This is a genomic window from Pseudomonadota bacterium (assembly GCA_034189865.1).
Lineage (GTDB): Bacteria > Pseudomonadota > Gammaproteobacteria > UBA5335 > UBA5335 > JAXHTV01.
In genome coordinates, this window is record JAXHTV010000004.1 from 57,672 (window position 1) to 115,342 (window position 57,671).

51 protein-coding genes, 7 tRNA genes and 1 pseudogene (1 of these 59 only partly in view) are annotated in these 57,671 nt (G+C 58.0%); 22 read left to right on the plus strand and 37 right to left on the minus strand.

Annotated features, from left to right (window positions below):
• Positions 1–1,157: 1,157 nt before the first annotated feature.
• The 12 genes from SVU69_03150 (at position 1,158) to SVU69_03205 (ending at position 11,368) form a co-directional block, all read left to right on the plus strand.
• The gene (locus tag SVU69_03150) at positions 1,158–2,627 is read left to right on the plus strand and encodes an NAD(P)-binding domain-containing protein (protein ID MDY6941996.1); all 1,470 of its coding nucleotides are present in this window, start codon (positions 1,158–1,160) and stop codon (positions 2,625–2,627) included.
• Between the two features lie 388 nt (positions 2,628–3,015).
• Positions 3,016–3,819 (plus strand): sterol desaturase family protein, encoded by an 804-nt coding sequence (locus SVU69_03155; protein MDY6941997.1) that lies wholly within the window; start codon positions 3,016–3,018, stop codon positions 3,817–3,819.
• Positions 3,820–4,060: 241 nt separating this feature from the next.
• Positions 4,061–4,573: a Na+/H+ antiporter subunit E gene (locus SVU69_03160; GenBank protein MDY6941998.1), complete on the plus strand. Its 513-nt coding sequence runs from the start codon at positions 4,061–4,063 to the stop codon at positions 4,571–4,573.
• The gene (locus SVU69_03165) at positions 4,573–4,863 is read left to right on the plus strand and encodes a monovalent cation/H+ antiporter complex subunit F (protein ID MDY6941999.1); all 291 of its coding nucleotides are present in this window, start codon (positions 4,573–4,575) and stop codon (positions 4,861–4,863) included. The genes SVU69_03160 and SVU69_03165 overlap by 1 nt, the downstream gene beginning before the upstream one ends.
• Positions 4,860–5,198: a monovalent cation/H(+) antiporter subunit G gene (gene mnhG / locus SVU69_03170; GenBank protein ID MDY6942000.1), complete on the plus strand. Its 339-nt coding sequence runs from the start codon at positions 4,860–4,862 to the stop codon at positions 5,196–5,198. Before SVU69_03165 ends, mnhG begins: the two co-directional genes overlap by 4 nt.
• Positions 5,199–5,239: 41 nt before the next feature.
• Positions 5,240–5,731 carry a DUF4040 domain-containing protein gene (locus SVU69_03175; GenBank protein ID MDY6942001.1) on the plus strand — a complete coding sequence of 164 codons (492 nt, stop codon included), beginning with the start codon at positions 5,240–5,242 and terminating at the stop codon, positions 5,729–5,731.
• Positions 5,728–6,141 (plus strand): Na(+)/H(+) antiporter subunit B, encoded by a 414-nt coding sequence (locus tag SVU69_03180; protein ID MDY6942002.1) that lies wholly within the window; start codon positions 5,728–5,730, stop codon positions 6,139–6,141. The genes SVU69_03175 and SVU69_03180 overlap by 4 nt, the downstream gene beginning before the upstream one ends.
• Before the next feature lie 3 nt (positions 6,142–6,144).
• Positions 6,145–6,498 (plus strand): cation:proton antiporter subunit C, encoded by a 354-nt coding sequence (locus tag SVU69_03185; protein ID MDY6942003.1) that lies wholly within the window; start codon positions 6,145–6,147, stop codon positions 6,496–6,498.
• Positions 6,498–7,976 carry a monovalent cation/H+ antiporter subunit D family protein gene (locus SVU69_03190; GenBank protein ID MDY6942004.1) on the plus strand — a complete coding sequence of 493 codons (1,479 nt, stop codon included), beginning with the start codon at positions 6,498–6,500 and terminating at the stop codon, positions 7,974–7,976. Before SVU69_03185 ends, SVU69_03190 begins: the two co-directional genes overlap by 1 nt.
• Positions 7,973–9,448 carry a monovalent cation/H+ antiporter subunit D family protein gene (locus SVU69_03195; GenBank protein MDY6942005.1) on the plus strand — a complete coding sequence of 492 codons (1,476 nt, stop codon included), beginning with the start codon at positions 7,973–7,975 and terminating at the stop codon, positions 9,446–9,448. The genes SVU69_03190 and SVU69_03195 overlap by 4 nt, the downstream gene beginning before the upstream one ends.
• Complete coding sequence (locus SVU69_03200) at positions 9,445–9,678, plus strand: hypothetical protein (protein MDY6942006.1); 234 nt, start codon at positions 9,445–9,447, stop codon at positions 9,676–9,678. Before SVU69_03195 ends, SVU69_03200 begins: the two co-directional genes overlap by 4 nt.
• The gene (locus SVU69_03205; GenBank protein ID MDY6942007.1) at positions 9,671–11,368 is read left to right on the plus strand and encodes a Na(+)/H(+) antiporter subunit D; all 1,698 of its coding nucleotides are present in this window, start codon (positions 9,671–9,673) and stop codon (positions 11,366–11,368) included. The genes SVU69_03200 and SVU69_03205 overlap by 8 nt, the downstream gene beginning before the upstream one ends.
• Before the next feature lies 1 nt (position 11,369).
• Here SVU69_03205 and dnaQ read toward each other — a convergent pair whose 3' ends face one another.
• Genes dnaQ through SVU69_03220 form a run of 3 tightly spaced genes read right to left on the minus strand, consistent with a single transcriptional unit; the run spans position 11,370 to position 13,343 of the window.
• The gene (dnaQ, locus tag SVU69_03210) at positions 11,370–12,116 is read right to left on the minus strand and encodes a DNA polymerase III subunit epsilon (protein MDY6942008.1); all 747 of its coding nucleotides are present in this window, start codon (positions 12,114–12,116) and stop codon (positions 11,370–11,372) included.
• Position 12,117: 1 nt separating this feature from the next.
• On the minus strand, positions 12,118–12,585 hold the full coding sequence (gene rnhA, locus SVU69_03215; protein ID MDY6942009.1) for a ribonuclease HI: 468 nt from the start codon (positions 12,583–12,585) through the stop codon (positions 12,118–12,120).
• Positions 12,582–13,343 (minus strand): methyltransferase domain-containing protein, encoded by a 762-nt coding sequence (locus tag SVU69_03220; GenBank protein ID MDY6942010.1) that lies wholly within the window; start codon positions 13,341–13,343, stop codon positions 12,582–12,584. Before SVU69_03220 ends, rnhA begins: the two co-directional genes overlap by 4 nt.
• 128 nt (positions 13,344–13,471) lie before the next feature.
• Between SVU69_03220 and gloB the strand changes: the two genes are divergently transcribed.
• The 3 genes from gloB (at position 13,472) to SVU69_03235 (ending at position 16,848) form a co-directional block, all read left to right on the plus strand.
• A complete protein-coding gene (gene gloB / locus SVU69_03225; protein ID MDY6942011.1) occupies positions 13,472–14,248 on the plus strand; it encodes a hydroxyacylglutathione hydrolase in 777 nt (258 codons plus the stop codon).
• 242 nt (positions 14,249–14,490) lie between these two features.
• Complete coding sequence (locus tag SVU69_03230; GenBank protein MDY6942012.1) at positions 14,491–15,900, plus strand: LysM peptidoglycan-binding domain-containing protein; 1,410 nt, start codon at positions 14,491–14,493, stop codon at positions 15,898–15,900.
• 168 nt (positions 15,901–16,068) lie between these two features.
• Positions 16,069–16,848 (plus strand): enoyl-ACP reductase, encoded by a 780-nt coding sequence (locus tag SVU69_03235; GenBank protein ID MDY6942013.1) that lies wholly within the window; start codon positions 16,069–16,071, stop codon positions 16,846–16,848.
• A 12-nt stretch (positions 16,849–16,860) separates the two neighbouring features.
• Here the strand turns inward: SVU69_03235 and SVU69_03240 are convergent, their stop codons facing one another.
• The 14 genes from SVU69_03240 to SVU69_03305 form a co-directional block, all read right to left on the minus strand.
• The gene (locus tag SVU69_03240; protein ID MDY6942014.1) at positions 16,861–18,153 is read right to left on the minus strand and encodes a dicarboxylate/amino acid:cation symporter; all 1,293 of its coding nucleotides are present in this window, start codon (positions 18,151–18,153) and stop codon (positions 16,861–16,863) included.
• Between the two features lie 32 nt (positions 18,154–18,185).
• Entirely contained in the window at positions 18,186–20,084 is a 1,899-nt protein-coding gene (locus tag SVU69_03245) for a SurA N-terminal domain-containing protein (GenBank protein ID MDY6942015.1), read from the minus strand.
• 203 nt (positions 20,085–20,287) lie between these two features.
• Positions 20,288–20,364 (minus strand) — tRNA-Asp (locus SVU69_03250).
• An 8-nt stretch (positions 20,365–20,372) separates the two neighbouring features.
• Positions 20,373–20,448: transfer RNA gene (locus SVU69_03255), tRNA-Val, on the minus strand.
• Positions 20,449–20,460: 12 nt separating this feature from the next.
• Positions 20,461–20,766, minus strand: a complete 306-nt coding sequence (locus SVU69_03260) for an HU family DNA-binding protein (protein MDY6942016.1) — start codon at positions 20,764–20,766, stop codon at positions 20,461–20,463.
• A 242-nt stretch (positions 20,767–21,008) separates the two neighbouring features.
• Positions 21,009–23,471 (minus strand): endopeptidase La, encoded by a 2,463-nt coding sequence (lon, locus tag SVU69_03265; protein MDY6942017.1) that lies wholly within the window; start codon positions 23,469–23,471, stop codon positions 21,009–21,011.
• Between the two features lie 284 nt (positions 23,472–23,755).
• Positions 23,756–25,039, minus strand: a complete 1,284-nt coding sequence (gene clpX / locus SVU69_03270) for an ATP-dependent Clp protease ATP-binding subunit ClpX (GenBank protein MDY6942018.1) — start codon at positions 25,037–25,039, stop codon at positions 23,756–23,758.
• 114 nt (positions 25,040–25,153) lie between these two features.
• On the minus strand, positions 25,154–25,801 hold the full coding sequence (clpP, locus tag SVU69_03275) for an ATP-dependent Clp endopeptidase proteolytic subunit ClpP (GenBank protein ID MDY6942019.1): 648 nt from the start codon (positions 25,799–25,801) through the stop codon (positions 25,154–25,156).
• Entirely contained in the window at positions 25,798–27,129 is a 1,332-nt protein-coding gene (gene tig / locus SVU69_03280) for a trigger factor (GenBank protein ID MDY6942020.1), read from the minus strand. The genes clpP and tig overlap by 4 nt, the downstream gene beginning before the upstream one ends.
• An 80-nt stretch (positions 27,130–27,209) precedes the next feature.
• A tRNA-Leu gene (locus SVU69_03285) sits at positions 27,210–27,295 on the minus strand.
• Between the two features lie 222 nt (positions 27,296–27,517).
• Positions 27,518–27,592 (minus strand) — tRNA-Lys (locus tag SVU69_03290).
• Positions 27,593–27,654: 62 nt separating this feature from the next.
• Positions 27,655–27,730 (minus strand) — tRNA-His (locus SVU69_03295).
• Between the two features lie 57 nt (positions 27,731–27,787).
• Positions 27,788–27,864 (minus strand) — tRNA-Arg (locus SVU69_03300).
• 35 nt (positions 27,865–27,899) lie between these two features.
• A tRNA-Pro gene (locus SVU69_03305) sits at positions 27,900–27,976 on the minus strand.
• A 404-nt stretch (positions 27,977–28,380) separates the two neighbouring features.
• Here SVU69_03305 and folD point away from each other — a divergent pair.
• Entirely contained in the window at positions 28,381–29,238 is an 858-nt protein-coding gene (folD, locus tag SVU69_03310; protein MDY6942021.1) for a bifunctional methylenetetrahydrofolate dehydrogenase/methenyltetrahydrofolate cyclohydrolase FolD, read from the plus strand.
• 49 nt (positions 29,239–29,287) lie between these two features.
• On the opposite strand, the gene cysS is transcribed toward folD, so the two are convergent.
• Positions 29,288–30,667, minus strand: coding sequence for a cysteine--tRNA ligase (cysS, locus tag SVU69_03315; protein MDY6942022.1), 1,380 nt, complete (start codon positions 30,665–30,667; stop codon positions 29,288–29,290).
• Positions 30,668–30,748: 81 nt separating this feature from the next.
• Positions 30,749–32,176, minus strand: coding sequence for a glutamate--tRNA ligase (gltX, locus tag SVU69_03320; protein ID MDY6942023.1), 1,428 nt, complete (start codon positions 32,174–32,176; stop codon positions 30,749–30,751).
• Positions 32,177–32,373: 197 nt separating this feature from the next.
• On the opposite strand from gltX, the gene SVU69_03325 reads away from it, so the two are divergent.
• Both SVU69_03325 and SVU69_03330 read left to right on the plus strand, forming a co-directional pair.
• Entirely contained in the window at positions 32,374–32,964 is a 591-nt protein-coding gene (locus tag SVU69_03325) for a peptidylprolyl isomerase (protein ID MDY6942024.1), read from the plus strand.
• A gap of 15 nt (positions 32,965–32,979) precedes the next feature.
• Positions 32,980–33,696: a UDP-2,3-diacylglucosamine diphosphatase gene (locus tag SVU69_03330; protein MDY6942025.1), complete on the plus strand. Its 717-nt coding sequence runs from the start codon at positions 32,980–32,982 to the stop codon at positions 33,694–33,696.
• Positions 33,697–33,716: 20 nt separating this feature from the next.
• Here the strand turns inward: SVU69_03330 and SVU69_03335 are convergent, their stop codons facing one another.
• From SVU69_03335 to leuC, 15 genes are all read right to left on the minus strand, one after another.
• Positions 33,717–34,904 (minus strand): O-succinylhomoserine sulfhydrylase, encoded by a 1,188-nt coding sequence (locus SVU69_03335; protein ID MDY6942026.1) that lies wholly within the window; start codon positions 34,902–34,904, stop codon positions 33,717–33,719.
• A 79-nt stretch (positions 34,905–34,983) separates the two neighbouring features.
• Positions 34,984–36,501: an amidophosphoribosyltransferase gene (purF, locus tag SVU69_03340; GenBank protein ID MDY6942027.1), complete on the minus strand. Its 1,518-nt coding sequence runs from the start codon at positions 36,499–36,501 to the stop codon at positions 34,984–34,986.
• A gap of 84 nt (positions 36,502–36,585) precedes the next feature.
• Positions 36,586–37,095: a CvpA family protein gene (locus SVU69_03345; GenBank protein ID MDY6942028.1), complete on the minus strand. Its 510-nt coding sequence runs from the start codon at positions 37,093–37,095 to the stop codon at positions 36,586–36,588.
• Positions 37,096–37,147: 52 nt separating this feature from the next.
• A complete protein-coding gene (locus SVU69_03350) occupies positions 37,148–37,867 on the minus strand; it encodes an SPOR domain-containing protein (GenBank protein MDY6942029.1) in 720 nt (239 codons plus the stop codon).
• A 37-nt stretch (positions 37,868–37,904) separates the two neighbouring features.
• Complete coding sequence (folC, locus tag SVU69_03355; protein ID MDY6942030.1) at positions 37,905–39,161, minus strand: bifunctional tetrahydrofolate synthase/dihydrofolate synthase; 1,257 nt, start codon at positions 39,159–39,161, stop codon at positions 37,905–37,907.
• Complete coding sequence (gene accD / locus SVU69_03360) at positions 39,161–40,030, minus strand: acetyl-CoA carboxylase, carboxyltransferase subunit beta (GenBank protein MDY6942031.1); 870 nt, start codon at positions 40,028–40,030, stop codon at positions 39,161–39,163. Before accD ends, folC begins: the two co-directional genes overlap by 1 nt.
• Positions 40,031–40,035: 5 nt before the next feature.
• Positions 40,036–40,866 carry a tryptophan synthase subunit alpha gene (gene trpA / locus SVU69_03365; protein MDY6942032.1) on the minus strand — a complete coding sequence of 277 codons (831 nt, stop codon included), beginning with the start codon at positions 40,864–40,866 and terminating at the stop codon, positions 40,036–40,038.
• Complete coding sequence (gene trpB, locus SVU69_03370) at positions 40,863–42,077, minus strand: tryptophan synthase subunit beta (GenBank protein ID MDY6942033.1); 1,215 nt, start codon at positions 42,075–42,077, stop codon at positions 40,863–40,865. The genes trpA and trpB overlap by 4 nt, the downstream gene beginning before the upstream one ends.
• Positions 42,061–42,696, minus strand: coding sequence for a phosphoribosylanthranilate isomerase (locus tag SVU69_03375; GenBank protein MDY6942034.1), 636 nt, complete (start codon positions 42,694–42,696; stop codon positions 42,061–42,063). Before SVU69_03375 ends, trpB begins: the two co-directional genes overlap by 17 nt.
• A gap of 39 nt (positions 42,697–42,735) precedes the next feature.
• Positions 42,736–43,572, minus strand: a complete 837-nt coding sequence (gene truA / locus SVU69_03380) for a tRNA pseudouridine(38-40) synthase TruA (protein MDY6942035.1) — start codon at positions 43,570–43,572, stop codon at positions 42,736–42,738.
• A gap of 179 nt (positions 43,573–43,751) precedes the next feature.
• Positions 43,752–46,541: a FimV/HubP family polar landmark protein gene (locus SVU69_03385; protein MDY6942036.1), complete on the minus strand. Its 2,790-nt coding sequence runs from the start codon at positions 46,539–46,541 to the stop codon at positions 43,752–43,754.
• A 335-nt stretch (positions 46,542–46,876) separates the two neighbouring features.
• Positions 46,877–47,989 (minus strand): aspartate-semialdehyde dehydrogenase, encoded by a 1,113-nt coding sequence (gene asd, locus SVU69_03390; GenBank protein MDY6942037.1) that lies wholly within the window; start codon positions 47,987–47,989, stop codon positions 46,877–46,879.
• Positions 47,990–48,011: 22 nt separating this feature from the next.
• Positions 48,012–49,088, minus strand: a complete 1,077-nt coding sequence (gene leuB / locus SVU69_03395; GenBank protein ID MDY6942038.1) for a 3-isopropylmalate dehydrogenase — start codon at positions 49,086–49,088, stop codon at positions 48,012–48,014.
• Between the two features lie 98 nt (positions 49,089–49,186).
• Entirely contained in the window at positions 49,187–49,825 is a 639-nt protein-coding gene (gene leuD, locus SVU69_03400; GenBank protein MDY6942039.1) for a 3-isopropylmalate dehydratase small subunit, read from the minus strand.
• 13 nt (positions 49,826–49,838) lie between these two features.
• Positions 49,839–51,245, minus strand: a complete 1,407-nt coding sequence (leuC, locus tag SVU69_03405) for a 3-isopropylmalate dehydratase large subunit (GenBank protein MDY6942040.1) — start codon at positions 51,243–51,245, stop codon at positions 49,839–49,841.
• Between the two features lie 107 nt (positions 51,246–51,352).
• On the opposite strand from leuC, the gene SVU69_03410 reads away from it, so the two are divergent.
• Together SVU69_03410 and SVU69_03415 are read left to right on the plus strand one after the other, a co-directional pair.
• Complete coding sequence (locus SVU69_03410) at positions 51,353–52,228, plus strand: LysR family transcriptional regulator (GenBank protein ID MDY6942041.1); 876 nt, start codon at positions 51,353–51,355, stop codon at positions 52,226–52,228.
• A 47-nt stretch (positions 52,229–52,275) separates the two neighbouring features.
• A complete protein-coding gene (locus tag SVU69_03415) occupies positions 52,276–52,653 on the plus strand; it encodes a cupin domain-containing protein (GenBank protein ID MDY6942042.1) in 378 nt (125 codons plus the stop codon).
• 30 nt (positions 52,654–52,683) lie between these two features.
• Here SVU69_03415 and SVU69_03420 read toward each other — a convergent pair whose 3' ends face one another.
• On the minus strand, positions 52,684–53,595 hold the full coding sequence (locus SVU69_03420) for a LysR family transcriptional regulator (protein MDY6942043.1): 912 nt from the start codon (positions 53,593–53,595) through the stop codon (positions 52,684–52,686).
• A gap of 116 nt (positions 53,596–53,711) precedes the next feature.
• On the opposite strand from SVU69_03420, the pseudogene gstA reads away from it, so the two are divergent.
• Positions 53,712–54,322: pseudogene (gene gstA / locus SVU69_03425) on the plus strand (glutathione transferase GstA).
• A gap of 39 nt (positions 54,323–54,361) precedes the next feature.
• Positions 54,362–55,438 carry a nitronate monooxygenase gene (locus SVU69_03430; GenBank protein ID MDY6942044.1) on the plus strand — a complete coding sequence of 359 codons (1,077 nt, stop codon included), beginning with the start codon at positions 54,362–54,364 and terminating at the stop codon, positions 55,436–55,438.
• A gap of 77 nt (positions 55,439–55,515) precedes the next feature.
• Here SVU69_03430 and SVU69_03435 read toward each other — a convergent pair whose 3' ends face one another.
• Positions 55,516–56,469: an alpha/beta hydrolase gene (locus tag SVU69_03435; protein ID MDY6942045.1), complete on the minus strand. Its 954-nt coding sequence runs from the start codon at positions 56,467–56,469 to the stop codon at positions 55,516–55,518.
• A 28-nt stretch (positions 56,470–56,497) separates the two neighbouring features.
• Positions 56,498–57,671, minus strand: the 3' portion of a protein-coding gene (locus SVU69_03440) for a PQQ-binding-like beta-propeller repeat protein (protein MDY6942046.1). The gene runs 488 nt beyond the window's last position; only the last 1,174 of its 1,662 coding nucleotides appear in the window; its start codon lies beyond the right edge, outside the window — the gene reads right to left on this strand; its stop codon occupies positions 56,498–56,500.

Here is a 57,671-nt window from a genome sequence, read left to right on the forward strand (position 1 = left end):
CGCGAATTCCACGCCAACGGACTTGGCAAAGCGACAGGCAACATCAACACTGACACGGGCCACCGCTGGATGCGATGTGGGTGTTGCTCTCGCAAGAGCTAATACTGAGGTATCCAAGCAACATGAACACGCCGCCGGATGCGTTTTTAAGTGGGGCACGCAGCTATTTTCTGTCGGCATCGACCGATTCACCTGGGCAATCCTTAAGCGGATAGCTCAATAGCATTGCAAGCCCACGAGTTTGAACGGCAGACCATCTCCTGTTTCAGCGCGCTTTACGGCTTTGAGCCCAAGCAGGCTCACTTCGAGTGAGTTTCTGTCGGTGTTCGGTGATGTACACAACCCCTCGTCCATTCAACACCCCGGGCACGATCACCTGTTCCCGCGATGCCGTCAACCTGCGGAGTTTTATTTCTTTGCCACTGCCAGCCACGCGTCGCTAAGGCCATACTCGATGACACAAGCTACCTTTTCGGGCTGTTGCGGCAGCATTTTCCGAATCTGGGGGTAAAGCGGGCCAAGGGACGTTCCAACACGCTCTGCTTCCGCCAGCCACCCGACAGCCTGGTTAAACGCTATTCGCTGGCGAAAAAGGATGTGGAAGAATGCCGCTCCATGCCCATATCGTAGCGATGCCACATGTGACAAGAAGCGGTGATCGATCGGTTTCTCGAGACCTGTCTCAAAGCCGCGCCTAGCCTCCTGGGCAGTGGATCCACGACATATAACGAGACTGTGGCGCACATGGAAAGACCGCCGATAGCCCGAGGGGGCTGCCGCTTCGGGCCTGATGGATGGGAAACGAGGATGGTCTACACATCTGCCAACGCGCCCAAATCCCTCGTGTTTCCGCTGAATTGGCCGACAAATTTACATCGGAGGACCTTAAGACCGGCCAAGGATGTCATCGGAAAGGATAGAAAACCGGTTCGTTAAGCGAACCTCACACCACCAAACCGACTTGGCAGTCCCCCAGGCGGGGTACTCCGAAGGCAGATGCAGATCCAAGCCTGCAGTGTCACACATGACCATCATCAATTGAGTCATGTCAACGAAAACATTGGCGCAAGTTGACGGCGCGCAGGTGCTTGGCAATAGTAAACCCAACAAGAATCACCATCCGTTGCGCAGTTGACGGATGAAGCGGGGAGATGAGCATGAGTGGGGATATGCCATCGGTGTGCGTAATCGGTGCCGGGTCCAGTGGTATTACCGCGTGCAAGAATTTTAAGCAACGCGGGATTCCTTTTGAGTGCATTGAGTCTTCGGATTGCATCGGCGGGATGTGGGTGCTGAACAATGCGGTGGCATTCAACGGCAAATCGTCAGCCTATCAGTCTTTGCATATCAACACCTCTCGTCGGCAGATGGCGTATGCCGATTTTCCCATGCCCGCCAATTACCCGGATTTTCCCAGCCACGAGCAGATCGTTAAGTATCTGAACGACTACGTGGACCATTTCGATCTGCGTACGCACATTCGCTTCAACACCACCGTGACCCATTGCCGAAGATTGGACAACGGCGTGTGGGAGGTCACTTTCGACAACGGAGAAACCCGGGAATACGACGCATTGGTGGTGGCGAATGGTCATCATTGGGATCCGTGCTGGCCCGAGCCCCGTTTTCCGGGTGTTTTCAACGGCGTAGAGATGCACGCCCACGATTACCTCAGCCCCACCCAGCCGCACGATTTGCGCGGCAAAAATGTGGTAATCGTGGGCATGGGAAACTCGGCGATGGACATCGCCTCCGAGTTGGGCCGGGGAGAAAATGCTCATCGGGTATTTCTTTCGGCCCGCACCGGCACGTACATCTTGCCCAAATATCTCTTTCACAAGCTGCCGATGGACCGCCTTGCACGGCACCCCAGCCAGACGCCAGGGCTTCTCGAGCGGATCAGCCATTTGATTCCTGCCCGTTTTAAGGACACTTTGAGCCAACCGTTGATGACGTTCGGCCTTAATTTGCTGGTCGGCCGTCCGGAACACTATGGGCTGCCGGCACCGAAAGGCTGGTTTGGGCAGCAGCACCCGACGATTTCCAGCGAGATACATATTCGTCTGGGCAGCGGCGATGTCACACCGAAACCGAACATCCAAGAACTGCAGGGTGATACGGTGAGCTTTGTCGACGGAACCCAAGAACGGGCGGACGCTATCATTTACTGCACTGGTTACAAGATCAGCTTCCCGTTTTTTGATTCGGATCTTATCCCCAGCCACGATAACGACATTGCGCTGTACATGCGGATGATGGATCCCTGCTATGACAATCTGTTCTTCTTGGGCTTAGTTCAACCGCTGTGCGCGATGATGCCCATCGCCGATGAACAGTCCAAATGGATGGCCGCCTACTTGGCGGGTGAATATCACACGCCGCCGCCAGAGGTGATGCGCCAGCGCATGGTGGACGAGCATGAAGCCACCAAACGCCGTTACATAAAAAGCCGCCGCCATACGATCCAGATCAACTGCCAGGAATATACCTATTCGCTATGGCGGGATCTCAACGAGGGCCGGAAGCGGGCCGCCTTGGCCGACCACCGCTTGCCAGTCGTCAACCGAACCCGCAACTCAATCACTCATACCCCCGAGGCCCCGGTCTTGGGAAAGCGGGTTTCTTGACGGCATCGTTTTCGACTGCTAAGTATTTACACTGATTGAACAATCGGTCGATTTTCCCGAGTGATTAAGGAAACAGCACGCAGAAATATCGCCTGTCGAATGGTTGGCCGATGGAACAACAACGCTTACCGGCAATCATCAACCGCTCATTTTTCAATGGATGTGACTGCTCGAACCGCGGAAGCAGTCCGTCAACTTCGTTGCACTCCCTGGAACTACGGCACATTCAATCGGGTTTGTGCCGCTCTTTTTGCCGCATATCAAACCGAAGTAGCGCAGACGCCTATTTTGAGCACTGAGTGTGGTTAAATGGGGTCTCGGCTTATTTCACGGCAGTCACAATAACGGCGCACCCCCAATCGCGCCCCTAGGGAAAGGAATAACCGATATGTGGCAACACTACCTTTTGGTCTATGGCGTCATCTTCGCCGCACACTTTCTCACCTACTTCATCATTTGCGGCGGTTACACACTGTGGGTTAATTCCCGCGACAAGCGCGGCATCGAAAAGAACTTTATCCACCCCAAGCGACCACATCCGCGCCAACGTCGGGCAGAGTTCGGCTGGTCGCTGATCGGTATTTTCATTTATGCCGCAATCGGCCTTTTGGTTTACATGGCCTGGGAAGCGGGCTATACCCGAATCTATACAGATGTTTCCGAGTATGGTTGGGGCTATTTCATACTGAGTATCTTCATCGGCCTGGCGATTCATGATGTGTATTTCTACTGTCAGCACTGGCTGCTACATCGCCGGTGGCTATACGAAAACATCCATGCAGTCCACCACCGCTCTTACAACCCGTCGCCTTGGGCCGCCTATTCTTTTCACCCCGTCGAGTCGATTCTGGAAGGCTTGATTCTGCCAGTGGTGATTTTCCTGGTGCCCATGCATATCGGCGCCATCGTGATCTTCAATGCCATACAAATGACGATCAACGCCATGGGACACACGGGCGTCGAGCTTTTCCCGAAAGGCTTCACCCGCCACCCACTCACGCGCTGGCTGACAACGTCCACCCATCACAGCGTTCACCACTCGCGTGTCCACTGCAATTACGGCATCTACACGAATTTTTGGGATTGGTTGTTCGGTACCAATCACCCGGAATACGACGAGGTCTTCGATAAGGCGGCATGGAGCAGTGACAACGCCAATGCGGACGCTTCGGTAACCAACCCCCGAACGTAGTCGTCGTCCGCGCGGTCGGCCATTCGCAGCGGCCCCAAAACTGGCGGCTGACATTGACTTTGGCCAATCGCCGTGGCTAGTTTATGGCGTTTAACGCGGGCGGCATGGGCTCGGCACGAACCGATCATCACTCGTCTGTCGTCTGATTCGCGCTTTGCTCGGAGCATGTCCCGGGCGAGCATCGGGACCGGGCCGACTCATGCAAACTCTAAGCCCGGGATCGCGAGAATCTGCGGCGAGGATGATTTCACACAGAGCAGACCAGGCGGGGAGTATCGACTTGTTTCACACGATTCGAGTTGGGTTGTTGCTGGCCCTATTGTGGCTGGTGCTTTCCGGCCACTTCGACCCGCTGTTGTTAAGCCTCGGCGTCGTCTCGGTCTGTCTTTCGGCGTGGATTTCTCACCGCATGGATGTGGCTGATCACGAAACCTTCATGCTCCGCTTCGGTCCCGGTTTGGTTTTGTACTGGTTGTGGCTACTCCGGGAAATCGTCCACTCCAACATTGACGTCACCCGGCACATTCTGCGACCTCAACTGGCCATCACCCCCACCATACGGCGTGTTCCGGCAACCCAGGGCACCGAGTTAGGTCGGGTGATTTTCGCTAACTCGATCACCCTGACACCGGGCACCGTGTCGTTGGAAGTTGAGCGCCAACATATTCTAATTCATGCCATTTCTCGCGATGCGGCCGCCGGTTTGGCCGAAGGCGACATGGACCGGCGCGTGACCGCCTTGGAGTCGAAATAATGGCGCTCAACGCGGCCGCGGCAGCGATTATCGTGACCATGATCCTGGCGTTAATCAGAGCCCTGCTCGGACCGACGATTTACGATCGCATCCTGGCCGTGAATTTGTTCGGTACCAAAACCGTACTGGTGATCGCCGTCGTCGGTTTCCTGGCCGGTCGGCCGGAGTGGTTAGACATCGCGCTGGTCTACGCGCTGATCAACTTTATCGGCACCATCGCCGTGTTGAAGTTCATGCAACGGCTCGATTTCGGGCTTTCCGGCCAAAAACCACCCGGGGACGAATCATGATCTCCGTGATCACGTACCTTGCCTCGAGCCTGTTGTTGGTCACGGGCGCGTTCTTCCTGGTCGTGGGGGGTATCGGTATTCTGCGTTTCCCGGATTTCTTCACGCGGCTTCATGCTGCCGGCGTGAGTGAGACCTTGGGAACGTTTTGCCTGCTTCTCGGGCTGTTACTGCTCGGCGGCGGATGGCTCGTTTCGGTCAAGCTACTGTTGATTATGCTGTTTCTGTGGCACACCAACCCGACTTCCAGCCATGCCCTCGCCAAAGCGGCCCTGCACGACGGCTATCAACCCAAAGCCGCGTTCGAGGAGGACGAGTCATCGAAAACCTCATCGTAATTTCCCTGCTGACGCTGTTAGGTGTTACCGGCGTGGCGATCATGCGCCTGAAAAGCGTGGTGGCGGCGGTGATGCTATCCGGCATCTACAGCTTGCTCTCCGCAGGGTTGTTTGTGGTCATGGATGCGGTAGATGTCGCTTTTACCGAAGCGGCGGTGGGTGCCGGCGTGTCAACGGTGTTGTTACTGGGAACGCTCTCCCTGAGTTCCCGCAGCAGCAAGACCCCGACGCATACGCCGTTCATTCCCCTGGCGGTGGTGACGATTACCGGCGCAGCCTTGGTGTATGGCACCTTGGACATGCCCCATTACGGGGATCCTAACGCACCGGTCCAACAACATGTGGCACCGCGCTATCTGAACGAATCGGCCAAAGAAGTCGGGCCGCCCAACGTGGTGACCTCGGTACTGGCCAGTTATCGAGGCTATGACACGCTGGGTGAAACAACAGTGGTGTTTACCGCCGCAGTGGGTGTGTTGGTGATTCTGCGCGGGCGACGCCGGCGCAAAGCGAATACCGAGGCCTCGTCATGACCGAACAATTGATCCTGCGGGTGATTGCTAAGCTCCTGATACCGTCGATTCTGCTGTTCGCCTTATATGTACAGTTTCATGGCGACTACGGTCCCGGGGGCGGGTTTCAGGCGGGTGTGATTTTCGCCTCGGGATTCATCCTCTATACGCTGGTGTTCGGTCTGGATAAAACTCAGCAGGTTTTGCCACCGCGCCTTTTGGAGACTCTGGTTGCGCTAGGTGTTCTGCTCTATGCCGGCGTCGGCATCGCCACCATGTTGCTCGGTGAGAACTTTCTGGACTACGACGTGCTGGCCCACGATCCCAAGCATGGCCAGCATTTGGGCATCATACTGGTGGAACTGGGCGTGGGTATCACCGTTGCCGCCGTGATGATCGTGATTTTTTCCGCCTTTGCAGGAAATGAATAGGCCATGTTTCCACTCGGTTTGTACAGCTACTGGATTGTCATTCTGTTGATGATGACCGGTTTTTATATGGTCATCTCGCGGGGAAATCTGATAAAAAAAATCATCGGGCTCAATATTTTCCAAACATCGGTATTTATTTTCTACATCAGCTTGGGAAAAGTCGCCGGCGGCACGGCGCCCATTCTGGATGAGGGGATCGAGATATACTCCAACCCACTTCCCCATGTGTTGATTCTTACCGCGATCGTGGTCGGCGTTTCCACCACGGCCCTGGCAGCGGCGCTGGTTGTGCGAATTTACGAAGCCTACGGCACCATCGAGGAAGACGAGATTCACGAGCAGGATGCTACTTTGTGATCGCCACCCATCTATCGATACTTCAAGTCGTTCTTCCCCTGGTCGCCGCACCTTTGTGTGTGTTGGCGAGACGTCCGGGCCTGAGCTGGCTGATCACGTTGATCGTGGTCTGGCTTTGTCTGGGCGTGGCCGCTTTGCTGCTCAATCACGCCGTCCATATCGGTCCGATCAGTTATGAGTTAGGTGGCTGGCCGCCCCCCTGGGGCATCGAGTATCGAATCGATGTTCTCAACGCCTTCGTGTTGCTGCTGGTCTCAGCCATCGGGGCCATTGTGCTGCCGTTTGCACGCGACAGCGTGCTGGAGGAGATCGGGCCGGATCGTGCCTACCTATTTTACGCCAGCTTGTTGCTCTGTATGACCGGTCTGTTGGGCATGGCGGCGACAGGCGATGCCTTTAACGTGTTTGTCTTTTTGGAGATTTCTTCTCTTTCCTCTTACATTCTGATCAGCATGGGTCGCGACCGGCGAGCACTCACTTCGGCCTTTCAGTACCTGATCATGGGTACCATCGGCGGGACATTCGTATTGATCGGGATCGGCTTCATGTATGCCGCCACCGGCACTTTGAATATGGCCGATCTGGCAGAGCGGCTCCCCCTGGCCGGGGATTCGAGGACCGTGCGAGTCGCCTATGCGTTTTTCATCGTCGGCGTGTCGCTGAAGATGGCGTTGTTCCCCTTGCATCTGTGGTTGCCCAACGCCTATGCGTTTGCACCCTCGGCGGTCACCGTGTTCCTCGCCGCCACCGCAACCAAAGTCGCCGTATACATCATGCTCCGGTTCACCTTCGATGTATTCGGCCTGAATATCGCGTTTTCCGAGAGTCCGCTGGAAACCTTGCTGGTCTTACTGTCCGCAGTCGCGGTCATCGCGGCGTCAGTTTCGGCGATCTTCCAGGAAAATGTTAAGCGCAGTTTCGCGTATTCCAGCGTGGCGCAAATCGGCTATATCATGCTTGGAATCGCGCTTTTGAATATTACCGGCCTCACTGCGGGAATTTTGCATCTGTTCAATCACGCCTTGGCCAAAGGCGCGATCTTCATGGCGCTGGGCTGCGTTTTTCTGCGGACGCGCTCGATACGGCTCCCGGACATGGCCGGCCTGGGGCAGCAAATGCCCTGGACTATGGCGGCTTTTGTCGTCGGTGGACTGAGCCTCATCGGCGTGCCGCTCACCGTCGGATTCATCAGCAAGTGGTATTTAATCCAAGCGACCTTGGAACAAGGACTCTGGCCCATCGCGGTTTTGGTGTTGGTGGGATCACTGCTGGCCGTGATCTATGTGTGGCGAGTGGTTGAAACGGCGTACCTACAAGAACCGGCAGAGGGACGTCCGCGTTATCAGGAAGCCCCCCTATCGATGTTGCTCCCCACCTGGGTGATGGTGCTGGCCAACCTTTATTTTGGCATCCATACCAGCCTGACGGCGGGCACGGCCCAACACGCGGCTCAGCTACTGATGGGCATTGGATCATGACGCCGGAAATCGCTATCGCCCTCGCCGTTTTCGCCACGCCCTTGGCCTCAGTTCTGATCGTTCTGACCGGTCGCTGGCCCAATCTGCGCGAGTTGGTGACCATGACCACGGCAGTGGGTCTTTTCGCCACGGTTTTGACCTTGCTCCCCATTGTTCAGTCGGGCATCCGCCCGGCGTTGGACGTGTGGGAAATCCTGCCGGGGTTGTCGCTTGCGTTTGAAGTCGAGCCACTGGGCATGCTGTTCAGCCTGGTGGCATCGGGTCTTTGGATCATGACAGCGATCTACGCCGTGGGTTACATGCGCGGTCACCATGAATCTAACCAAACCCGCTTTTTCGCCTGTTTCCCAATCGCCATCGCCAGCGCCATGGGCATCGCCTTCGCGGCGAACATGTTCACGTTGTTTATTTTCTATGAAGTGCTGACAATATCGACCTATCCCTTAGTGGCACATCAAGGCAATAGCGACGCCAAACGCGGCGCCCGTGTGTACCTCGGGCTGCTCATCGGGACATCCATCGGACTGCAATTGTTGGCCATCATCTGGACCTGGATGGCAACCGGCACCTTGGATTTTCGTGAAAACGGCATTCTTGCCGGCCATGTGAGCGAAGCGGCCATACCGATTCTTTTGGCGCTGTATATGTTCGGCATCGGCAAAGCGGCGTTGATGCCTTTCCACCGCTGGTTGCCCGCCGCCATGGTGGCCCCAACGCCCGTAAGCGCCCTACTCCATGCGGTGGCCGTGGTAAAGGCCGGTGTGTTCACCGTGTTGAAGGTGGTGGTCTACATCTTCGGCATCGACCTGCTAGCGGATACTGGCGCCGCCACGTGGCTGAGTTACGTCGCGGTGTTCACGCTGATCAGCGCATCCTTGGTGGCCATGACCAAAGATAACCTGAAAGCCCGATTGGCATATTCGACCGTGAGTCAGTTGGCTTACATCGTGCTGGGTGCATCGCTGGCCACCAGTTGGGGAATTATCGGTGGCGGCATGCACATCGCCATGCACGCCTTCGGCAAGATCACTCTGTTCTTCTGCGCCGGCGCGATCCTGGTCGCAGAGCACAAAACGCAAATCAGCCAGCTGAACGGTATCGGCAAACGCATGCCCATTACCATGACCGCATTCTTCATCGCTGCGGTGAGTATCATCGGGCTACCGCCAACCGGCGGAACCTGGAGCAAGTGGTTTTTGGCGCTGGGCACGGTCGATGGGGAACAGTTCTTTTTGTTAGCCGCCCTGATGATTAGCTCCTTACTCAACATCGCGTACTTGATGCCGATTCCGGCCCGCGCTTTTTTCATGCCAGACAAACACGGCGAGGTCAGCGCGTTCAAGGAGGCGCCGTTGGCCTGCGTGGTCCCGCTGTGCCTCACGGCGCTGGGCTGCTTGGCACTATTCTTCTTTTCAGAGCCCATTGTCGAACTGCTGACACCGATTACAGACCAAGCCGGAGGTGCCCTGTGAGCGCCTTGACTCGCCTTACCAGCCGGATGGGACCGCTCGCGGGCTGGATCGTCGCACTCGGCGTTTTGCTCGTCGGTTCCGAGTTGCTCTATCACAAACACCCCTACTTCGCCCTGGAGAAAATCCCCGGCTTTTATGGACTGTTTTCGGTGCTCGCCGCACTGGCACTCATAGGCGTGGCCGCCGCAGTCGGAAGCGCACTGCGCCGCCCGGAGGATACCTATGATTAGCGGTCTTCCGTGGGGTCTGCCGCCGGGTTGGGTGCTGATCCTTGGCGCATTTCTGATCCCCTTACTGCCACGACCTATCAAGACCAGCTATCTGGCGATCTTGCCGTTGGTGGGCATCTACCATCTGGGCATGATCGATGCCAGCTCGATTGGCATACTGCGGCTTACCGGTCACGATCTGACGCTGGCTCGCGTCGACGGGTTATCTCGCATTTTTGCTTACATTTTTTCAGTCGCTGCGTTTTTCGGCATGGTCTACGCCCGGGCACTGCGGGATGATCGGCAACATATGGCAGCCCTGGTCTATGCCGGAAGCGGTATCGGGGCCGTTTGCGCGGGTGATTTGATCTCCCTATTCGTCTATTGGGAGTTAACCGCGTTGGCGTCGGTTTTCCTGATTTGGTGCCGCGGGGGCGAACGGGCGTTCCGGGCGGGCATGCGATACCTGATGATCCAGGTCGGTTCGGGCGTGATCCTGCTCTCCGGCCTGGTGGTCCGCTATCTCGGGACAGGCGATTTGAGCTTCGGCAGTATCGACCCTGCAAGCCCCGGGGCGATGCTAATTTTACTCGCGTTCGGCATCAAGGCCGCCTTCCCCTTGCTCCATACCTGGCTGACCGATGCTTACCCCGAGGCCACACCAACGGGCACGGTGTTCTTAAGCGCATTCACGACCAAACTCGCGATCTACGGACTGGCGCGGGGATTTGCTGGAACCGAGCTTTTGATACCCATCGGGGTGGCGATGGTGTTTTTTACGCTGCTCTACGCCCTACTGGAGGACGATCTGCGGCGGGTGCTCGCCTACAGCTTGGTGAATCAACTGGGGTTCATGGTGATCGCGGTGGGATTAGGCACCGAGCTGGCCATCAATGGCGTTGCGGCCCATGCGGTCAGCCACATTTTGTACAAGAGCCTTTTATTCATGACGATCGGTGCCGTCTTGTTCCGGACCGGCACAGCGAAAGCTTCGGAATTGGGTGGACTTTATCGCTCCATGCCATTGACGCTGCTGTTCTGCGCCATCGGCGCATTGGGCATGTCGGCACCCCTGTTTGCAGGCTTTGCCAGTAAATCTCTGATTTTGTCCGCCGCTGCCAAAGAGCACGAGTTAGGCATCTGGCTGACCTTGCTGTTCGGCTCGGTGGGCGTATTCCTGGTCGCCGGAATCAAGGTGATTTGGTTTACATTTTTCGGTTCGGACAAAGGCTTTCGCTGCCGCGAGGCGCCCGTCAGCATGCTGCTGGGAATGGCCCTGACGGCGGTCGCATTGATCGTGTTGGGCATCAAACCCAATTTACTCTATGGGGCATTGCCGTATCCGCTGGATTATGAGCTCTACACCCTGGAACATGTCATCACTCAGATCCAATTGCTGGTGTTCACCGGCCTGGCGTTCGCCATCGCGTTACGGTTGGGTTTGCTAAAGCAAAAAGCCGGGACGCTGCTCGATGCGGATTGGCTCTACCGCCGCGGTTTACCGGTGACGATGATGGCCCTGGTGAAACCCGTCGACCGCATGTGGCATCGATCGACGGACTTGACGCTAACCCTCTTTGGTCACGTGCGGCGTCGCTTGGAATATCACTACAGCGAAGAAGGTCGGCTGTCCGAAACGTGGCCTACGGGACGTATGGTGCTTTGGGTCGCCAGCCTGTTGGCCGCCTATCTCTTGCTCTACCAGTTCTAAGCTATTGTATCTGTTCGGCCGGAGTCGGCTCTGTTTCCACTGCCAACCAGACGCAACGGCCGTCGCTGGCCTTTTCAATGGACTCGAGCACGCGCTGGTGCTCTGACAATTCCGCTTCTGTCGCCCGAATCACACGAAAACTGCGGCCTTTGCGATCAATGCGCCCGCCCATTTCCGACTGACCGGCATTTCGGGTGGTATGGCCCTTGCCTTCCAACGAAAGGTCCACTTGGCCGCCGGTCATGGCCAGATACACTTCCGCCAGTATCTGTGCATCCAACAACGCGCCGTGGAGTTGCCGCTGACTGTTGTCGACTTCGTAACGTTTGCACAGGGCGTCCAGGTTGTTCCGCTGCCCCGGGTGCAAGCGACGCGCCATTTGCAATGTATCTACTACCTGGCAACGCGCCGTGATATCGGCAAGGGAGGATTGGGCGCGTTGAAGCTCGCCGTTTATGAAACCGAGATCGAAGGCGGCATTGTGAATGACCAACTCGGCATCGCCGACAAATTCCAGGAATTCATCAACGATGTCGGCAAAACGCGGTTTATGCGCCAAATCCGCCAGCGTAATACCGTGCACTTCGATCGCCGCTTCATCGATCTCCCTTTCGGGGTTCACCAAGTGACGCAAGTTTCGACCGGTGATCCGGCGATTGATGATCTCAACGCAACCGATTTCGATCACCCGATGGCCTTCGGAAACCTCCAGCCCCGTCGTTTCCGTATCCAGTACAATCTGACGCACCCTATCTCTCCATCGTGGCGCTATTCGCCCTGGGGACGATCATTTCATCGATGGCTCGGTTCGCAAGCCCATCGGCCCGTTCGTTTTCGGGATGACCGGCGTGCCCTTTGACCCAGTGCCAATGTATGTCGTGCCGCTGACTGGCGGCATCAAGCCGTTGCCATAGATCCATGTTCTTAACCGGCTTTTTCGATGCAGTCCGCCAATTGCGGGCTTTCCACTGCGGTAGCCACTGAGTAATGCCGTCCCGAACGTAACGCGAATCCGTATGCAGATGAACATGGCAACGCTCTTTGAGCGCGGACAAGGCCTCAATGGCAGCGGTTAATTCCATGCGGTTGTTGGTGGTGTCCGGTTCTGCACCGTAGATTTCCCGCTCATGTGGGCCAAAACGCAACAGCGCACCCCATCCGCCAGGCCCCGGGTTACCTCGACAAGCCCCATCCGTGTAGATATGCACCTCTTTCAATCGCGCCTCTCCCGCGCCGCATTGACCGTAGACGAACCGACCCACTGGCCAAAAGGTTGCCGCTGCGGCCGCCACCGGGGTCGCAAAGGGGTGATCGCTTTCACCCGCTTCTGCGCTACCACAAGATAGGCAGCGCCCAAGTGCGGCCAGAAACGCCGCCCCCAGGTTTCCATAAATCGCAGTCGGTTGAGCATACCGGCTTGCCGAACGGGCGGCCGGTACATAAAGCGTTCGACCGATTGGATCTCATAGCCAAGTAATGTCAGCCAGTCGGTCACCCGCCCTTCGGAGATGTATCGATCACACCAGGCACTGCCACCACGCTGCCCGAGCGCGAGGCGGGGAATACCCCAAAGACTAAACGGATTCAGCCCCAGTACCACCACATGGCCATCCGGGATGAGAATGCGATCGATTTCTCGCAGCACATGATGAGGCCGCTCGGCCCGCTCCAGCGTATGAGGCAGAATGACCGCGTCGACGCTTCCCGACGCGAAAGGCAAATGCCTGGGCCGGGCGACCAAATCCGGTCGGTGTTCGCCGTAGTCCGATCCGGGCGCGAACATCAGAAACGAGTTGAGCACCCGGCTTTGGCCCAGTAGTTCGCGTTCTGGTCCCCAGTAACCCAGCTGAACCGCGTAAAATCCGTACAAATCAGGTAGATGTTCTGCGAGCACGGACAGCTCGGCCGCCCGCAAACATTCGCCGAGGGGCTGATGCAGCCAAGTGCGCAAAGCCCGGTCCTTGTTTGAAACCACCTCATCGACCCCACAGAGTCAGTTCATGGGACATCAGTATTGATAAAGCTTGTGAGGGATTCAACCGATAACGAGCTTATACCGTCGGCCAAATTGACCGGCCAGACCCGGCCTGTCAGGATAACGCGATGTTCGAGATAGCAGCCATTCCGGCATTCCGGGATAACTATATCTGGCTCATCCGACGTACCGACCGAACGGACGCGTACATTGTGGACCCGGGCGACGCCGATGCCGTGAGACGACACCTGAACGCGCAGGGACTCACCTTGCGCGGCGTGTTGGTGACGCATCACCACCCGGACCACACGGCCGGTATTCCCGACTTGGTCAGGGAACAGAAAATTCCGGTGCTGGGGCCCGCGCGGGAGCGAGTGCCCTATTGCACTCGGCGGCTGGAAGACGGCGAAACCGTGACCCTTCCGGAGCTTGACCTGGCGTTGGACATCTTGTGGACGCCCGGGCATACGAAAGGTCATATCGCGTTCCATAGTGCCGCCCACGGGTTGTTGTTTTGCGGCGACACCTTGTTTAGCGTCGGTTGTGGCCGCCTGTTCGAAGGAACGGCCGCTCAAATGCAGCAATCGCTGAGTCGATTGCGAGCGCTACCGGACGAAACCCGAATTTACTGTGCCCACGAGTATACGCTCTCGAATCTGAAATTTGCGTTGGCGGTGGAGCCGGTCAACGAAGACCTGCAACAACGCTTGCTCGCGGTAAAAAAAATGCGGGATGGAGGTCAACCGTCGCTTCCATCCCAGATAGGTCAGGAACGCCTGACCAACCCATTCTTACGATGGGACCACCCGGACGTGGTTCGAGCGGCGGAACAACACGCTGGACGCGAGCTCAAAGATGACGTAACCGTGTTTGCCACACTGCGTCACTGGAAAGATCACTTTTAACAATCAAAATCCAATCGAAAAAATAACGAATGCGGCATCTCCATTTTTCGACCCGACCCTCTTCGGCTTGGCGTATTATTTCTCTGGTTGTGGTACTGATGAGTGCTTATGGGTGTGCGCCGGCCCCAACGCGCCCGAGCGAACCGATCGCTGCACCACCGGTGGTGGCTGCAGAAACCACCCCATCTCCGCAAACGCGCGCAAATGACCCGACTTCTACGCGACAAACCACCCAAACGCCATTGCCAGCCCCCACCGAGCCTGAGAATCTTTGGGGCCGTATCCGTTCCGGCATGGCACTGCCGGAAGGACATGACGCGCGCATTCAAAACGAGCTGGAGACGTATTCCGCCCGTGCGGTCGAGACCATCCTGGCACGCGCGGAACCCTATCTTTATCTGATCGTTGCGGAAATCCAACAGCGTGGCTTACCGATGGAGATCGCGCTGTTGCCGGCGGTGGAAAGTGGCTTTGATCCGCTCGCTTACTCCTCCGGACGAGCTGCGGGCTTGTGGCAATTCATTCCGTCGACAGGCGCCCATTTGGGACTCAAACAAAGCTGGTGGTATGACGGACGCCGCGACGTGGTAATGTCCACGCGGGCGGCCCTGGACTACCTGGAGTACCTGGTTCAACGCTTCGATGGCGACTGGCTGCTGGCATTGGCCGCATACAACGCGGGAGAAGGCACGGTCAGCCGCATGATGAAACGCCAGCAGGAACGCGGGCGTGCCACGGACTATTGGAGCCTGCCGCTGTATGAAGAGACTCGCCGCTACGTTCCGCGATTGCTGGCTTTTCGCGAAATGGTCTCCCGCCCGGACGAATTCGGCATCGAACTTCCTGACATCGCCAACAAAGCCAAGGTTGATACCGTCAACACGGACGGTCAGATTGATTTGGCACTGGCCGCTGAGATCTCAGGTGTGCCTCTCGAGGAAATCTACACCTTCAATCCGGGGCTGAATCGCTGGGCCACCGACCCCGCTGGACCCCACCACCTGTTACTTCCGATCGATTCCAGCGAAAAACTGGCCGACGGTTTGAAAGAACTGCGACCGGATCAACGAATCAGCTGGAAGCGACATCACGTTCGCGCCGGCGATACCTTAAGCCAACTGGCGAAACGTCATCACACCACCGTAGCCGTCATCCAAGAGATCAACGACCTTTCAGGGTCGCGCATCCGGGTGGGCGACTACTTATTGCTACCAACACCGGCCAAGCGCGGCCATCCTCACACCGAGCGTGACCAGGCACTGGCGGCCCGGCAAGGCAATACGCCCAGCCAGAAAACTGTGAATTACACTGTGCGATCCGGCGACTCGCTCTGGCAAATCGCCCGCCGACACGGCGTGACCACTGAAGCACTGACCCGCTGGAACAACCTAGACCCTCAAACCATCATCCAACCCGGTCAAAGCCTAAAAATTCTGAGCTACGCACCACTGGCACAGTCGCCCACAAACCGCAAACACCTGCAAACGATTCGCTATCGAGTCCGCAAGGGCGATTCACTCTACCGTATCGCCAATCGGTTCAACGTAACCGTTAAAGACCTACGGGCTTGGAACAATTTACAGCAGCGGTATCTTTATCCGGGCCAAAAACTCGTCATTCATATCGACGTGGTGGCACAATCCGGCTCTTGAGTGACCAAGCTCGCCACCCGCTTCGGCAGTGCCGCCAGTCATTGATGCTCGCCTCGCTTGAAAAGCGCCGGAATTGTAATTAAGGTTCTGCGATCTCGGTTTCGCCGGACCAACACAGGTGAACCGCCCATTGGATGATCACGCAAACAGTGAGAGAGGAACCGCCGCATGGGTTTTCTAGCCGGCAAAAGGGCTTTGATCGTGGGTGTAGCCAGCAATCGATCGATTGCTTGGGGTATCGCCAAAGCCATGCACCGCGAAGGTGCTGAACTCGCTTTCACTTACCAAGGCGACAAGCTGAAGGACCGCGTGATCGCCATGGCGGCGGAATGTGGTTCTGAGTTGTGTTTTCCGTGTGATGTCTCAAGCGACGACGACATCCAGAACGTATTCGACGCGCTGGGCAAACACTGGGACGGGCTGGATACGATCGTTCATTCCGTCGGATTTGCGCCGCGGGATCAACTCGAAGGGCGATTCATCGACTCGGCAACGCGAGAAGGTTTCCGCATCGCCCACGACATCAGTGCCTATAGCTTCGTCGCCTTGGCCCAAGCGGGCTATCCCATGATGAAAGGGCGTGGCGGCTCGCTATTGACTCTCACCTATGCCGGCGCGGTTCGCGCGATTCCCAACTACAACGTCATGGGGCCAGCGAAAGCCAGCCTGGAAGCCAGTGTCCGATTCCTCGCCCAAGACCTCGGTCCCGAAGGGATACGCGTCAACGCGATTTCCGCCGGGCCGATCAAAACCCTGGCCGCTGCCGGCATCAGCGGGTTCCGAGGCATGCTCTCGCGCGCGGAAGAATCGGCGCCTCTGCGCAAAAACGTCACCATCGATGAGGTGGGTAACGTCGCGGCATTTTTATGCTCGGATCTGGCATCGGGTGTAACCGGTGAGGTCACTTACGTCGATGCCGGCTACAACATCCTCGGTATCGTCGGATAAGGGGAACCCGACTCAAGCACTCGACGCTGGTTGCGGCTGAAGCACGTTCGTTTCGCCGCGCCAGCGGGCCACGATCACCGCGCCGCAGGTGTCGCCAAATACGTTGACCGCAGTGCGGCTCATGTCCAAAATCCGATCGACCGCCAGGATCAGCCCCAGGCCTTCCAATGGGAGGCCTACCATGGTCAGTATGACTGCGATAGCGACTAAACTGGCCGAGGGAATGCCGGCTACGCCAATAGACGTCAACAACGCCGTCAGCAGGATGGCAAACTGCTCACCTAGACCCAGTGACAAGCCATACGCCTGGGCGATAAATAGCGCGGCAACGCATTCAAACAAAGCTGTTCCGTCCATATTGACGGTTGCCCCCAGCGGAAGCACAAAACTGCTGGTTTTGTTCGAGACCCCGGCCCGCTCTTCGACGCACTCCAAGGTGAGCGGCAGCGTGGCCGAAGAAGAACTTGTCGAAAAGGCCGTCAACAACGCCGGCGCGACAGCCTTGAAATGGCGAATCGGCGACACGCCGGCGAGCACCACCAAACAGGCCGGAAGAACAACCAACATGTGGACCGCCAGAGCCGAAAGCACGGTGACCATAAACCAGGCCAATGGGCGAATGGCGCTTATGCCCGTCTTGGCCGCAACCGCCGCCACCAGACCAAACACGCCGATGGGCGCAAAACGGATCACCAAATCGGTGATCCTCATCATGATCTCGTACAGGCCCTGCCAGAAATTCCGTTGAGCGGTTCGAAGATCATCGCGACCCAATCGGCTGATGAAAAACCCGAACAACAAGCTAAAAAAAATCAAACCGAGCATTTGCCCCTCGGCGGCGGCCGCGACGATATTCGGCGGAACCATCCTCAAAAAAATCGCGACGACATCACCGGCGTCTCGCCCCTGGACCCGCTCGGTGACGGTGGCGGTGTCTTCCGACAGCCCGATCACCTCGCGTGCCGGCTGACCGTCTACGATTCCGGGTTCGATGACATTGACCAGCGCAACTCCAATCGCCACGGCGATCAGTCCGGTGCCGAGGTAGTACGTCACGGTCCACAGCCCCAGCTTTCTCAAATTGTCCCCACCACTAAGATTCATCACGCCACAGATGATGGAAGAAACAATCAGTGGGACCACGAGCATTTTGAGGGCATTGAGGAACAAAGTACCCAGAAACTCATACAAGGATAGCCACCGAATCCCGAGTATTTCGGCTTCGGTTCCGCTCAATGTGCCAGCAGCCACGGCAAGTATGAGGGCAATAAAAATCTGCGAGTGCAGAGCGAGCTTCACCTTCATGACTTTGTCGCCCTCACTGCCAAGCGCTGCTGCTAGAGGCGATCAGGGTAAACCTGAACGTCTTGTCGTGCACGAAGATCTCGGACGTAGCCATCCAACTCAGCCACTGCAGCACTCCGCGCGAGTTGGGCACGGAGCGCCTCCCGGGCTTCGGCTCCGACTGAATCGGGATCACCCGCTTCAACCCCCCGGACGATCACGATTCCGATTCCTTGATCGTCCGGCAATTGAACACGCAAGCGGGCTGTCTGCCCCTGTTTTGGCGCGACAATCTCAAACGCCGCGCGTGCAATCGAAGGAGAAACCGCGTCGCTCGCGGCTCTCCCGATCCAACCCAAGGCCTCGACCTCGACACCGTCCTGACTCAGACTGTCCGGATCAGCTCCTTCTCTAAGAGCCTCCCGGAGACGATCGTAGGTCGCGTCCATCAATTCCTGGGCGCGCTGCTGTCGGACCGCCTGTTCTACTTGGTCAGCCACCCGCTCAAACGGAAGCGGCTTGGGAGATTCATGGACAGCCAAGCGAAATACCACCAAGCGGCCGTCATCCAGCGTCACCATAGGGCTATTGACCCCCAGCTCCAGGAGCTCCTGCGAAAACACCACCTCCCGCACAGCAGAATCGGCACCGATACCCGTACCGAAATCCCGCTTGATCCAGTCAGAACGCTGAATCGGTAACGCCAGTTCATCGGATACGGGTTGCAGAGAACCGGGGTTCTCAAAGCTGATCGCGTCCAAACGCTCAGCGTAGTCCTGTATCCGCTCCTGGGCTAACTCCTGGCGATACGCCCGCGCCAACTCATCGCGAACGTCCTCAAAGCTGGCGGTCTTCGGTGCATCGATCTGTTCAACAAACACAATATGGAAACCATATTCCGTCATCACAGGACCGCCGAGTTCACCTACATTCAGTTCGAATGCCACGGGATCCAGGGCGGCCGGCAAGACACCGGGGACAACCCATCCAAGATCGCCACCCTCGATATTCGAGTCGCTGTCCTCCAAGTAGCCCTCGACAATTTCGCTGAAAGAGCGCCCCTGGGCTAAGGCGTCGTCCACCTGAGAGAAAACCGCTTGGGCTTTTTCCTCACCGAGCGATTCCTGCAACAGGAGGTAGCGGATTCGTCGGCGCTCCGGCGCACCAAAGCGTTGCTGTTCGGTTTGATAACGCGACCGCAGCATCGCTTCATCGAGTTCGATTTCAGCAGCAATCTCCGCGGGATCAAGCTGAACATAGTCGATCTGGGCGCGCTCCTCGGTCACAAACTGATCACCATTCTCGTCGAAGTATGTTTGGACATCCTCACCGGAAATGGACGCCTGCGCCTCAAAATAGGAACCGATGATGCGAACAAGGACGACATCCCGGCGTTCTTGTTGCAATTCAAGGAAAGTCGTCAGCTCCGCGCCAGTCGCCATTGAGGTGGCCTCGATACCTCCATTGAATTGCTCCCGTCGAATGGCCTGACGCAGCTCCTGCTCAAAACCTATGGTCGTATAGCCTTGAGATGCCACCCATTGTTGGTAACGCTCGGAGGAAAATCGGCCATCCACTTGGAATATGGGAATCTCATAGATTTGCTGCGCCAACTGACTTGATGAAACCGCAAATCCCTCACGCGCGATGTGGCCGTTCAACAGCGCATCGGTCACCAGGGCCTCGAGCACCTGCTGTTTCAGTAGATCCTCGTTGATCAACTCCGGCCGAAAGGCATCACCGTACATATTTTGCAATTGCCGCAGTTGCCGCTGATAGGCCCGCGCGAACTCGCTTCGGGATATTTCCCAATCGTGGGATTCGGCCAAAACCGCTTCACCCGGCCCGGTGAAATAGCTGTTGATTCCCCACAGCGCGAAGCTCAGTGAGATAAGGACGACAATGGTTCCGGTAATGAGTCCGCTGGCTCGATCTCGAATGGCTTGAAGCATGACGCAATCTCAGGCTGATATCTCGATGAGTCGGGATGTGCTTCCGAGTTACCGAGAACCCTAACCCCCGTCCGGCGGGAGTCATCAGTCGACTGCGCGACAGCAAAGGATCTGGGTAACCAAGAACGTCAGATAGCAATCAGGAGAAGAAAAATCCCGCACAACAAAAAGGGCGCCTCATTTCGAAGGCGCCCCATGAATTCTGGCGGAGTGGACGGGACTCGAACCCGCGACCCCCGGCGTGACAGGCCGGTATTCTAACCAACTGAACTACCACTCCATTCTCACTGGTGGGTGCTGAGGGACTTGAACCCCCGACATTCGCCTTGTAAGGGCGACGCTCTCCCAACTGAGCTAAGCACCCGCAGAAAGCGCGTTAGTTTAAGGAATCTTTGAGCGCTTTACCAGCCTTAAATGCAGCGCTTTTGCTTGCCTTGATTTTGATCTGTGCGCCGGTTTGAGGATTACGGCCCGTGCGCTCGCCTCGCTCGCGCACCGAGAACGTGCCGAAGCCAACCAAAGAAACCTGATCTCCCTTCTTCAACGCCGCCGTAATGCCATCCACCACAGCATCCAGAGCACGGCTCGCTTCTGCTTTCGTTAAATTCGCTTGTTCAGCAATCTGCTCAATCAATTGTGACTTATTCATTGTCCGAGATACTCCTAACTTGTCCTTAAGCAGTTTACGACCCGCACGTTGCGACACGGGGATTAAAATCAGCAGCTGCCTATCGCTTCACCACGATATCAAGAGATAGTAGAAACAGTAACGAAGGCTATTGTCTTTCACCCCGCCAGAAGTCGTTTCCTACTTCACCCGCAGCCCTAAGACGGTCTGAACCATTGCAACAAACGCTAAGCCCACGGACCGGCTCGACGTGTTATACCAAGGGCCGAAAAATACTGTCAACAAAGCACATATCCTCAGTGGGCATGGACGCCGCCGCGGGGCTTGTTCTTTTTCGTCGCTTGCTTGGCCGGTGCGGCCTTACTCGAAGGCGGCTCGGATTTCGCAGTGGGCAATGGAATTTGCTGCAATGCCGTTTCCAAAACTCGGTCGATCCACTTAACCGGTATGATTTCCAAAGCGTCCGTGACGTTGCTTGGGATTTCGGTCAAATCTTTCCGGTTCCCCTCAGGAATCAGGACTTTCGTGATGCCACCCCGATGCGCCGCGACCAGTTTTTCCTTGAGACCACCAATCGGCAGGACCTCTCCCCGAAGCGTAATTTCACCGGTCATCGCCACCGTCGAACGAACAGGAACGCCCGTGAGCGCCGACACCAAAGCCGTACACATACCGATTCCAGCGCTCGGCCCATCCTTCGGAATAGCACCCTCCGGCATGTGAAGATGGATGTCGTATTTCTGGTTGAATTCTTCTTCAATTCCCAACGAAGCCGCACGCGAACGAACAACGGTCAGCGCAGCTTGAATCGACTCACGCATCACGTCACCCAACGAACCGGTGTGAATCAGTTTGCCCTTGCCAGGCACCACAGCCGCCTCGATGGTGAGGAGTTCCCCGCCGACCTCGGTCCACGCCAAGCCTGTACAATGCCCGACCTGGTCCTTTTCCTCGGCAAGGCCGTAACGATACTTTTCCACGCCCAAGTAATCGGAAAGGTTTTCAGATTCTATCAGAATCGGGAGTTTGACCTTCTGCCCCTTGGCTGTGGAAGCCAATTCCTTAATCACCTTTCGGCACACCGAGGCAATTTCCCGCTCCAAGTTCCGCACCCCGGCTTCCCGAGTGTAGAGCCGAATCATCGCTCGAACCGCCTCATCGGTAATGTTCAATTCATTCTCGCCGACACCGTTCTGCTTCATTTGCTTAGGAATCAAGTACCGGCGGGCGATGCTCAATTTTTCCTCTTCTATGTAGCCCGGAAGCCGGATAATTTCCATTCGATCCAACAAGGCAGGCGGGATATTAAGGGTATTGGCAGTTGCCACGAACATCACATCGGATAAGTCGAAGTCCACTTCGAGATAGTGATCGTTAAACGTGTGGTTCTGTTCGGGATCAAGAACTTCCAGTAAGGCGGAGGCCGGATCCCCGCGAAAATCCATGGCCATCTTGTCCACTTCGTCAAGCAGGAACAGAGGATTTTTGACGCCTACCCGACTGACATTCTGAATGATCTTGCCCGGCATGGACCCGATGTACGTCCGCCGATGCCCGCGAATTTCCGCTTCATCCCGAACCCCACCGAGCGCCATGCGGACGAATTTACGGTTGGTCGCCTTGGCAATACTCCGCCCCAAAGACGTCTTCCCGACACCTGGCGGCCCGACGAGACACAAAATAGGACCACGAAGTTTGCGGACGCGCTTCTGCACCGCGAGATATTCCAGAATGCGATCTTTCACTTTGTCCAAACCGTAGTGGTCCTGGTTCAAGACCGCCTCGGCGCGGGCAAGGTCGGATCGAACCCGTGTTTTTTTCTTCCACGGGGCATTGGCCAATGCTTCCACATAGTTGCGTACCACGCTCGCTTCCGCCGACATGGGCGACATCATGCGCAGTTTGTTGAGTTCCGCCTCCGCCTTCTGCTGAACTTCCGGCGGCATACCTGCTTGTTCCACTTTGCGCTGAAGTTCATCCAACTCGTTACTGGGAACATCCTCCAGCTCACCAATTTCTTTCTGGATCGCTTTCATCTGTTCATTGAGATAGTACTCACGCTGGCTCTTCTCCATTTGAGCCTTCACCCGACCCCGAATACGCTTTTCAATCTGTAACAGATCGATCTCAGTTTCGATCAGCGCCATGATGCGCTCCAATCGATCGCTGACGTTCTGCAGTTCCAGAACCTCTTGCTTTTGCTCGATCTTGAGAGACATGTGGGCAGCGATGGTATCGGCCAGACGACCAGGGTCGTCAATGCTCGAGAGCGTACTGAGAACCTCTGGTGGCACTTTCTTGTTGAGCTTCACGTATTGGTCGCAGAGGGAGAGAACCGAACGGACAAGAACCTCAATCTCACGGTCCTCGCCATAGCCGTAGCTCGATAAATGCCGGAAACGTCCCGACATATAGTTGCCGTCTTCCGACAGATCGACGACTTCAGCGCGGCGAAGCCCTTCTACCAGAACCTTGACGGTACCATCGGGCAATTTCAGCATCTGCAGTATCGTCGCTTCGGTTCCCACATCGTATAGATCGGTCAATACCGGCTCGTCGACTTCAGCACTCTTCTGAGCCACGAGAAGGACTTTCTTATCGGCATTCATCGCGGCATCCAAGGCCTGGATCGACCGCTCGCGCCCTACAAAGAGTGGAATGACCATGTGGGGATAGACGACGACATCCCGCAACGGCAACACGGGCGCAGTCATCTCGTCACCCGCTTCTAAATTCATCGACTTTTCACCGCTCGTCATCTCGTCTTCCTCTCAAAATGCGTTTGGCCGACGATTCCTCACACCGCGCCCACGTCAAATAACCGCAGGTCTGCGCACGAACTGACGATGGCCGTTCGTTGGTTGTGAGAAAGTCGGGGGAATCTCGCCATACCAGGCGATCGTCGGCTGAGGACCGGAGCGTCACTCATCAAAGGCAGGCAGTGATCTGGCCACCTCAAAAAACGGACTGGCAATTGCTGTCCCCGCGTCACCCAATAAAAACGATAGATCCAGGGAGAATGTGCGGGCACGTATGGGCAATTTCAATCCGATGCGGCCGCCTGAGACTCTTTTCCCTGATTCTGATACATCACGTAAGGTTCAGTCTCGCCCAATACGGCGCCCTCGTCTACCACAACTTTCGCGACGTTATCCAAGGACGGCAGGTCATACATGGTGTCGAGCAAGAGATTCTCCAAAATCGTCCGCAGACCCCGCGCGCCGGTTTTACGTTCCATTGCCTTGCGGGCACAGGCTCTCAAAGCCTCGTCCGTAAACTCCAGCTCGCAACCCTCCATATCGAACAGTTTACGATACTGTTTGGTGAGCGCATTTTTCGGTTCAGTCAGAATCTGTACGAGTGCGGCTTCATCCAGCTCTTCGAGCGTCGCGACAACCGGCAAACGGCCCACAAACTCCGGAATCAGCCCGTAGCGAATCAGGTCTTCGGGCTCGACCTGATGCAGTATCTCTCCCAGGTTCCTGTTAGCCTCCGGACCTTTGATATCTGCCGCGAAACCAATCCCGCCGGTACGGGTTCGGCCGCTGATGACTTTGTCGAGCCCAGCGAAGGCCCCACCACAAATGAACAGAATATTGCGCGTGTCGACCTGTAAGAACTCTTGTTGCGGATGTTTACGGCCACCTTGGGGCGGAACCGATGCGACCGTGCCTTCAATCAGCTTGAGCAGCGCTTGCTGCACACCCTCTCCTGAAACGTCACGGGTGATCGAAGGGTTGTCGGATTTTCGGGAAATCTTATCGATCTCATCGATGTAGACAATACCGGTCTGCGCTTTTTCGACCTCGTAATCACACTTTTGCAGCAGTTTTTGAATGATATTCTCGACGTCTTCGCCGACATAACCAGCTTCTGTCAACGTGGTCGCATCGGCAATGGTAAACGGAACATTGAGAATTCGCGCCAGCGTTTCGGCAAGCAAGGTCTTACCCGATCCGGTTGGCCCGATCAGCAGGATGTTACTCTTGGAAAGTTCGACGCTATCTTTGCCTGACGGTGCCTGGATACGCTTGTAATGATTGTAAACAGCGACCGAGAGGATTTTTTTTGCCGACTCCTGCCCAATCACATACTCGTCTAGAATGGACTTGATTTCTCTGGGCTTGGGCAAGCGGCTGCGTTCATCTTTCGCCTTGTCTTGGAGTTCTTCACGAATGATGTCGTTGCAAAGTTCTACGCACTCATCACAGACAAATACCGAAGGTCCGGCTATCAACTTCCGCACTTCGTGCTGACTCTTGCCACAGAAGGAGCAATACAGCAGTTTACCGTTATCGCCGCCCCGACTACGTGTCTCGTCAGTCATCATTTAACCCCGCGTAGCGTCTTTAATTCAGAAGGTATACCAGCGTCGCGCGCCTTTTCAACTCGGGTTCTGGCCGTCACGCTCCGGAAACCTTGGGATCCGAACACGCACCGTTTAATCGACACTATCCGCAGCAGCACGAGTCCGCTCTGTTAGAACGGCGTCCACCAGACCATAGTCCATGGCCTGCTCTGCGCTGAGAAAGCGATCACGGTCGGTATCCTGCTCGATGGTTTTGATATCCTGGCCAGTATGTTTGGCAAGAATTCCATTCAGTCGATCCCGAATCAACAAAATTTCCCGGGCGTGAATGTCGATATCGGTTGCTTGCCCTTGGAATCCGCCGAGCGGTTGATGAATCATCATGCGGGAGTGGGGCAGGCAAAACCGTTTACCTTTCGCACCGGCGGCAAGGAGCACGGCCCCCATACTGGCGGCTTGCCCAACACAAATGGTGCTTACATCCGGCTTGACAAACTGCATCGTGTCGTAGATCGCCAGCCCGGCGGTCACTGAACCACCCGGCGAGTTGATATAAATGTGGATATCTTTTTCCGGGTTCTCCGACTCCAAAAATAGTAGCTGAGCTACAGCCAAGTTGGCCATGTGATCTTCAACTTGCCCAACCAAGAAAACGACGCGTTCCTTCAGCAAACGGGAATAGATATCGAAGGCCCGTTCACCCCGCGCCGTCTGCTCAACAACCATGGGAACAAGATTGGCCTGGGTCACACCCGAGTTACCGTTTGAATACCCGCTCATGACTCCGCTTCCTCCTCGCCCTCGCCAGCCGACGAACCGCCACCAATAAGTTGTTCAAAGGTCATATCCACATCCATAACCTCGGCGCGGTCGAGCAGCCAGTCGACCACTTGTTCCTCCATGACCATACTCTGGACACTTCGCATGGCTTCAGGGCTGTTGCGGTAGGCTTGAGCCAGCATTTCCGCGTGTTCATGTCCGCCGACGATCGTGTCAATGGTTTCGTTGACGCGTTTTGGATCCACAGTGAACTCATTTTCCTTAACGAGTTCGGCCACCAACAAGCCCAAAGCGACCCGTTTGCGGGCCCGCTCTTCAAAAAGCTCCCGTGGCAAATCAGGCGGTGTATCGCCACTCATGCCGAGTTGGCCAGCCATCTCTTTCTGCAACTGGCCAATTTCAGAATCGACCAGGACATTGGGGAGTTCAATGGGGTTCTTCTCACAAAGCCGGTCCAATACCGCTTCTTTGACTCGATTTTTGATGTTCTGTTCCGCTTCGCGCTCGATGCTTTCTTTTAACTGCTCGCGCAATTTATCCACACCACCGTCTGAAACACCGAGTGTCTGCGCAAACGCGTCGTCCACCTCGGGAAGGCGGGAAGCCGAAACGGTTTTGACCTGAACTTCGAACACCGCTGCTTTTCCGGCCAAATCTTCTGCTTGATAGTTTTCCGGAAAAGTTAATTCGATCGAGGTCGCCTCGCCCGGCTGAACACCGACCAATCCGCTCTCGAAGGATTCGAGCAACTGGCCACGACCAATTTCTACGGAGAAATCTTCCGCCCGGCCACCTTCGAATTCTTCACCATCGATCGTGCCTACAAAATTGATCACCACGCGATCACCGCTCTGCGCGGCTCGCTCGACTTCTTCCCAGTCGGCGTGCTGATGCCGGAGCCGTTCCAGCATACTGTCAACATCGGCGTCGGTGATGGCGACTTTAGGCCGCTCGATCTGCTCGCCGTCGAAGTCATTCAAGGTGATTTCCGGCAGCACCTCCACCAACGCGGTGTAGGCCAAATCCTGGCCCGGTTCGAAGCTGTGGGTTTCGATACGGGGCGCACCGGCGGGCTGAATTTTCTGTTCGCTGATAGCGTCAGCGAAACTGCTTTGAACCAGCTCACCGACGACCTCGTCACGCACCTGTTGGCCGAAACGCTGCCGCACCACCTTCGCCGGCACCTTGCCGGGCCGAAATCCCTTGATCCGAACTTGAGGACCCATCGAGCGAAGGCGGTCTTCGATTCGTTTCTCGACCTCATCGGAAGGCACTTGGACGGATATCCGCCGTTCCAAGCCGGTGGTGGCTTCAACGGTGCTTTGCATATCGATTCCTCGAAAATCAGTACTTAGAATTCAAATATAGGGGTGGACGACCCCACCACTGCCAGTTGAATCATTCAAAATGGTGCGAAAGGAGAGACTCGAACTCTCACGGGCTTTGCCCACTGGAACCTAAATCCAGCGCGTCTACCAATTCCGCCACTTTCGCAACACAGACTCTCACACAAAAACAGCCGGGATGGCCGCAGTTAGGCTGACCGCGGACCACTCACTCCCTGTTCGCTGGCCAGCAGCGGTTTGCTTACCGTTTCTCGTGCCTGCGCAACAGGCTATTCATGATGCCGGCTGCTGCTTGTCGTCGTTTGGCAATTATATACGAACGGTGGGGTGAGGTTGGACCGGAAAAAGCCGCGAAATCGCATCCGACAAATGGTGGGCCGTCAGGGACTCGAACCCCGAACCTACTGATTAAGAGTCAGCTGCTCTACCATTGAGCTAACGGCCCAAATCGCGTCGTTTTTGTCGCGGGCCCCGACTCACTTGGAAAGCCGAAGCCCTTGCATAAAATGGGGTGGACGATGGGACTTGAACCCACGACCGCCGGAGTCACAATCCGGAGCTCTACCAGCTGAGCTACGCCCACCATTGGAAAATCTCAGTTGCCACCGTCACGTACTTTGAGGCGACCAAAGCTCGTATTTGGCGCGCCCGGCAGGAATCGAACCTGCAACCCTCGGCTTAGAAGGCCGATGCTCTATCCGATTGAGCTACGGGCGCCTGTTTCGATTATGACCCTAAGACTCGCCGGAAATTGGTCGGGGTAGAGGGATTTGAACCCCCGACTCCCTGCTCCCAAAGCAGGTGCGCTACCAGGCTGCGCTATACCCCGATACGTGCATTGGCCGCCTTGCCCCGCTCGTCGCGAATTAGGGTTACCTTGATGCCCTCACTGAGCTGGGCAATGATACCGGCCCACTCTTTTAGGGTCAACGAGGGCCAATCGGGCGGGCTCCAACCCGGCCGCCTTGTGACGCCCCCCGCCTCCGTGCGAAAATCCGCCGCGCGAGACAATCCGTTCCGAGGCGGGAGCGTCGATTGGTTTGGCGGCAACGCGTGACCGAAATGGCCAACCGGCCCCTGATCGCCGAGGTGATGTTTCGGAGACCACCACCGTCGGCAAGATTCCGCCCGCCAAATGAGCAACCTCGTCATACCACCAATGTCGTATTCGCCCGCAACCGTGCACTTAAAATCATGTCACTCGGCACTTGAGCCTTTAAAAGCAGGATCCAGATGACCGCAAAACTGATAGACGGAAAGGCCGTGGCTACCGATCTGCGCACCCAGATCGCCAGCTCGATCAAAGCATTGACCGAAGCAGGCGCCCGCCCGCCCGGCTTGGCCGTCATCTTAGTGGGCAACGATCCGGCGTCTGAGGTCTACGTACGAAACAAACGGCTGGCCTGTGAGCAAGCCGGATTTCTGTCCAAACCCTATCAGCTCGCCCAGAACACCTCTGCGGAATCGCTGCTGCAACTGATTGACGAGTTAAACGCCGATGAGACGATCGACGGCATTTTGGTCCAGTTCCCTCTCCCCGATCACATCCCGCAGAACTTGGTCACGGAACGAATATCCCCAAACAAAGACGTCGACGGGTTTCATCCGTATAACGTCGGACGGCTCGCCCAGCGTCAGCCCCTACTTCGACCGTGCACGCCACGAGGTGTCATGGCACTCCTGGACCAGACCGGGGAATCGGTGAGGGGTCGTCACGCCGTGGTGGTGGGCGCATCCAATATCGTCGGTCGCCCCATGGCGCTTGAGCTACTGCTGGCCGGCGCCACCACAACGGTCTGCCACCGCTTCACGAATGACTTGGCTCACCACGTCGGCCAAGGCGATATCGTCGTGGCAGCGGTGGGCAAACCCGGCTTGGTGAACGGCGAGTGGATTAAACCGGGTGCGATCGTGATCGATGTGGGCATCTCCCGGTCGGAAACCGGAAAGCTGGTGGGCGACGTTGGATTCGCAAGTGCTTATGAGCGCGCTGCATGGATTACACCGGTCCCAGGCGGCGTGGGGCCCATGACGGTCGCGATGCTTCTTCAAAACACGCTGGATGCCTATCGCCTAAGGCAAAACGCATAGCCAACCGGCTTTTCCCATCGCACAGTGCTTCAGAGAAACCAGCAAACGGTTACTGGCGACGCCACACGGTGCCCTCAGCGCCATCTTCCAAAACCACGCCGTTAGCAACCAATTCATCCCGAATTCGATCCGCTTCAGCCCAGTTTTTGTCCATGCGTGCCTGACTCCGGGCCAGAATGAGTTGGTCGATTTCGTCGCTGGTCAAACCGTCCGTGCCGTGGCCACTTTGGAGATACGCGTCCGGCTCGCTCCGGAGCAGCCCAAGCGGCTCCGCCAGCTGACGCAGACCCGCCGCCAAGGCGGCGGCGGCTTTCAGATCGAGCTCGCGCAAGCGATTGACTTCGTGAACCATATCAAACAAAACAGAAATGGCGCGGGGCGTATTGAAATCGTCATCCATGGCTTCTTTGAACAGCTCGGCGAAGCGACCGGTTTCGGGCTCCGACTCGGGCAGACCACGAAGCGCCACGTAGAAACGCTTCAGGCTTTGCTGTGCGGACTCCAAGTGCGACGCCGCGTAGTTGAGCGGACTGCGGTAGTGGCTACTCAGAATGAGAAACCTCAGCGCTTCGGCCGGATAGCGAGCCAAGACATCGCGGATGGTCACGAAGTTGCCCAGGGATTTCGCCATTTTTTCTTCGTTGACCTGGACGAAGCCCACATGAATCCAGGTGTTGACGAAGGTTTCACCGGTGGCCGCTTCGGATTGGGCGATTTCGTTCTCGTGATGGGGAAACTTCAGGTCCATGCCGCCGCCATGGATATCGAAATGGTTGCCCAGGCAATGGGTGGACATGGCAGAGCACTCGATATGCCAACCCGGCCGCCCATCGCCCCAAGGCGAAGACCAAGACGGCTCGCCCGGCTTAGCCAGTTTCCACAGCACGAAATCCAAAGGATCCGTTTTGGCCTGGTCCACATCCACTCGGGCGCCGGCCAGCATGTCTTCCAACCGGCGGCCGGACAACTCGCCGTATGATTCAAAACGACTCACATCATAGAAAACGTCGCCGTTGGACCCGACATAGGCGTAACCCTTGTTCACTAAGGTTTCGATCATGGCGATGATCTCGCCCATGTGCCGAGTAGCCCTCGGTTCCTCGTCCGGTGGCAGCACACCCAAAGCCGCCGCGTCTTCGTTCATCGCGGCGATGAACCGTCCCGTCAGGGCATCGCAACTTTCTTCCGCCTGCCGGGCCCGCTGGATGATTTTGTCATCCACATCGGTGACGTTGCGAACGTAGGTTAAAGGATAGCCGGACGCACGAAGCCAACGCGCGACCACATCGAAGGCCACCAAAACCCTCGCATGCCCCAAATGGCAATAGTCGTAGACTGTCATGCCGCACACATACATGCGAACCGATGCGGGGTCGATGGGCACAAACGGCGTTTTTTCACCGATCAAACTGTTGTAAATCTTCAGCATTTTCATCCTTCAGCGCCGCCCGTGAACGGTGGCGCGGAGCGTTACCCGCATGCGGCGTCAATGGGCCCTCACCGAGCGAAATCATGAACCCGAAGCGGCGATTTGCGCGCAGGCTTCCAATCGTCGGCGCACTTCTTCAGCCGGAATCAACGCCAGCAACGTCCGGAACTCCGGGCCGTCCTCCCGCATGGTCAAGGCCAACCGTAGCGGCATGAAAAGCGAGCGTCCCCGTTTGCCGGTGACGGCTTTGACATGGGTCGTCAAGGCACTCGCGTCGGACCCGTGAGTGTCCAGAGCCTCGACCGCTGCTCGGAAAAAGTCCGGGCCGGCTTCCTTTAATATCTCACCGGCCGCCGTCCAGTCAGAGAGTTGACCGTATATCAGGTCAGCCCATTGCCCGATATCGTCGGGAAAGGTGGCATTGGGGCGAACCACTTCAAAAAACGCCTGTCGGGCCGGGGGGGGCACCCGAGCCAGCGCGTCACCGGCCCACGCCACGAGGGTTGCATCGTCCACCGCCGCTACGGCCAACTTCTGCCAATGACGAAGATGGTTCTCGTCGAATCGCGACGGAGACCGACCGATTGCGCCCAAATCAAAGGCTTTTGCCAATAAATCCGGCTCGAGCAGCGCCTCGTCGTCGAGACGATGGCCCAGCCGCGAAAGGTAATTGTTGATCCCCACCGCCAAAAAGCCTTCCTCGCGTAACTCCACGACGCTGCGGCTTCCGTTTCGCTTGGACAATGGGGCTCCATCGGCGCCCACGATCAACGGCAAGTGGCCGTACCCCGGAATCGGCAACGCCAGGGCGTTTAAAATCAGTTGTTGGCGGGGGGTATTGGTCAAATGATCCTCCCCCCGCAGCACATGGGTAATCCCCATTAAGGCATCATCGAGCGCGTTGCAAAAGAAAAATGCAAAGGTCCCATCGGCGCGGCGAATAATGAAATCGCCAATATGATCGGTTTCGAAAACCTGCGTACCGCGGACGAGATCTTCGAACTGAATTTGCTCCCCCGCGGGCACCCGAAAACGAATGGTCGGCTGGCGGCCCGAACTCAAACGTGCCTGGCGCTCAGCCTCGGACAAGTGGGCACAGGTCCCTTCATACCGCGGCGGCCGACCGGTCGCCAACTGCCGCTTTCGGGATAAGGCCAACTCCTGGGGTGAGCAGTAACAGGGGTAGGTGTGCCCTGCTTGGTCGAGCCGCCGGTAATAGTCCTGGTACAGCGCCGTACGCTGGGACTGTCGGTAAGGGCCGTGCCCACCGTCAATGTCGGGGCCTTCATCCCACGCCAAGCCCATCCAACGCAGATCCTCTTCCAGGGCCTGGACGAAAACCTCTTGGCTACGCTCGGGATCAGTATCTTCCATCCTGAGCACAAAGCGTCCCCCCAAATGACGGGCGAACAGATAGTTAAACAAGGCCGTCCTGGCGTTGCCGACATGCATGCGGCCGGTGGGGCTGGGCGCAAAACGCGTTTTTACGGCTGCCTCTGACCCCGTCATGACTTACCCCTAAACTGAATACGCACAACAGTCATCGTTCTTCCAAGCCGTCGTTGGCCCACGAGTACACGAGGGTGATCCCTCCCGGACCGGCGGAGTTTACCCGATCGGCTCAAAGCGCACCAAGCTGCCGACTTGGCCAGGAGAAACCAACTCCGTATCATACGGCGCACTTGTCCGAACGGGGTATACAGGCCATGTTAATGAATTTTCCACTACTTCTGTTGATGATGACGGCACCGGCAGCGAACGCAGCCAACGGGGACGACGCTGCAACGGAGAACCATCAACGACACGTGCGTATCGTGACCAATCAAGGCAACGTCGAATTAAGCCTCGATGCCGGGAAAGCGCCCATCACAGTCGAGAACTTCATCGCCTACGCCGAAAGCGGTCACTACGACGGCACAGTGTTCCATCGCGTGATCGACGGGTTCATGATCCAGGGCGGTGGCTTCACGCCTGATATGAAAATGCGCGATACCCGCCCCCCGATCCGCAATGAAGCCGACAACGGCCTATCGAACGTGACCGGAACGATCGCAATGGCGCGCACATCCGTGCCCCATTCCGCCACATCCCAGTTCTTCATCAACGTGAAAGACAACCTGTTTCTGGATCACCGCTTCCCCCAAGGCCAAGGTTGGGGGTATTGCGTTTTCGGTGAGGTGACCTCGGGCATGGATGTGGTGATGAAAATCGCCAAACAACCGACCGGAACGCGCGGCGGCGCCGACGATGTTCCCCTGCAGGATGTCATTATCGAGCGCGTCGAAGTCCTCCGGTAGCGCAGCGGAAACTCGATGCCGACCCTGTTCGTTTCGGACCTCCATCTGAGCCCCGAGCGGCCCGATATCACCGCGCGTTTCAGAACATTACTGGAAGGCGAAGCACACAAGGCAGAGGCGCTCTACATTCTTGGCGATCTTTTCGAGTTCTGGGCGGGTGACGATGCCGCCTCGGCCGATGATCTGGAAACGCTGGACGCCCTCGGAGCCTTGCGTGCGTCCGGTATACCTGTCTACTTCATGGCCGGCAATCGAGACTTTTTGATCACACCAGCCGTCCTGCAGCGCTATGGCATAAAAACCCTACTGGATCCCACGGTCGTCGACTTGTACGGCACGCGCGTTGTGCTGTTACATGGAGACAGTTTGTGCACCGACGATGTCGCCTACCAACGATTTCGACGCGTCGTTCACCAGCGGTGGCTGCAGCGACTTTTCCTGAGGCTGCCCGCAAAAATGCGAAAGGATACGGTGGCCAAGATCCGCCGGCGTACTGCGCAGTCGGTGGCCCAAAAGCCCATGGCGATTATGGACGTGAACGACGACGCGGTCCGCGCATGTTTCCGCCGCTTTGGTGTCAACACCATGATTCACGGCCATACCCACCGGCCGGCGATCCACACCTTGGACATGGATCGCCAAGCGTGTCGGCGCATTGTGCTCGGTGATTGGTTTCAGCAGGCAAGCGTGCTGCGATACGATGAAACGGGCGGTCATTTGGAGACGCGATAAGCCATCGCAATCAACGTGGCCTAACCTGCCAAGCCCCGCGCCAGATCAGATCTCAAGTCGTCAACAGACTCCAAACCCACCGACAAACGCAGCAGCCCATCGGATATCCCCGCGCGCGCGCGCTCTTCTTCGCTCAAACGGCCATGGGTGGTGGTCGCCGGATGGGTAATGGTCGATTTGACATCACCGAGATTGGCGGTAATGGAAATCAGCCGGGTCTGATCGACCACCCGCCAAGCCGCATCACGCCCCCCTTTGACATCGAAGGACAAGATGCCGCCGAAGGCACTTTGTTGCTTCGCCGCCAAGGCGTGCTGGGCATGATCGGGCAAGCCGGGATAATAAACCCGCTCCACCGACGGCTGTTCTTTGAGCCATTGAGCCAGCGCGAAAGCGTTCTTGCTGTGTTCGCGCATGCGCAAAGACAACGTCTCCAGGCCTTTCAGGAAAACCCAGGCGTTGAAAGGACTCATGGTCGGGCCTGCCGTGCGCAAGAAGCCAAAGATCTCCTTGCCAACAGTGTCGGCGTCGCCCACCACAGCGCCACCCACACACCGCCCCTGCCCGTCCAGATACTTGGTGGCAGAGTGAATCACCAAATCCGCACCCAGCGCCAAGGGACGTTGCAGCGCCGGGGTACAGAAGCAGTTGTCCACCACCAGGCGACATCCATGGCCGTGGGCCAATTCGGCAAGCGCCTTGATGTCAGCCACCTCGGTCAGCGGATTGGTGGGCGTTTCAACAAATAACAATCGGGTCTCGGAACGGATCGCTTGCTCCCACTGCGCCGGATCGGTGACCGGGACGAACGTGACCTCCACCCCAAAGCGCGTCATATAGTTCGCGAACAAGCTGGTCGTGGTCCCGAACAGGCCGCGGGCGGCGACGATGTGATCGCCGGACTTCAGCAACGCCATGCACGTGGCCAACACAGCCGACATCCCCGAAGCGGTGGCGATACAGGATTCGCCCCCTTCCAACGCCGCCAAGCGATCCTGAAACATGCTGACGGTGGGGTTGGTGAACCGCGAATATACATTTCCCGGTATCTCTCCCGAGAAACGAGCGGCCGCTTCGCGCGCACTGGGGAACACGAAACTGGAGGTCGTAAAAATGGGTTCGGCGTGTTCGCATTGATCCGTGCGCTGTTGCCCCGCGCGCACCGCAATGGTTTCGAACCCCCAATTGTCTTCAGTCGATTCCGTCATCGACAACACCTTTTATATTGGCAGCAAGCCACTGTTTTCGAGCCCATCCACCCAAACGGCGGCATGAGAGTCTGCTGTCTCAAACCCCGTTATACATCTCGATCACCGGATCGGAATCCACGTTCGACATTTGCTTTGCGCTGTCGCTGCGGCGGTGGGCCAACTGATCCAGATACGCCGGCGTTACATCACCCGTAACATACTCCCCGGAGAAACACGAGCTGTCGAAGCGTTGAATGTGGGCCTCGCTCTTCTCCCAATTCACGGCTCTCTCCAGGTCTTCCAGGCTTTGGTAGATCAAACGGTCCGCGCCGATCTCCGCGCGGATCTCCTCCACCGTCCGGCCATGGCCGACCAGTTCTTCTGAAACGGGCATGTCGATCCCATAGACGTTTGGGTAACGCACCGGCGGCGCGGCCGAAGCAAAATAGACCTTACGCGCACCGGCCTCGCGCGCCATTTCGATGATCTGACGCGAGGTGGTGCCACGTACGATGGAGTCGTCGACCAGCAGCACATTCTTGCCGCGAAATTCCAGATCGATCGCGTTGAGCTTCTGTCGAACCGATTTTCGGCGCATGGTCTGTCCGGGCATGATGAACGTGCGTCCGATATAGCGATTCTTGATGAATCCTTCGCGGTATTTCACGTCCAGGTGATGGGCCAGCTGAACCGCCACCGTTCGGCTGGTGTCGGGAATCGGGATGACCACATCGATATCGTGCTCAGGCCATTCGCGGTTGATCTTCTTGGCCAAATAATCGCCCATGCGCAATCGTGCTTTGTAAACGGACACATCGTCGATAATCGAGTCAGGCCGGGCGAAGTAGACGAACTCGAAAATACACGGCGAGAGAACCGGGGTTTCCGCGCATTGACGCGTGTGAACCTGTCCGTTCAAATCGATCACCACCGCTTCACCCGGAGCAACGTCAGCAATCAATTTAAATCCCAGCGCGTCCAAGGCGACGCTTTCAGAGGCCACCATGTACTCGGAACCCTTGGGGGTCTTGCGCTCTCCGTACACCAACGGCCGAATGCCATAAGGGTCCCGAAAGCCAACAATACCGTAGCCGGTAATCATGGCCACAGCGGCATAGGCGCCCCGACAACGTTTGTGCACACCGGCGATGGCGGAGAATATGTCATCTTCGGTAATACGGATCTTTCCGCGTGCCTGAAGTTCATGCGCAAACACATTCAGCAGAACCTCCGAATCGGAATTGGTATTGATGTGCCGCATGTCTTGCATGAACAGTTCTTGTTTGAGCACCTCGGCATTGGTCAGATTGCCGTTGTGGGAGAGCGAGATACCGAACGGTGAGTTCACATACAACGGCTGGGCCTCGGCCGGCGTACTACAACCGGCGGTGGGATAGCGCGTATGACCGATCCCCATGTTACCCGGCAGGTGAAACATATGACGGGCCTGAAAAACGTCTCTCACCAGCCCGTTGTCTTTGCGAAGATAGAGCCGATCCCCATCACAGGTCATGATTCCGGCCGCGTCCTGGCCCCGATGCTGCAAAACCGTCAGCGCATCGTATAGATCTTGGTTCACCGGTCCATGGGCAAACGTCCCGACCACTCCGCACATTTCAAAAACCTCTATACGCAAGAAAAGGGATGGACCGACGACCCACCCATCTAAATAACCGACCCGAACAGACGCTCAACGGTATCAGTCACCGGGCTCGGATTCGTAATCGAACTTGGGCAAGGCATTGGGGGGAAAAGCAGTCGCGACCTCTTCCGCCAACATCTGAAAATAAGGAACCAACAAAGACTCCTGCCATACCGATTGCTTGGGCAGAGTCGTCAAACCGGCCAGAAACACCGCCAAGGCCACGACCACCACACCGCGTACCGCGCCGAAAAACACCCCGACCACCCGGTCTGCGCCGTTCAAACCAACCTGACTGACCAAATGCGTCGCCAAAGCGGAGAGCACAGCCCCAAATATCAAAACACTCAAAAACAGAATCAGCACCGCCAGAATCAAACGCAACATCGGTTCGTCTATCAGGCCTGACAGGTTCTGCGCCAAAGCTTCTCCGAACAAGACCACCGCGACGACTGCGCCCACCCAGGTCAATAACGAAAAGGATTCCCGGACAAAACCGCGCCAAACCCCAATCAACAGCGAAACACCCAACAGGGCCAAAATGACCCAATCGATCCATACCAGCACGTCGAAGGAAACCTCCTCATGATCACGCCGCCGCCCCCAGCAGCCACGTTAATTAAGAATCGGGAACAACTCGCCCGTTGAGTCCCAGCTTGCTCTGGATCTCGACCTGCTGACGAGTGGCGGCTTCCCGGCTTGGGAAGGAGCCTGACCGGACCCGATACAAAGTCCGACCGTTGATCACCACCTGACTGATGTCCGCCGATATCGATTGCTGGCGCAAACGCGCCGCCAAGGCGAGCGCATTTTGCTCGTTGCCGAAACTGCCTAACTGAACCGTCCATTGCCCCTGAGTCGCGGCGGTGACCGACGTGGGCTTGGATTCGGCTTTCGGCGTTGATTCGCTGGGCGGCTCAGTCGTTGGCGACTCCAGCTTTTCCAGCGGTTTCGATGGCTCCACCGAAACAGGAACCGCTTTCGATGGTTCGGTCGCTGTCGACGAATCCGCCGTAGACTGGGGCTTAGGTTCGTCCGCGACCCCTGCGGGTTCACTGACCGGCATTTTGGCCGGGGCAGCGCCGGCAATACCCGACGATGGCTCATCTCGCGTTTCGCCGACCTCCGCTTTTGCAGGATCACGGAATGCCGAGCGAGCCGCTTCTTCAAGATAAATGTTTTCGACACGGCGCGGAGGTTCGCCTTCCGCAGGCAATTCTAAGGGAACGATTTTTTCGTCGACGTCCGCGTCCCGCTCTAACAACATGGGCAGGAACAAAAACGCCAATACCCAGAGAACAGCGGCCCCCACCAGCCGACGTTTCAGTACTGAATCCATCCGCAGCTATCCCTCCCCCGACCCTTGAAAAACAGCATTATAGCGATTCGCAACGCGCCTCGCCCGCGGTATGGAACGAACCGGTCGCCAGCACCACATCCCCAGGACACGAATCCGCCAACGCCGTGCGAAACGCTTGGCCAACGCTAGAGAACAAGTGGATTTTCTCGGAAGGCACGACGCCCGCCATCCGCTCCGCCAACTCACCTGCGGACAGCGCGCGATCACCGCCCAATGACGCGAGATACCAGAGACCCACCTCGCCGGCCAAGGCCTCTCCAAAACCCGCAACGTCTTTGTCCCGTAACATCCCCAAGACCGCCCGTCGCGTGCCTGACGACTTCAAGGCTCGCAAATTGTCCGCCAGTGTCAGTGCCGCGTCTGGATTGTGGGCCACATCGAATACCTGAGTGACCTCACCGGCCACCACCTCGAATCGGCCAGGCAAACGCACCGCTTTCAGACCGGCACGGATGTGGTCTTCCGCCGTAGGACAGCGATCCTCGATACAGGCAAGAACTTGCAATACCGCCGCGGCATTGTGCAGTTGAAACCGGCCCGGCAACGCGGGGTAGGGCAAATGTTCGAGATGGCGCTTATCGCTCCGCCACTGCCATTGGGTATCCTGGGACGACACCAGAAAATCCTGTCCCTGACGGTATAGCGGACTGGCCGTCGCATGCTGCAGGAATCCAGCGGGTGGATCGGGATCGCCGCAGACCGCCGGACGACAGGCGCGGGTGATGCCGGCTTTCTCACGCCCAATGGCATCTCGGGTTGCCCCCAACCACGCTTGGTGGTCAATCGCAATTCGGGTAATCAAAGCCACGTCCGGATCGACGATATTCACCGCATCCAAACGCCCGCCCATCCCCACCTCCAAGACCGCCACATCAAGGCGCTCGCGGGCGAACAGATCCAATGCCGCCAGCGTACCGAATTCGAAATACGTCAACGACTCGTCCCGCCGGACACGGTCCACGCGGTCAAATGCCTCGCAAAGTGCGTCATCGCCAACGTCCCGGCCGTCGATCCGGACCCGCTCGTTGTAGCGAACCATGTGCGGTGAGCTGTAAACCCCCACGCGATAACCGGCTTGACGGAGGATGGCCTCGAGCATCGCGGCCGAAGAACCCTTGCCGTTGGTTCCCCCCACCGTGATCACACAATGGGCGATACGCCCTAAACCCAAACGGTTGTAGACCGCCGATACGCGATCCAAACCCAAGTCCATAGCACGCGGATGAAGCCGCTGGATCCAGTCCAGCCACTCGGAGAGCTGATCGAAGCGCATCAACCCTCGGCGGGCGCCGTTTTTCTCACCAACAAATGCAGCACGCTTGCCAAGCGATCGCGCATTTCCCGCCGATCCACAATCATGTCGATGGCGCCGTGGTCTAACAGAAATTCGCTGCGCTGAAACCCTTCGGGCAAGGTCTGCCCCACCGTCTGCTGGATCACCCGCGGCCCAGCGAATCCGATCAGCGCGTTGGGCTCAGCCACGTTGATGTCACCCAACATACCCAAGGACGCGGACACGCCGCCGGTTGTGGGGTGAGTGAGCACCGAAACGAAGGGAATACCCGCGGCCGATAACTGGGCCAGCGCGGCCGAAGTCTTGGCCATTTGCATGAGAGAAAACAGATTTTCCTGCATGCGGGCGCCACCGCTGGCGCTGAAGCAGATCAGGGGGGCCTTGTCCTCCAGGCTCAAACGGGCCGCTCGCACGAACTTTTCGCCCACGACCGAACCCATGGAACCACCCATGAAACGAAAATCGAAACAGGCGGTGACCACCGGAAGCTTCTTGAGCAGGCCCTTCATGACGATCAGCACATCCTTCTCGCCGGTGGCTTTTTGCGCCTGAACCAAGCGGTCTTTGTACTTTTTACTGTCGCGGAACTTGAGAATATCCACCGGCTCGACGTTACCGAACACCTCCACGCCCGATGCTTCGTCCAAAAAATCCGCGAGACGTTGGCGGGGTTCGATGGGCATATGGGCCGAACACTTGGGGCAAACGAACACGTTGCGCTCGGCTTCCGGCCGATACAACACCGCGTCACAGCTGGAACACTTGCTCCAGAGCCCTTCGGGAACATTCCGCTTCTGCTCGGCCTGGGTACGAATTCGAGTCGGAACCAATTTGCTGAACCAGTTCATAGATCCTATTCCACCGCCAATTTTCCGGAGCGATCCGTGTCCACACGGTCGATCGCCGCGCGCATCTGCCGGAGCAGATCGCCCACCACGGCCGCCGCCTTTTCGCCGTGCGCCTCCACTTGCTTGACCAAGGCACTGCCAACGACCACCGCATCAGCCAGCCAAGCGACCTGGGCGGCCGATTCCGCGCTGCTGATACCAAAACCGACCCCGACAGGCAGGTCCGTCTTGGCGCGAATCCGTGAAACGTTGGTAGCGACCGCGTCGGTATCTAAGGTGGCGGCACCCGTGACGCCTTTCAACGACACATAGTAAACAAACCCTTCCGCGGTCTGACAAATCCGCTCGATTCGTTGATCTGTGGTGGTGGGGGCGATGAGAAAAATGGGATGCAACTGCACTGCACGCAACGCGCGCAGTAGCTCTTCACATTCTTCCGGCGGCACATCCACCGTTAACACGCCATCCACCCCCGCGGTGGCAGCCGCATCAGCGAACGCCTGATAGCCTTTTCGCTCGATGGGATTCAAATATCCCATCAGAATCACCGGCGTGGTTTGATCCTGCTGACGGAATTCGCGGACCAAATCCAACACGGTTTGCAGATCCGTACCCGCTGCCAAAGACCGTTCGGCCGATGCCTGGATTACCGGTCCGTCAGCGATGGGGTCGGAAAATGGCACGCCCAGCTCGATCAGATCAGCACCCGCCTTCACCATCTCGTGCATGAAACCCGCGGTGGTCTGTGGATGCGGGTCGCCCGCCATCAAGTAGGGAATCAATGCCGTGCGGCCCTGTTTTCGTAGTTCTTCAAAACGCGCGACGATGCGGTTCATAGGCTGATCCCTTCCAGCGCCGCGACGGTATTGAGATCCTTGTCGCCCCGACCGGACAGGTTCACCACGATGACCTTGTCCGGCCCCAGATCGGCGGCCAGGCGTTCAGCGTAGGCAATGGCATGGGAACTCTCCAGGGCCGGAATGATGCCTTCCACACGGGTCAGGCGGTGAAAACCCTTGAGCGCCTGTTGATCATCGATGGCGGCATAAGTGGCCCGGCCAGTATCTTTCAGCCAGGCGTGTTCCGGGCCCACGCCGGGATAGTCCAATCCGGCGGACACCGAATGGGCCGGCAATATTTGCCCATCGTCGTCTTCTAGCAAGTAGGTGCGATTACCGTGCAAGACGCCGGGCCGGCCAGCACACAGGGGCGCGGCGTGTTGGCCGCTGCTCATGCCGTGCCCGGCCGCCTCCACGCCATGGAATTGCACCTCGAGATCACCCAAAAACGGGTAGAACAAACCAATGGCATTGGAGCCCCCGCCCACACAGGCTACCAAGGCATCCGGGAGCCGCCCCTCGCGGTCTAAGATCTGACGGCGCACTTCACGCCCGATCACACATTGGAAATCCCGTACCATTTGGGGATAGGGATGAGGTCCGGCGACGGTCCCGATGACATAGAACGTGTTGTCAACGTGGGTGACCCAGTCCCGCATGGCTTCATTCATCGCGTCTTTGAGAGTCCGCGTACCCGACCGGACAGGCCGAACTTCGGCCCCTAATAGCTTCATCCGGAACACATTGGGCGCTTGGCGCTGAATGTCTTCTTCACCCATGTAGACCACGCACTCCAGGCCTAAACGGGCGGCCACGGTGGCTGTGGCCACGCCATGCTGTCCGGCACCAGTCTCCGCGATGATCCGGCTTTTGCCCATGCGTTTGGCGAGCAAAATCTGTCCGATGGTGTTGTTGACCTTGTGCGCACCGGTGTGATTCAGATCTTCCCGCTTGAGATAGAGCTTTGCGCCGCCGGTCTCGCGGGTCCAACGCTCGGCGAAATAAAGCGGTGACGGCCGTCCGACATAGTCGGCCAGATCTTGTTCGAACTCCCGCTTGAAATCCGGGTCTTCGCGATAGCGCCGATAGGCTTGTTCAAGCTCTTCCAAGGGCTGAATCAACGTTTCCGGAACAAACCGCCCGCCGTAGGGGCCGAAATGTCCCCGCGCATCGGGCAGCACGTCTCGGGTGTCAATCGAAGCTGACACTGTTCACACCTCGCACAAAGTCACGTAATTTGTCCTTATCCTTCACGCCCCGCGCTTGTTCCACGCCGCTGCTGACGTCAACAGCCCATGGCCGAACGGCGCGAACCGCATCGCCGACATTGTCGGCCGTGAGACCGCCAGCAAGTATCAGTGGCCGGCCCAGGTCGTCAGGGATTTCATCCCAGGCGAAGCGCTCGCCCGTCCCCCCCGCCGCACCCGGCGCATGGCTGTCCAGCAATATGCCGCGAGCGTGACGATGTGTCTCACCCCATTCGGATATCTGCCGCGCCTCGTCCACGGAAAAGGCCCGAATGTAAGGGCGCCCGAAGCTCTCACAGAAAGTGGCTTCTTCCATGCCGTGAAACTGGATCATATCCAGCGGCACCTGCGAGAGGACATCATCCACCCAATCACGCGGTGGATCGAGGAAAAGCCCCACCAGCGTCACGAATGCCGGCACGTGACGCGCGATCTCCCACGCTTCAGCAGGCGTCACGTAACGCGGGCTGGGCGGATAAAAAACGAAACCGATGGCATCGACGCCGAGTCCGGCTGCTTCAATGGCATCTTCGGTGCGGGTAATACCGCACACCTTGATCCGCGTACGACCGCTGTGCATCGGCTTCGCCCCCGGTAAAAAAGGCCAAGCCTAGCAGATTTACCGAGTGCCTTCATGGTGCAATTCGTCCGCCGTTCGAAAGAGCGTTGAATCGCCATCCGGGGACGTCGAAGACGCGGGAAAATCGTATTGTGGAGGGTAGCCCACGGCCGTCAAATACAAGCCATGCGGATCGGCGGTGACACCACCCAGGGTACGGTCCCGGTGCACCAACACTTCGCCCACCCAGTCGGGGGATCGATCGCCTTTTCCCACCGCCATCAAGACGCCGGCAATGTTTCGCACCATGTGATGAACGAAAGCGTTGGCGCGGACATCGATCGCCACCAGCGGACCCACTCGACGAACGGCAACGAAATCCACCCGACGCCAGGGCGTGCTCGACTGGCACGCCGCCGCGCGGAACGAGGAAAAATCATGTTCTCCCACAAGCACCTGGGCCGCGGAATGCATCCGCCCGGCATCGAGCGGATAGTGGAACCAGGTCACCCGACCGTGGTAAGGGCCGCTGCGTGCGCGCCGGTCTAAGATTAGATAACGATATTGCCGCCACAACGCCTCATAGCGGGCGTTGAACGACTCGGGCACTGCTCGAGCCCACGCCACGCTGATATCCGGCGGCAGGTAACGGTTGACGCCCAGAACCCAGGCGACCTCGCTGCGCACGTGTTGCGCATCGAAATGCACCACCTGCCCCAGGGCGTGCACACCAGTATCGGTTCGGCCAGCCGCCATCACCGAGACCGGATGATTCGCCACGCGAGAGAGAGCCTGCTCCAAGTGTTGCTGAATCGTCTGGGCATCATCGCGCTGGCGCTGCCAGCCGTGGTAAGCCAAACCGGAATATTCGACGCCGAGCGCCATTCGATAGGTCATTGTGACAATGGTAATGGGCGAAGTTCGCGCTGCAAAGCACACCAGGGGGCTAAACGCCCCTTCACCCGGAGCCCAAGTGGAGCAGCACGGTTTTGATCCGCACAAAGGGTAAAGGCCGAGGATGCCTTACACACCCTCGGCCTTGCTGAGGTCATGAACTACAACGTCGATAGCCCGTCTTAAGGCAATTCCGCTAACAGCGCTTCGGCCTCTTTACGCTGCTCCGGCGTACCTTCCTCAATCACTTCGGTGATTAAGGCCCGCGCGCCCTCGGCATCGTCCATATCCAGATACGCACGTGCCAGATCAAGCTTGGTGCCAACGTCGTCTTTGGTTCCGAGATCTTCGTCGTCTTCCAGGACATCGCCGACCGGCTCATCGACTGCGTCCATGGTCAGCGGCTCGTCAGAAGACGTGTCGTCTGCGTCGGCACCTTCGACGACAGGGATATCCATTTGGTCCAGGAGCGTTTGCGCTTCTTTCCGCTGACTTTCGTTACCTTCGGTCAGCACTTCGCTCAGAACGCGGCGGGCATCGTCGATCTCGCCCATTCCAATATAGGCTTTTCCGAGATCAAGCTTGGTCTCGACCTCGTCTTCCCCTTCCGCAGCCAAGGGGGCGTCCTCGTCGCTAAACGCTTCTTCATCTTGATCGAGGTCGAACCCGTAGTCTTCGCCGCTTTCATCGGCCCCGGTGGAACGGCTGAGGATCTCGGTTGCATCCGATTCAGCAACCTCACCAGCAACGGAAGTCTTGGCCTCGTCACCTTCCGTCCACGAGCTACCCGTTTCGACGTTGAAATCCAAGCCTTCGTCTTCCGATGCGTCTGCCGCACCGGAAAACGCACTGAATGCACCGCTACCTTTACTCTCGGTCTCGTTTTCATCGCCCAATTCGGATTCGGTACCCAAATCCAAATCGAGGAAATCCGAATCGGCAGCGTCGGACGGCGCACCATCTTCCACGAAAAGGGATTCATCCGGGAACATTTGCTGCCCCATAATCGCAGCACGCTCCCAAGCCGAATCAGCCTTGCCCGGCGGCGTCTCTGCCAGCTCGTTGGCGAACTTCAGGAAATTGTCGCGATCACTGGCCGCAAAATAGATTTCCAATCGTTTAAGTTTGAGATCACGACGGTCCGGGTAACGAACCAACGCTTTCTCCACCACTTCCAAAGCCTCGTCGTACAAGCCATAGGAGATGTTGAATTCCGCTTCGGCCAAGGGGTCTTCGGCGTCAACGCCCAATGAGGCAGCTTCGGCGTCGTCTTCGATCACTGCGCCAGGCGCACCCTCCAACGCTTCGGTGGGCTCATCGACGACCGGCGAATCGGCTTCGGATTGATATTCTGAATCACCGTAAACCACCGTATCTTCGTCATCGTCGATCAGTGTCTCGTCGGTGGATTGGGGTATCTCCGAGTCCTCAGGTAGTTCCTCCTCTCCACGGCCCCGACGCCGGAGCAAGAGGTAGAGAACCAACAAAACCAGTAACACTCCACCCAAAACGAATGGCTGTTGGATGAACGAGAGGATCCGATCAACCAAAGGCTGCTGGGTAGCGGGCGCTGGCTCCCGCACCGGCTTGGTCTCCGGTTGTGCCGCTGGCGCTACCGGCTCGGGTTGAACCGACTCAGGCCCCTCCATCATGGAATCAGCCGCTTCAGATTCTTTGGATACAGCCTCACCGGTTTCGGACAACCCGGCGTCAGCCGTCTCTTCGGTTTCGACCATCTCCCCAAGTTCGGATTGCATGCCAGCCAGTTCGCTGTCACCTAGCTTGAGAAGACCCGCTGTTTCTTCGGCGGGTGCGGCGGCACCATCACCGGCGGCAGAGACACCATCGGCCGGTTCGTCTTCCACCATGGCCAGTTCGGTTGATTCCGCGGCAGACGCCTCTTCCTCTAACCCGACCGGCTCATCCGGGGGTACGAGTTGCAAACGCGGGGTTGTTGGCGTTGCTTCAGCTTCGGCAATGACTGGCTCGTCACCGGCCGGCTCTTGCTCGGGCTCTTCCCTCACCGGCTCGGTTTCCGAAATCGCTGCGGGAGCCGGCGCCGGAGGCGTCGGAGCAGATGCGAGGCGGGATTGCTTCCACTCAGCCCACTGCTCATTTTGCCGCTTGGCTTCTTGGAATGCCTCACGCCGACTGATCCGTCGGATCTCTTCTCGGGATGGAATACGCAACACGGCTCCCGCTTTGAGGCGATTGATATTGCCCTGGAAAGCATCTGGGTTCCGTTCAAAGATCGCGATCATCATTTGATTAATGCTGATCGCCTCACCGCCCCGCATATCCTTCGCGATGGTCCACAAATTCTCGCCGCGAACCACGGGGCCGTAATCAGACTCGTCGTCGAGATCGCCGACCATCCCCTCTTCGATAGGGACCGGTTCGGGAATCGGTGTTTCCGTCGCGACCGATTCAGCTGCCGCGGGCGGTTCGGATACCTCTTGGACCGGTTCCGGTACGACTAATTCTGGTGAGGAAACCGGGGTTTGAGGTTCCTGAACTTGCGGCGCTGGGACTGGTGCGACCGTGGGTTGCTGCGGCGTAGTGGGCGCCCGATCGATAAGCACCGGTGGATCAAGGAGAATTGTGTACTCCCTGACCAAGCGACCTTGCGCCCAATTGACTTCGACCAGAAAGCTGAGGAAGGGGTCACGAACGACTTGGTTGGAGGTAATCCGGATGTAAGAGGATGCGCCCTGGCGGATGACTTCGAACTCGAGTTCTCGCAAGATCGGAGTCCGTTGCAACCCAGCGGCTTCGAAGGTATCGGCGGGCGCTAATCCGACATTGATCGTATTAAGCTCCGCGGATGTTACCGACACCAAGGGCACCTTGGCTTCCAAAGGCTCGTTAAGGTACGAACTCACCTCGATATTGCCCAGTCCCAGTGCGAATACGATACCGGGCGCGAACGAAAGACACAGTGCCAACGCACCGGCCAGAGTCTTGCGCATCATCACTCCAAAACACCCCTAGCCATGCCAAACCACATGAAAGACGCGACACTTAAACAGAAAAGATGGAAAATCATCTTTACAAAAAGCTTTATGAATGGAGCATAACTATAGTCCAGTAGTGATCTTTTACCAAGACTCAATCTCTGGAAACTCCACCCCACGCCATTCTCTCTGGCTCTTATCGGCCGAGATTCGGAAATTTAAACCGCTTTAGCATTCTAGATCACGAACTAGAACCATTCGGCGACGTCAGAAAGCCCAAAATCGACGGGCCAGACAAAGAGCGAAACCGAAGGACCCGTTGGGCCCGAAAACATCGCGCACCGAATGTCGGATCATCGCTCAAGAATGATGCGGAGCGCCCTGCGCAGTGGTTCAGCGGCCCCCCAAAGAAGTTGATCGCCCACAGTAAACGCATTGAGGTACTCCGGCCCCATGTTCATTTTCCGCAAACGACCGACGGGCACCGTCAACGAGCCGGTCACGGCCGCCGGGCTTAACGCTTCCAGGGTCTGGTCACGGTCATTGGGGATCACGCGTACCCAATCGTTGGCTTCACGCAGAATACTTTCGATTTCGTCCAGCGGAACGTCGCGGGTGAGCTTGACGGTCAGTCCCTGGCTGTGACAGCGCATGGCACCGACCCGAACGCAGGTGCCGTCGATGGGAATCGGCCGATCGGAACGGCCCAGAATCTTGTTGGTCTCGGCCTGGGCTTTCCACTCTTCCCGGCTTTGTCCGTTTTCCATGGCGACATCGATCCACGGAATCAGACTACCCGCCAGCGGTACGCCGAAGTGGTCGACGGGAAAATCCCCGCTGCGCAGCGTGTTCGCGACCTGACGGTCGATTTCCAAAATCGCCGACGCGGGATCGTCCAGTAACTGCGAAACATTGCCGTGTATCGTGCCCATTTGGCGGATCAACTCGCGCATATTCTGCGCGCCGGCGCCCGATGCCGCCTGGTAAGTCATGGCGCTGACCCATTCCACCAAACCGGCGTTGAACAAACCGCCCACCGCCATCAACATCAGGCTGACGGTGCAGTTACCGCCGATGAAATTGCGGATACCATCGTTTAGGGCTTGATCGATCACCGGCCGGTTGACGGGGTCGAGCATAATCACGGCGTCATCGGCAGTGCGCAGGGCGGAGGCCGCATCGATCCAGTAGCCATTCCAGCCCGATTGGCGCAGGCGCGGGAAAATCGCCTTGGTGTAGTCGCCACCTTGACAGGACACCACGGCGTCCAGTTCTTGGAGTGCGGCCACATCGGTCGCATCGGCCAGGGCCGGCACGTCGCGGCCGATATCCGGTCCCGGCAAGCCGACTTGGGACGTCGAAAAGAAAAACGGCTCAATGCCGGAAAAGTCATTTTCCTCACGCATGCGCTGCATGAGGACGGACCCCACCATGCCGCGCCAGCCAACGAAACCTACTCGCACAATACCTCCTCGAACCGCAATCTGATCAGAGCGCCGCAACCACTGCTTCGCCCATCGCCTGGGTCCCGATCACGGTGTCGTCCCCTTGAGCGATATCGGCGGTACGCAAACCCTTCGCCAACACGTCGCGGACAGCTGTCTCGACCCGGTCGGCCATGGCGGGCTCGTTCAGCGAATAGCGTAACATCATCGCCAACGACAAGATCGTTGCCAAAGGATTCGCCTTGTCCTGACCGGCAATATCCGGCGCGGACCCGTGCACGGGCTCGTACAACCCCTGGCTGGATTCATTCAGCGACGCCGATGGCAACATGCCGATGGAACCGGTGAGCATGGCGGCGATATCGGAAAGCACATCACCAAACAAATTGCTGGTGACCATGACGTCGAATTGCTTGGGCGCACGGACCAATTGCATCGCCGCATTGTCGACGTACATGTGTGACAACTCGACCTCCGGGTATTCGGTCTGTATCACTTCCGTGGCGACATCCCGCCACAATCCGGACACATCCAGCACGTTGGCCTTGTCCACTGAACACAGCCGCTTGCCCCGGCGCATGGCGATTTCTGCCGCCGAGCGGACGATACGGGCGATTTCCGACTCGGAATACCGCATCGTATTGAAGCCCTCCCGCTGGCCATCCTCTCGCGTTCGGATGCCGCGCGGCTGGCCGAAATAGACCCCGCCGGTGAGCTCTCGGACGATGAGAATATCCAGGTCCGAGACGACATCGGCCCGCAAGGTCGAGGCCTGGGCCAACTCCGGGTACAGGATAGCCGGACGCAGGTTGGAGAAAAGCCCCAACTCGGCACGTATCCGCAAAAGACCGGTCTCGGGCCGGCTGTCACGCGGCAAGGTATCCCATTTCTCCCCGCCGACGGCCCCCAACAGCACCGCATCGGCAGACCGGGCCAGTTCCAAGGTGCGTTCCGGTAACGGCGAACCGAGCTCATCGTAGGCGATGCCGCCGATCAAGCCGTGTTCCAAATCCACATCCAGGGCATATTTTTCGGCCAGAGCCTCAAGCACTTTGACCGCCTGACCGACGATTTCGGGCCCGATGCCATCTCCGGGCAGAACGAGAATTCTTTTTGTCATTTCAGTTTTGTCCTTCATTCAAGGGTTTCCGGCCGGCAGGATTAAACTGCGTTTCCCGGACCCGTGATAAACCGCTGTGCGCCAAAGTCGCGGCATATCTACGAAAACAACCAGGGTGCCTCGGCTTTGCGTCGTTCCTCGTAGGCCCGAATCGTGTCTGCCTGCTGCAGGGTCAACCCGATATCATCCAGCCCGTTCAGCAGGCAATGCTTACGGAACGAGTCCACCTCGAAGGTAAACTGTTCACCGTCCGGCGTGGTGATGATTTGGGCCGCCAGATCGATGGTCAGCTGATACCCGGGGTTCGCCTCGACCGCCTCGAACAGGCGATCCAGCGTCTCGGCGCTTTGAACGATGGGCAACAAGCCGTTCTTGAAACAATTATTGAAAAAGATATCCGCGAAGCTGGGCGCGATCACGACCTTGAACCCATAATCGGCCAAAGCCCAGACGGCATGCTCGCGGGACGAACCACAACCGAAGTTTTCCCGCGCCAGGAGCACTTGCGCGCCCTGGTATCGCGGCTGATTGAGAACGAAATCGGGGTTGATCTCGCGCTTGCTGTTGTCCACATCCAGGCCGCCGGTATCCCGGTACCGCCAATCGTCAAACAAGTTGGGCCCAAAGCCGGTCCGCTTGATGGACTTGAGAAACTGCTTGGGGATGATGGCATCGGTATCCACATTGGCCCGATCGAGAGGCACCACCAAGCCGGTCAAAGTTTTAAACGCTTCCATGGTATCTACCTCCTCAGTCGAACTTACGGATATCGACAAAGTGTCCGGCGATCGCCGCGGCGGCGGCCATCGCCGGGCTGACCAAGTGAGTACGCCCCCCCTGGCCCTGTCGCCCTTCAAAGTTGCGATTCGAAGTGGACGCGCAACGTTCGCCGGGCTCCAGGCGATCAGCGTTCATGGCCAGACACATGGAACAACCCGGCTCACGCCACTCAAAGCCTGCCTGAGTGAATATCTTGTCCAGCCCTTCCGCTTCGGCCTGCTCTTTAATAAGGCCCGAGCCCGGCACCACCATGGCCAATTTCACCGACGGCGCCACTTTTTTGCCTTCTGCGACCGCCGCTGCAGCGCGCAGGTCTTCAATGCGAGAGTTGGTACAGGAGCCGATAAATACTTTGTCGATAGCAATGTCTTCGATGGAGGTATTGGCCTCCAAGCCCATATAGCCGAGCGCCCGGCGCATCCCCTCGGCCTTGACAGGGCTGGACTCAGCGGCCGGATCGGGCACGGACGCGCTCACCGGCACCACCATTTCGGGCGAAGTGCCCCACGTCACCTGCGGCTCAATAGCCGCCGCATCGATACGTACGACCTGGTCGAACTGCGCATCCGGATCGGAATGAAGGTCCGCCCAGGCCGCCACCGCCTGCTCCCATAACGCACCCTGAGGTGCCATAGGCCGACCCTTGACGTAATCCATGGTTTTCTGGTCCGCTGCGATGAGCCCCGCCCGGGCACCCGCTTCGATGGCCATATTGCATACAGTCATGCGGCCTTCCATGGACAGCGCCCGAATCGCATCACCGGCGAATTCGATGGTGTAGCCCGTGCCACCGGCAGTCCCAATCCGACCAATGATGGCCAGTACGATGTCTTTGGCCGTGATGCCTGGCGCCGCTTGCCCATCGACCGAAATTAACAGCGTCTTGGACTTGTTTTGCATGAGGGTTTGCGTCGCCAGCACGTGCTCGACTTCCGAGGTTCCCACGCCGAAGGCCAAGGCGCCGAAAGCGCCATGGGTTGCGGTGTGGGAGTCCCCGCAGACGATGGTCATACCCGGCAAGGTAAAGCCCTGTTCGGGTCCGACGACGTGCACAATGCCCTGACGCTTGTCGGTCATGGTCAGTTCGGTAATCCCGAACTCCTGGCAGTTTCGATCCAGCGCGTCCACTTGCGCACGGGAAATCGGATCCGCGATACCTTGGGCACGCCCCAGCGTCGGGACATTGTGATCCGGCACAGCCAGATTGGCATTCACGCGCCACGGCTGACGGCCTGCCAGACGCAAGCCGTCGAATGCCTGGGGCGAAGTGACTTCGTGGACCAACTGGCGATCGATGTACAGCAACGTCGTGCCGTTCTCCTCGACTTTCACCACGTGGGCATCCCAAATCTTGTCGTAAAGTGTCTTACCGCTCATGTATGCGCCCTCTCTTTTACGAATGGTGGTCATTCTAGTGAGGACAAACTATAATTACAATTCATGTTTTTTATGATTTCGATTCCTAATGGTTATGTTTTAGCGCAATGGACTTGAATGCACTTCGCGCCTTTCTGGAAGTGGCCGAACAGGCTTCGTTTTCGCGTGCCGCCGAGCAGCTACACCTCACCCAACCCGCGGTCAGCAAACGAATTGCCGCCCTGGAGGAGGCGCTCGGCACGCCGCTGTTCGACCGGATCGCCCGCCATATCGTGCCGACCCAGGCAGGTCGCGCCCTGATGCCCCGCGCCCGGGAGATTCTCCGCCAAGTGGACGACTGCCGACGGGCCGTAGCCGACTTGTCCGGCGAGGTCGCCGGGCCACTGGTGGTGGGAACCAGTCACCACATCGGCCTGCGTCGGCTGCCGCCGGTACTCAAAGCATTCACCCAGCGCTACCCCAAAGCCGATCTGGACATCCGGTTTATGGCCTCGGAGAGCATTTGCGAAGCGGTGGAGGAAGGCCGGCTGGAAGTAGGGATCGTCACACTACCGCTGGAGCCGCCGGCTACGCTGACCGTCACGCCGCTATGGGACGACCCGTTATATCTCGTGTTTGCCCCCGATCATCCCCTGGCCCGAAAGGACGCACTGACGCCCGCCACCATCGCCCGCTATCCGGCGATTTTGCCCGACCCGGGAACCTTCACCCGGCAGCTGATCGATCAGGCCTTTGAGCGGCACGGTCAAAAACTCATCGCCAAAGTGGAGACTAATTACATGGAAACGATCCGCATGATGGTCTCCATCGGCTTGGGATGGAGCCTGCTTCCGGCCACACTACAAGGTGAGGATTTGATCACACACGACCTCGCCAGTATCCAGACTCGGCGTACGCTGGGCTTGGTCACCCACCGCAACCGCACACTCTCGAACGTTGCCAAGCGGTTGAGCGAACTGCTGTACGATCACAGCGCGCTCTGAAAAAAACCGGAACCACACGACCACGGAAGTCGGACGGAAATTCGAATATGCAACCGATCATCAAGCGATTCGATCCCGGCGCCGAGTTCTACACGGACGAGGCGTGTTACATCAACGAGCTGTCCAACTCGGCGGGTGATCCCGAGATCTCCATCGCCCGGGCTCGGGTCGAGCCGGGGGTCACCACGCGTTGGCACCGGCTGCGAGGGACCACCGAACGGTATTGCATTCTGAGCGGCGTCGGGGTGGTGGAGGTGGGGGATCTGCCGCCACAAACGGTGAGTCCCGGCGATGTCGTGGTCATACCGCCCCTGTGTCGACAGCGGATCACCAACAGCGGGACCGAAGATCTGATCTTTCTGGCGATCTGCAATCCGCGTTTCACGCCGGAGCTTTACGAGGAAATCAGCGAAAAATCGGCGTGATGTGCGCCGGTCGCCATCTCCATCGGCCTGTCAGGCGCCCAGGTGGTCAACCAGATAACGAATGAACGTTTTGACCCGGAGCGGGATGTGGGTCTTGTGAGGATACAAAACGGAGAACGGCCGGGAACAGCCACCGTAGGGCTCCAAGACAGTCTCCAACTGACCGGCTTCCAATGCGTTCTCCACAATGAAGTGGTAGGTCTGATATAAGCCCCCACCGGCTTTCGCCAGCGCGACGCCGCCCATGAGCTCTTCCGCGCAAGTCCAAGTGCCCCGCGTGGGCAACTCGAACTCCACGCCGTCGACCCGGAACAACCACGGAACCGCGCGTCCGCTACTGGGCAACTTGAACTGGATACAGTCGTGAGCGACCAGATCCTCCGGATGCTGCGGAACACCGCTGCGCCGGAGATAATCGGGCGCAGCGACCACCACCAACCGGGCGTCTTCCAGTTTGCGGGCGATCAGTCCCGAGTCCTCGCGCTTTCTGGCCCGGATGGCCAAGTCGTAGCCGTCTGCCACGAAATCGATGTTGCGATTGCTCAAGTGCACGTCGAACTCGACGCGTGGATATTGCATCCGAAAGCCCGGCAACAGCGGCAGAACCCGCAATGTCCCGTACGGCGTCGGCAAACTCATACGAATCAAGCCGGCGGGCACGGTTTGTTTTCCGAGCACCGCCCGCTCCGCGTCGATGAGTTGACTCAAGGCTTGATGGCATTGGGCGTAGTAGTCCTGACCCACCTCTGTCAGACGAATCTTCCGGGTGGTGCGAACAAACAGCCGAACACCCAGTCGCGCCTCCAATCGCGAGATCGCCCGGCTGACGGCTGCCGGCGTCAGTCCGGCTTCGTGCGCCGCCGCCGTGAAACTGCCCCGCTCCACGGCCAAACAAAACAGCTCCACGCTGCCCAACTGAATGTCATCGAAATGGCGCGCCATCTTTTTATTACATCATGTATTAAATAATTTTCGTCGGATCGCATTTTTTAACACAAAGCGACGCAATAAGCTGACTCCCGGTTGAACACCAACCTCAACTGATTGGAGATCGCACAATGAAACTGTATTACTCGCCGGGGTCTTGTTCGTTGCCCCCCCCCACATCCTGATCAAGGAAACCGGGTTGAACGTGGCGCTGATCCGCGTCGACACCGCGACCCACAAACTGCTCGACGGCACCGATTATTTCGGAATCAACGAAAAAGGACAGGTTCCGGTGCTGGAACTGGACGACGGCACGCGCCTGAGCGAAGGCCCGGTCATCGCCCAGCTGCTCATCGACCGCTCGGAGCGAAGGGACCTGATGCCCGCACCCGGAAGCCTCGAACGTTATCGGGTGATGGAATGGCAGAACTACATCACCTCCGAGCTGCACAAGTCCTATTCGCCACTGTTCTACCTCGACATGCCAGAGGCGATGCGGCAAACACTCACCGGTTTGCTCCGCAAAAAATACCAGTGGGTGGATCGACAGCTGGAAGGGAAAAACTACCTGACCGGCGACGATTTCACGGCCGCGGATGCCTATCTGTTTAACGTCACCACTTGGGCCAAACGAGCGGGACTCGACTTGAGCGACCTGTCAAACCTGCAGGCCTTCCAGCAACGGGCCGCCAAGCGACCGGCGGTGCAGGAAGCCATGAAAACCGAAGGGCTGAAGGCCTAAGCAATCGCGACTTGGCCCCCAACTCAAAGGAGTACGACGATGTGGCGACAGACAGTATTGACCGAACGGCTCGATCTGAGCGTGCCGATTATTCAAGGCCCCTTCGGTGGGGGCCTTTCTTCGGTGGAGTTGGCGGGCCTCGTGAGCGAAGCCGGCGGACTGGGATCCTTCGGCGCGCATCATTTGCCGCCTGAGCAGATCCGCGCGGTCGCCCGAGCGATTCGCGAACGAACTGGCCGGCCATTCGCGCTCAATATATGGATTCCATTATCCGATCGCGAACCCCGGGTATCCAATGACGACCCGTTCCGACGCAATGTGGATCGCCTGAAACCTTACTACGACGAACTGGGACTCCCGCCGCCGGAACGCCCGGACCAGTTTTGGCCTCGCTACGAGGAGCAAATCGAAGCCATCCTTGAAGTCAGACCACCGGTCTTCAGCTTTGTATACGGGGTCCCGGCAACCGAGGTGCTGGACCGCTGCCGCAAGACCGGTATTCGAACCATCGGGACCGCGACCACGGTCGAGGAGGCGCGTCAGTTGGATCGAGCGGGCGTCGACGCGGTGGTGGCCACCGGTTTCGAAGCGGGCGGTCACCGGGTTTCGTTTCTTCGCCCGCCCGAGCAGTGTCTAACGGGCACGCTGGCCCTGGTGCCGCAAGTGGTGGACGCCGTCCGATGCCCGGTCATCGCCGCCGGCGGCATCGCCGATGGCCGGGGCATCGCGGCAGCGATCAGCCTGGGTGCCGCAGGGGTACAAATCGGAACGGCCTTTCTCGCCTGCCGGGAATCAGCCGCCAGCGCGACCCACCGGGAAGCCCTGTTCGGCCCGAACGCCGGCGAAACCGCACTCACCCGGGCATTCACCGGCCGCCTGGCGCGGGGCATTCGCAATCGGTTCATGGAGGAAATGACGCGCTGGGAGGACGACCTTCCGCCTTATCCGATCCAAAATTGGTTCACGGCACCGATCAAAGCCGCCGCGGTCAAACAGGGTCGGCCTGAACTCATGTCGTTGTGGGCCGGCCAAAGCGCGCCGCTGCTCAGCCATCGTGACGCCCGGTCGTTGATCGAATCGCTGACCGAGCAAACCGACCGTATCCTGACCCGCTGAAGGAAATAAGCTGCGGTGATCGCCCCGCACGGCACGGTGGACTTCTGCCCTTCCACCGTGCCGCGGCAGCCATCGACTCAGGCCGCCGCCACCGTCAATTTGGGAACGGTCGCCGGCTGATCCAGCGAAATAAAATGACTGGTACCGTGCGTTTCCACCACCTTCAGGTGCGGTTCGGCATGCTTCGCACTGCGCAGCATGGCGCCGCGATCCAGCACCAAATCGCGGGCACCGATCAGAATCACGCCATGGCTGAGGTTTCCGTACAAAGATGCATCGCGCGTCTCGATCCACGCCCGCATGGACCGGATATTGCTCAACACCACATCGAAAGATCTGGCGGAAAAATACAAACCGCGCACCAGCTCAGCCTTACGGGGATTCAGCGGCGCGAACATCCAACCGCCGAAACGTACGGTGTCGATGTGGCGCAACAGGGAAAAGTTGATAGGAAGGAGATAACGGCCCAAACCGTTGAATGCCAGCTCGAGCAAGGGGTGTCCCTTGCCACCGGGCAGCACGGGTGCTTCCAAAATCACGTCGATATCACGGAAACGCTCCGGCGCTTGGGCCGCCGCCTCCAGGATCACGGCGCCACCCCTTGAGTGGCCATGGGCGCGAACGCTCTCACCGCTGACCAAATGCGTTAGCGCCAGATTAAACACGAAGGCGTCGTGTTCAATGCTACCCACCGGATACGGATTTTCACTTTGCGCCCAGGGCGCCTGGTGGGGTGCCTGACTCCGATCCGGGCAGTGGTAACCACTGTTATTGATCAAAACCAGCTCCACGGTCGGATCCATATAGAGCGCTGTAAAGTACCGAAAATCTTCGAGAAAACCATGGACCGCAATCACTGACCGACGGGGCTTGCCTTGCGCCGCCCGATAGCCGATCACCGAATCACCCACTTGATAAATCGCGCCATCGAACGGCTCGTGATTCACCGCCTTAAGTGGTCGCTTCAGCAACCACGTCCGCAGCCCGTGAGTCCCGACCAAGGCCGCAATAAGCAGTAGCACCCAATACATATCTATCCCTCCCGACCACAGGCCCGTGTTAAGGCATGCCCCGCGCCGGTGGGCTCCCTGCCGGCCCGTAGACCAGCAGCGCATTCCCCGGCGCCTCACTGAACAATCCGTACCCGGAATTCACAATCAGTTGCCGACCCGCGACAATGGCGCCCCCGGCGTCGATGGCACCGCCCATCGCGGTGCGACCATCGATCGCTGCAAACGAGCGAGCCGTGTCCGTCTCCCACAGCAAACGCCCGCTGGATACGTCATACGCCTGCACCCGACCATCCAATGTTGCCGCGATGACCATATCCCGCAGCACCGTAACGGCCGCCGAAAGACCGGGATAACACGCATCCGGATCGCTGCACGCCGCCACGGCAGGGGTACTCCACAACACGTGCCCAGTGGCGACGTCGACCGCGTGCAGACCCGGCATCTTCGGCATCGTGGGGTCTTCCGGCTCGGGCGCATCCAGACCGGGAATGGGCGTCAAATAGTCCGAAATGGGGACATAGACCACGCCATCACGCGCGGCCATGCTCCAATGCACCCCGCCAAGGGCCCCACCTCGCCCCAATCTTTGGGTCCAGAGAATTTTTCCTTCATCGTCCGGATCGAGCCCGTAGACAACGCCGGATTTCTGCCCGGCCACCAACATATCGCGACCGTCTCGGCCGGCGACCAGTATGGGCGGTGCGCCGAAATCCAAATCCTTGCCGGGATTCTCGGGACAATTGATTTTTCCCGGCATGGCACAGGCGAAATTCCAGGCATCACGCGGTGTCAGTTGGCGGGACCAGACGATTTCGCCACGGGTCAAATCGAGCGCCAAAATGGCGTCGCTGAGGTGATTGGTGGGCTGGCTGTAGTTCTCGCCGGTGCCGACGTATAGCCGGTTCCGCGCGGTGTCGATGGTCGGCGGACTCCAAATAGGCGCACCAGACGGCCCCCAGCGACGCACCCACAATGCGTTGCGGCCCTGTACCTGCGGCGCTTCCGTGGTATAGGTTTTCCAGATCCGCTCCCCGGTGGCGGCGTCCAGCGCGACCACCGAACCTCGAAACGTGCAACATCCGTAGAACGGGAACGCCGGCAACGCCACTTCAAACGACGAGACCGGGACATACAAGCGTCCCTCGTGAAGCACCGGCGAACCGGTGATGGTGGCCGCCCGGTGACTGTCCACCTCGGTTCTCCACACGCGCTCACCGGTG

What these genes read in the sequence shown, in the direction of transcription:
- SVU69_03150 (MDY6941996.1), top strand. Translation starts at nt 1,158, where the DNA reads ATGAGTGGGGATATGCCATCGGTGTGCGTAATCGGTGCCGGGTCCAGT.
- SVU69_03155 (MDY6941997.1), top strand. Translation starts at nt 3,016, where the DNA reads ATGTGGCAACACTACCTTTTGGTCTATGGCGTCATCTTCGCCGCACAC.
- SVU69_03160 (MDY6941998.1), top strand. Translation starts at nt 4,061, where the DNA reads ATGATTTCACACAGAGCAGACCAGGCGGGGAGTATCGACTTGTTTCAC.
- SVU69_03165 (MDY6941999.1), top strand. Translation starts at nt 4,573, where the DNA reads ATGGCGCTCAACGCGGCCGCGGCAGCGATTATCGTGACCATGATCCTG.
- mnhG (MDY6942000.1), top strand. Translation starts at nt 4,860, where the DNA reads ATGATCTCCGTGATCACGTACCTTGCCTCGAGCCTGTTGTTGGTCACG.
- SVU69_03175 (MDY6942001.1), top strand. Translation starts at nt 5,240, where the DNA reads ATGCGCCTGAAAAGCGTGGTGGCGGCGGTGATGCTATCCGGCATCTAC.
- SVU69_03180 (MDY6942002.1), top strand. Translation starts at nt 5,728, where the DNA reads ATGACCGAACAATTGATCCTGCGGGTGATTGCTAAGCTCCTGATACCG.
- SVU69_03185 (MDY6942003.1), top strand. Translation starts at nt 6,145, where the DNA reads ATGTTTCCACTCGGTTTGTACAGCTACTGGATTGTCATTCTGTTGATG.
- SVU69_03195 (MDY6942005.1), top strand. Translation starts at nt 7,973, where the DNA reads ATGACGCCGGAAATCGCTATCGCCCTCGCCGTTTTCGCCACGCCCTTG.
- SVU69_03205 (MDY6942007.1), top strand. Translation starts at nt 9,671, where the DNA reads ATGATTAGCGGTCTTCCGTGGGGTCTGCCGCCGGGTTGGGTGCTGATC.
- gloB (MDY6942011.1), top strand. Translation starts at nt 13,472, where the DNA reads ATGTTCGAGATAGCAGCCATTCCGGCATTCCGGGATAACTATATCTGG.
- SVU69_03235 (MDY6942013.1), top strand. Translation starts at nt 16,069, where the DNA reads ATGGGTTTTCTAGCCGGCAAAAGGGCTTTGATCGTGGGTGTAGCCAGC.
- SVU69_03240 (MDY6942014.1), bottom strand. Translation starts at nt 18,153, where the DNA reads ATGAAGGTGAAGCTCGCTCTGCACTCGCAGATTTTTATTGCCCTCATA.
- SVU69_03245 (MDY6942015.1), bottom strand. Translation starts at nt 20,084, where the DNA reads ATGCTTCAAGCCATTCGAGATCGAGCCAGCGGACTCATTACCGGAACC.
- lon (MDY6942017.1), bottom strand. Translation starts at nt 23,471, where the DNA reads ATGACGAGCGGTGAAAAGTCGATGAATTTAGAAGCGGGTGACGAGATG.
- clpX (MDY6942018.1), bottom strand. Translation starts at nt 25,039, where the DNA reads ATGACTGACGAGACACGTAGTCGGGGCGGCGATAACGGTAAACTGCTG.
- clpP (MDY6942019.1), bottom strand. Translation starts at nt 25,801, where the DNA reads ATGAGCGGGTATTCAAACGGTAACTCGGGTGTGACCCAGGCCAATCTT.
- tig (MDY6942020.1), bottom strand. Translation starts at nt 27,129, where the DNA reads ATGCAAAGCACCGTTGAAGCCACCACCGGCTTGGAACGGCGGATATCC.
- folD (MDY6942021.1), top strand. Translation starts at nt 28,381, where the DNA reads ATGACCGCAAAACTGATAGACGGAAAGGCCGTGGCTACCGATCTGCGC.
- cysS (MDY6942022.1), bottom strand. Translation starts at nt 30,667, where the DNA reads ATGCTGAAGATTTACAACAGTTTGATCGGTGAAAAAACGCCGTTTGTG.
- gltX (MDY6942023.1), bottom strand. Translation starts at nt 32,176, where the DNA reads ATGACGGGGTCAGAGGCAGCCGTAAAAACGCGTTTTGCGCCCAGCCCC.
- SVU69_03325 (MDY6942024.1), top strand. Translation starts at nt 32,374, where the DNA reads ATGTTAATGAATTTTCCACTACTTCTGTTGATGATGACGGCACCGGCA.
- SVU69_03330 (MDY6942025.1), top strand. Translation starts at nt 32,980, where the DNA reads ATGCCGACCCTGTTCGTTTCGGACCTCCATCTGAGCCCCGAGCGGCCC.
- SVU69_03335 (MDY6942026.1), bottom strand. Translation starts at nt 34,904, where the DNA reads ATGACGGAATCGACTGAAGACAATTGGGGGTTCGAAACCATTGCGGTG.
- purF (MDY6942027.1), bottom strand. Translation starts at nt 36,501, where the DNA reads ATGTGCGGAGTGGTCGGGACGTTTGCCCATGGACCGGTGAACCAAGAT.
- SVU69_03350 (MDY6942029.1), bottom strand. Translation starts at nt 37,867, where the DNA reads ATGGATTCAGTACTGAAACGTCGGCTGGTGGGGGCCGCTGTTCTCTGG.
- folC (MDY6942030.1), bottom strand. Translation starts at nt 39,161, where the DNA reads ATGCGCTTCGATCAGCTCTCCGAGTGGCTGGACTGGATCCAGCGGCTT.
- accD (MDY6942031.1), bottom strand. Translation starts at nt 40,030, where the DNA reads ATGAACTGGTTCAGCAAATTGGTTCCGACTCGAATTCGTACCCAGGCC.
- trpA (MDY6942032.1), bottom strand. Translation starts at nt 40,866, where the DNA reads ATGAACCGCATCGTCGCGCGTTTTGAAGAACTACGAAAACAGGGCCGC.
- SVU69_03375 (MDY6942034.1), bottom strand. Translation starts at nt 42,696, where the DNA reads ATGCACAGCGGTCGTACGCGGATCAAGGTGTGCGGTATTACCCGCACC.
- truA (MDY6942035.1), bottom strand. Translation starts at nt 43,572, where the DNA reads ATGACCTATCGAATGGCGCTCGGCGTCGAATATTCCGGTTTGGCTTAC.
- SVU69_03385 (MDY6942036.1), bottom strand. Translation starts at nt 46,541, where the DNA reads ATGATGCGCAAGACTCTGGCCGGTGCGTTGGCACTGTGTCTTTCGTTC.
- leuB (MDY6942038.1), bottom strand. Translation starts at nt 49,088, where the DNA reads ATGACAAAAAGAATTCTCGTTCTGCCCGGAGATGGCATCGGGCCCGAA.
- leuD (MDY6942039.1), bottom strand. Translation starts at nt 49,825, where the DNA reads ATGGAAGCGTTTAAAACTTTGACCGGCTTGGTGGTGCCTCTCGATCGG.
- leuC (MDY6942040.1), bottom strand. Translation starts at nt 51,245, where the DNA reads ATGAGCGGTAAGACACTTTACGACAAGATTTGGGATGCCCACGTGGTG.
- SVU69_03410 (MDY6942041.1), top strand. Translation starts at nt 51,353, where the DNA reads ATGGACTTGAATGCACTTCGCGCCTTTCTGGAAGTGGCCGAACAGGCT.
- SVU69_03415 (MDY6942042.1), top strand. Translation starts at nt 52,276, where the DNA reads ATGCAACCGATCATCAAGCGATTCGATCCCGGCGCCGAGTTCTACACG.
- SVU69_03420 (MDY6942043.1), bottom strand. Translation starts at nt 53,595, where the DNA reads ATGGCGCGCCATTTCGATGACATTCAGTTGGGCAGCGTGGAGCTGTTT.
- SVU69_03430 (MDY6942044.1), top strand. Translation starts at nt 54,362, where the DNA reads ATGTGGCGACAGACAGTATTGACCGAACGGCTCGATCTGAGCGTGCCG.
- SVU69_03435 (MDY6942045.1), bottom strand. Translation starts at nt 56,469, where the DNA reads ATGTATTGGGTGCTACTGCTTATTGCGGCCTTGGTCGGGACTCACGGG.